The 57,671-nt window shown below is 66.5% G+C and carries 45 protein-coding genes (1 of these 45 running past the window's edge); 35 read left to right on the top strand and 10 right to left on the bottom strand.

Features of this window, described 5'->3' with window-relative positions; translation table 11 throughout:
• From IU450_RS36210 to IU450_RS36120, 19 genes are all read left to right on the top strand, one after another.
• Positions 1-1,027: the 3' portion of a hypothetical protein gene (locus IU450_RS36210; RefSeq protein ID WP_195154226.1), read on the top strand. The gene continues 32 nt to the left of window position 1, outside the view; only the last 1,027 of its 1,059 coding nucleotides appear in the window; its start codon lies beyond the left edge, outside the window; its stop codon occupies positions 1,025-1,027.
• A gap of 509 nt (positions 1,028-1,536) precedes the next feature.
• The gene (locus tag IU450_RS36205; protein WP_195154225.1) at positions 1,537-2,259 is read left to right on the top strand and encodes a hypothetical protein; all 723 of its coding nucleotides are present in this window, start codon (positions 1,537-1,539) and stop codon (positions 2,257-2,259) included.
• A gap of 321 nt (positions 2,260-2,580) precedes the next feature.
• A complete protein-coding gene (locus IU450_RS36200) occupies positions 2,581-2,889 on the top strand; it encodes a hypothetical protein (RefSeq protein WP_195154224.1) in 309 nt (102 codons plus the stop codon).
• A gap of 274 nt (positions 2,890-3,163) precedes the next feature.
• Positions 3,164-3,607 carry a DNA-directed RNA polymerase subunit alpha C-terminal domain-containing protein gene (locus IU450_RS36195; RefSeq protein WP_195154223.1) on the top strand — a complete coding sequence of 148 codons (444 nt, stop codon included), beginning with the start codon at positions 3,164-3,166 and terminating at the stop codon, positions 3,605-3,607.
• A complete protein-coding gene (locus tag IU450_RS36190; RefSeq protein ID WP_195154222.1) occupies positions 3,604-3,843 on the top strand; it encodes a hypothetical protein in 240 nt (79 codons plus the stop codon). The genes IU450_RS36195 and IU450_RS36190 overlap by 4 nt, the downstream gene beginning before the upstream one ends.
• A gap of 700 nt (positions 3,844-4,543) precedes the next feature.
• Complete coding sequence (locus IU450_RS36185) at positions 4,544-5,350, top strand: hypothetical protein (protein WP_195154221.1); 807 nt, start codon at positions 4,544-4,546, stop codon at positions 5,348-5,350.
• A 1,271-nt stretch (positions 5,351-6,621) separates the two neighbouring features.
• Entirely contained in the window at positions 6,622-7,293 is a 672-nt protein-coding gene (locus IU450_RS36180; RefSeq protein WP_195154220.1) for a hypothetical protein, read from the top strand.
• A gap of 96 nt (positions 7,294-7,389) precedes the next feature.
• A complete protein-coding gene (locus IU450_RS36175) occupies positions 7,390-8,376 on the top strand; it encodes a hypothetical protein (protein WP_195154219.1) in 987 nt (328 codons plus the stop codon).
• Positions 8,377-8,477: 101 nt separating this feature from the next.
• A complete protein-coding gene (locus IU450_RS36170) occupies positions 8,478-9,785 on the top strand; it encodes a hypothetical protein (RefSeq protein WP_195154218.1) in 1,308 nt (435 codons plus the stop codon).
• A gap of 98 nt (positions 9,786-9,883) precedes the next feature.
• The gene (locus IU450_RS36165; RefSeq protein WP_195154217.1) at positions 9,884-11,107 is read left to right on the top strand and encodes a DNA-processing protein DprA; all 1,224 of its coding nucleotides are present in this window, start codon (positions 9,884-9,886) and stop codon (positions 11,105-11,107) included.
• Between the two features lie 189 nt (positions 11,108-11,296).
• Positions 11,297-11,821, top strand: a complete 525-nt coding sequence (locus IU450_RS36160) for a hypothetical protein (RefSeq protein WP_195154216.1) — start codon at positions 11,297-11,299, stop codon at positions 11,819-11,821.
• Positions 11,822-12,488: 667 nt separating this feature from the next.
• Positions 12,489-14,552, top strand: coding sequence for a hypothetical protein (locus IU450_RS36155; RefSeq protein WP_195154215.1), 2,064 nt, complete (start codon positions 12,489-12,491; stop codon positions 14,550-14,552).
• 228 nt (positions 14,553-14,780) lie between these two features.
• The gene (locus IU450_RS36150; RefSeq protein WP_195154214.1) at positions 14,781-15,902 is read left to right on the top strand and encodes a hypothetical protein; all 1,122 of its coding nucleotides are present in this window, start codon (positions 14,781-14,783) and stop codon (positions 15,900-15,902) included.
• A 122-nt stretch (positions 15,903-16,024) separates the two neighbouring features.
• Positions 16,025-17,170, top strand: a complete 1,146-nt coding sequence (locus tag IU450_RS36145) for a DUF932 domain-containing protein (protein ID WP_195154213.1) — start codon at positions 16,025-16,027, stop codon at positions 17,168-17,170.
• A 124-nt stretch (positions 17,171-17,294) separates the two neighbouring features.
• Positions 17,295-18,194 carry a bifunctional DNA primase/polymerase gene (locus tag IU450_RS36140; protein WP_195154212.1) on the top strand — a complete coding sequence of 300 codons (900 nt, stop codon included), beginning with the start codon at positions 17,295-17,297 and terminating at the stop codon, positions 18,192-18,194.
• A 430-nt stretch (positions 18,195-18,624) separates the two neighbouring features.
• Positions 18,625-19,470 (top strand): PD-(D/E)XK nuclease-like domain-containing protein, encoded by an 846-nt coding sequence (locus tag IU450_RS36135; protein ID WP_195154211.1) that lies wholly within the window; start codon positions 18,625-18,627, stop codon positions 19,468-19,470.
• A gap of 20 nt (positions 19,471-19,490) precedes the next feature.
• Positions 19,491-20,612: a recombinase RecT gene (locus tag IU450_RS36130; RefSeq protein ID WP_195154210.1), complete on the top strand. Its 1,122-nt coding sequence runs from the start codon at positions 19,491-19,493 to the stop codon at positions 20,610-20,612.
• A gap of 279 nt (positions 20,613-20,891) precedes the next feature.
• A complete protein-coding gene (locus IU450_RS36125) occupies positions 20,892-21,512 on the top strand; it encodes a hypothetical protein (protein ID WP_195154209.1) in 621 nt (206 codons plus the stop codon).
• A 333-nt stretch (positions 21,513-21,845) separates the two neighbouring features.
• Positions 21,846-22,373 (top strand): AAA family ATPase, encoded by a 528-nt coding sequence (locus IU450_RS36120; protein ID WP_195154208.1) that lies wholly within the window; start codon positions 21,846-21,848, stop codon positions 22,371-22,373.
• Between the two features lie 577 nt (positions 22,374-22,950).
• Here IU450_RS36120 and IU450_RS36115 read toward each other — a convergent pair.
• Positions 22,951-23,184 carry a hypothetical protein gene (locus tag IU450_RS36115; RefSeq protein WP_195154207.1) on the bottom strand — a complete coding sequence of 78 codons (234 nt, stop codon included), beginning with the start codon at positions 23,182-23,184 and terminating at the stop codon, positions 22,951-22,953.
• A 449-nt stretch (positions 23,185-23,633) separates the two neighbouring features.
• Here IU450_RS36115 and IU450_RS36110 point away from each other — a divergent pair, with 449 nt between their 5' ends.
• Positions 23,634-24,644 carry an NADAR family protein gene (locus tag IU450_RS36110; protein ID WP_195154206.1) on the top strand — a complete coding sequence of 337 codons (1,011 nt, stop codon included), beginning with the start codon at positions 23,634-23,636 and terminating at the stop codon, positions 24,642-24,644.
• 77 nt (positions 24,645-24,721) lie between these two features.
• Here IU450_RS36110 and IU450_RS36105 read toward each other — a convergent pair whose 3' ends face one another.
• Entirely contained in the window at positions 24,722-25,219 is a 498-nt protein-coding gene (locus tag IU450_RS36105; protein WP_195154205.1) for a helix-turn-helix domain-containing protein, read from the bottom strand.
• A 1,069-nt stretch (positions 25,220-26,288) separates the two neighbouring features.
• Between IU450_RS36105 and IU450_RS36100 the strand changes: the two genes are divergently transcribed.
• The 13 genes from IU450_RS36100 (at position 26,289) to mobF (ending at position 44,108) form a co-directional block, all read left to right on the top strand.
• Entirely contained in the window at positions 26,289-26,825 is a 537-nt protein-coding gene (locus IU450_RS36100) for a hypothetical protein (protein WP_228835612.1), read from the top strand.
• Between the two features lie 685 nt (positions 26,826-27,510).
• Complete coding sequence (locus tag IU450_RS36095; RefSeq protein ID WP_195154203.1) at positions 27,511-27,705, top strand: hypothetical protein; 195 nt, start codon at positions 27,511-27,513, stop codon at positions 27,703-27,705.
• 682 nt (positions 27,706-28,387) lie between these two features.
• Positions 28,388-28,858 carry a hypothetical protein gene (locus tag IU450_RS36090; protein WP_195154202.1) on the top strand — a complete coding sequence of 157 codons (471 nt, stop codon included), beginning with the start codon at positions 28,388-28,390 and terminating at the stop codon, positions 28,856-28,858.
• A gap of 30 nt (positions 28,859-28,888) precedes the next feature.
• Complete coding sequence (locus tag IU450_RS36085; protein ID WP_195154201.1) at positions 28,889-29,131, top strand: DUF4314 domain-containing protein; 243 nt, start codon at positions 28,889-28,891, stop codon at positions 29,129-29,131.
• A gap of 8 nt (positions 29,132-29,139) precedes the next feature.
• Complete coding sequence (locus IU450_RS36080) at positions 29,140-29,757, top strand: hypothetical protein (RefSeq protein ID WP_195154200.1); 618 nt, start codon at positions 29,140-29,142, stop codon at positions 29,755-29,757.
• 208 nt (positions 29,758-29,965) lie between these two features.
• Entirely contained in the window at positions 29,966-30,451 is a 486-nt protein-coding gene (locus tag IU450_RS36075; RefSeq protein WP_195154199.1) for a hypothetical protein, read from the top strand.
• A 60-nt stretch (positions 30,452-30,511) separates the two neighbouring features.
• A complete protein-coding gene (locus IU450_RS36070; RefSeq protein ID WP_195154198.1) occupies positions 30,512-30,919 on the top strand; it encodes a hypothetical protein in 408 nt (135 codons plus the stop codon).
• A 73-nt stretch (positions 30,920-30,992) separates the two neighbouring features.
• Complete coding sequence (locus IU450_RS36065) at positions 30,993-32,894, top strand: hypothetical protein (RefSeq protein ID WP_195154197.1); 1,902 nt, start codon at positions 30,993-30,995, stop codon at positions 32,892-32,894.
• A 163-nt stretch (positions 32,895-33,057) separates the two neighbouring features.
• Complete coding sequence (locus IU450_RS36060; protein ID WP_195154196.1) at positions 33,058-33,543, top strand: single-stranded DNA-binding protein; 486 nt, start codon at positions 33,058-33,060, stop codon at positions 33,541-33,543.
• Positions 33,544-34,103: 560 nt separating this feature from the next.
• Complete coding sequence (locus IU450_RS36055; protein ID WP_195154195.1) at positions 34,104-34,484, top strand: hypothetical protein; 381 nt, start codon at positions 34,104-34,106, stop codon at positions 34,482-34,484.
• A 487-nt stretch (positions 34,485-34,971) separates the two neighbouring features.
• Positions 34,972-36,912, top strand: a complete 1,941-nt coding sequence (locus IU450_RS36050) for a winged helix-turn-helix transcriptional regulator (RefSeq protein WP_195154194.1) — start codon at positions 34,972-34,974, stop codon at positions 36,910-36,912.
• A gap of 82 nt (positions 36,913-36,994) precedes the next feature.
• The gene (locus IU450_RS36045) at positions 36,995-37,381 is read left to right on the top strand and encodes a hypothetical protein (protein ID WP_195154193.1); all 387 of its coding nucleotides are present in this window, start codon (positions 36,995-36,997) and stop codon (positions 37,379-37,381) included.
• Positions 37,382-37,973: 592 nt separating this feature from the next.
• Positions 37,974-44,108: a MobF family relaxase gene (mobF, locus tag IU450_RS36040; protein WP_195154192.1), complete on the top strand. Its 6,135-nt coding sequence runs from the start codon at positions 37,974-37,976 to the stop codon at positions 44,106-44,108.
• A gap of 230 nt (positions 44,109-44,338) precedes the next feature.
• Here mobF and IU450_RS36035 read toward each other — a convergent pair whose 3' ends face one another.
• The 7 genes from IU450_RS36035 to IU450_RS36005 form a co-directional block, all read right to left on the bottom strand.
• The gene (locus tag IU450_RS36035) at positions 44,339-45,334 is read right to left on the bottom strand and encodes a toll/interleukin-1 receptor domain-containing protein (protein WP_195154191.1); all 996 of its coding nucleotides are present in this window, start codon (positions 45,332-45,334) and stop codon (positions 44,339-44,341) included.
• Positions 45,335-45,843: 509 nt separating this feature from the next.
• Complete coding sequence (locus IU450_RS41130; protein ID WP_195154190.1) at positions 45,844-46,710, bottom strand: DUF4913 domain-containing protein; 867 nt, start codon at positions 46,708-46,710, stop codon at positions 45,844-45,846.
• Positions 46,707-48,548, bottom strand: a complete 1,842-nt coding sequence (locus IU450_RS36025) for a type IV secretory system conjugative DNA transfer family protein (RefSeq protein ID WP_195154189.1) — start codon at positions 48,546-48,548, stop codon at positions 46,707-46,709. Before IU450_RS36025 ends, IU450_RS41130 begins: the two co-directional genes overlap by 4 nt.
• Before the next feature lie 70 nt (positions 48,549-48,618).
• A complete protein-coding gene (locus tag IU450_RS36020) occupies positions 48,619-49,356 on the bottom strand; it encodes a hypothetical protein (RefSeq protein WP_195154188.1) in 738 nt (245 codons plus the stop codon).
• A 359-nt stretch (positions 49,357-49,715) separates the two neighbouring features.
• Positions 49,716-50,687: a hypothetical protein gene (locus IU450_RS36015; RefSeq protein WP_195154187.1), complete on the bottom strand. Its 972-nt coding sequence runs from the start codon at positions 50,685-50,687 to the stop codon at positions 49,716-49,718.
• Positions 50,688-50,978: 291 nt separating this feature from the next.
• A complete protein-coding gene (locus tag IU450_RS36010; RefSeq protein WP_195154186.1) occupies positions 50,979-52,556 on the bottom strand; it encodes a hypothetical protein in 1,578 nt (525 codons plus the stop codon).
• A gap of 393 nt (positions 52,557-52,949) precedes the next feature.
• Positions 52,950-54,074 (bottom strand): hypothetical protein, encoded by a 1,125-nt coding sequence (locus IU450_RS36005; RefSeq protein WP_195154185.1) that lies wholly within the window; start codon positions 54,072-54,074, stop codon positions 52,950-52,952.
• Positions 54,075-55,020: 946 nt separating this feature from the next.
• Here IU450_RS36005 and IU450_RS36000 point away from each other — a divergent pair.
• On the top strand, positions 55,021-55,794 hold the full coding sequence (locus IU450_RS36000; RefSeq protein WP_195154184.1) for a hypothetical protein: 774 nt from the start codon (positions 55,021-55,023) through the stop codon (positions 55,792-55,794).
• Between the two features lie 11 nt (positions 55,795-55,805).
• Positions 55,806-56,765, top strand: a complete 960-nt coding sequence (locus tag IU450_RS35995; RefSeq protein WP_195154183.1) for a hypothetical protein — start codon at positions 55,806-55,808, stop codon at positions 56,763-56,765.
• Between the two features lie 125 nt (positions 56,766-56,890).
• On the opposite strand, the gene IU450_RS35990 is transcribed toward IU450_RS35995, so the two are convergent.
• Positions 56,891-57,671 (bottom strand): MerR family transcriptional regulator (locus IU450_RS35990; protein WP_416382937.1); only part of this gene is annotated, 781 nt, incomplete at its 5' end.

The raw sequence follows: 57,671 nt of genomic DNA, 5'->3' as shown, positions 1-57,671 counted from the left end.
CGGTCTCCACACCGTTCTCGACGCGGACATCGCAGCCCAGATCTGCCGGGAAATCTTGCAAGACATCGCCGAGGGTATCCTCCCCACCGATCTCAGCCACTTCGCTGAGCTGCACGACCACGTCGATGCCAACCTCTACGCCGACGGCCACATCAACGCCCGCGAACAACTATCCGGCCAAGGCTTTAGCGAGTTCATCGGCTCAGTACAGGATGTCGTGACGAGTTGGCTGCAAGCCGGTCGGCCGCTGACCTTCGCCGTCGCACCACCGGTCGGGCCGGTGATCGTTCAACTCCATCCGCCTGTCACCTATCCCGACGCCCGTAGCCTGGCCGACCTTCCGGCGCCCGTCTCCCACAGCCTGCAACCGCCGCAGTATCGCGCTCTCACCGCCGAGCCTGCCGGCTCGGTGGAGGTGCTCCAGCAAACGAGCGTTACCCATGTCACGGTGGATGGCGCCACGGCAACCACATATCACCTTGTCCCGGACGAAGCCCGTTGGCGCACAGCCTCATCGACGTCCCAACCGGCAGACCGATGGGTCTACCACGGCCCTGTCGGCTACCGCGGTGTCCTCACCAAGGACTATGACAGCATCCACTGGGGAACCATCCTGCCACCAGGCGGCGGACGAGGATCACTCGATAATGCGCAACTCAACACCAACCTCGCAGAGTCCAAACTGGCCGTGGAGGGGATGGTGGCCATCGAGGCCGGAACCCACCAGGGGCGTCCGCTCGTATGGACCCGATCCGGGCCCGACCCCGGTTTCGAGGCCGTCGAGGTCCACGATTACGAGGGCCCTTTCGACTTCTTCGCGGTCGTGCGCGTCGGTGAGGACGGAGTTGTCCGGCTGAGCGTCTTCGGCCGATGCGAGCCGGTATGCCAAGGCGAACCGGTCGAATCGGTGAACAGCGGCAAAGCAGACGCCATCGCCGTCATCCAGACGCTGATCGGCTCGGCCACCCAACTCGAGACATACACCGCCACCTCAACCCGACCGGCCCCGCGGCCGTCCGAACACTGAACGCCGCGGACCACTGATTCCACTCGTCTGCCAAGTGCCCTGCACTGTCGGTTGTCGTCCGGTTTGGGGCCAGTCCTCTGTGCAGGTGCCGATACAGGGTGTAGCTGAGGCCCGGGGTGCGCGGCACGCACCCGTGCGTACTCGCTGCCGTGAAGGGTGATCGGGGCGGCAGTTGCCTGTAGCGCGACCAACAGCGGCCGCCCGACGGAACGCGAGAACGCGAGGGGCGCACCGACCTCGTCGTGGCGTCGTTGTCGACAACCCGGCCCGACCCTCTGGTCGCCGCGTATCGCGGTCGTTGGCCTCATCTATTTCCCACCACTCCGAAGGCATTTATGACGAATTCTGTCGATCGCGCCAACCACCTCGACCGCATCCCTCACCGGTCCGCAAATCGGAGGCGCCGCCCCAACCGCATGCGCTGGCAGGCACACGTCGGGCGAATACGCTCGGAAGAGCAGGCCGACGAAAAACAGGGAGGCGCGTCAGGGCCGAAGCGGGTGGTGCAGATGTCGGGCGGCATCGGTTCTTTCGCCGCGGCGGTCCGCGTGGCAGAGCGGTACGGCACCAGCAACATGGTGCTGCTGTTCGCCGATACCCTGGCTGAGGACGAGGATCTGCACCGATTCCTGTCGGACGCCGTCGACTACCTGGGAGCGCCGCTGGTGCGAGTGTGCGATGGTCGCACGCCGTGGGAGGTGTTCGCCGATGTCCGGTTCATCGGGAATTCGCGCTTGGCTCCGTGCTCGAAGTGGCTCAAGCAGGTCCCCTGCCGCCGCTGGTTGGAACAGCACTGCGATCCGGCCGACACCGTCCTGTATGTCGGGCTGGACTGGGCCGAGCGGCGGCGTGAACCCGGAGTCGTCCATGGGTGGGCGCCGTGGCGAGTGGAGTTTCCCATGGCCGAGACTCCTTATCTGACCAAGGAGCAGATGCTCGATGACTGCCGCTCTCGCGGATTGGTGCCGCCGCGGTTGTACGAGCTGGGCTACAGCCACAACAACTGCGGTGGGGTCTGTGTCCGCGCAGGCCAGAGGCAATGGCGCCACACCTTGCGCGTGTTCCCCGAACGCTTCGCCGAGGCCGAACGACAAGAAACCCAGCTGCGAGAACTGCTCGGAGACCATTCGGTCCTCACCAAGCAACGCGGCGGCGTGAAATACACACTGCCCCTGTCGGAATTGCGGCGGAGCGCCCAGAGCGCACCCCCATCGCGCACCACCGCCGCCTAGCCAGTGTGCACGCACCGCGTGTAGCACCAGCCGATGTCCCGGCCCGTTGCTCCGTGGAAGCGGCCGGACCGACCAAGACTCGACCGATCGCAACGCCGCACGTCAGCGTGAAGGTGCGCCCTGGGCTGCCCTACGGGACACATCGCCGATCGCCCGACTCGCATCCGGTGGCGGCCGCGACCTCACACGCTGATGCCATCGCGGGCCTGTCCTTCGAGGTCGAATCGTTACCGGTGTCGCAGTAGCGGGGACAGCCGGGCGCAAGCGAATGCCCGTCAAGTGCCGCGCTATATCTGTGCGGGTTGAAATATGAGAGGGTGCATGTTCGAGAACATCGCGGTTATCGAGCGGGCGAAGGCGACCGCATACGCCTACGACATCGGCCCATTTCTGGACGCGTTCGAGGCGGTAGCGTTCGGGGAATTCTGGAGCAAGTTCGGACGGCACGAGTCCAGAGAAATGCAGGGCGCACTCGGCAGGGCTTACAACTCCGATAAGCGCTATTGGGTGTGCTGGCACGCCGAGGGCAAGAAGCCTGACGACGGCACGGCTTATCAGCGTGTGCGCGCGGCTCGGGCATTGGTCGAACTGCTGCCTTCGGTGGAGGCGGACGACTCGACCAAAAGCTAGCCGTACTCCGCAATTTCACCATGATCAAGCGGAAAGCGAGACCGTCCTTGCCATCGAACGTGCTGTTTCACGCAACAGCCGTCCGGCGACGGATCGAGCCGCCCATGGGTAACTCCCTTAGGCGTCTCGGTTCACTCTGTCCTCGGACTGCGGACGCCGCTACTTCGCTCCTATCCCTGGGATGCGCGGAGGGGCGGACGAGGTGAAGGTGTGGAAGTGGATCACCGCGCGGAGCGGCGCACCTCGCGCCTAGAGGTAATTGCGAGGATAACCTATGGATACAGATAGGATCGCGGATATCAAGCTTTCCGCGCGAACACATAAGCGATTGGAACTGTGGCGATTTCGAACTACCGGCGACTTGGTCGACCGTACGGAATCGGATCTGCCCGACATTCCCAACTTCGGGCCGGAAGCCATGGCCGAAGTGAAGGACAGCCTGCACGCACGTGGCTCGTCGTTGAAGAACGTCCCGGCAGTCCACCCCATGACGCCCGAGTTGCAGGCCGCACTGGAGGAGTTCCGCACGGTGTGGTCTGCTCACGACACGTCCGGAGGATTGGCGCACCGGTTGAACTGTGAGGAGGCCGAACCGTTGGTTCGACTGCTCGCCTTGTTGGGCGTGGTCGACGCGGCGAAGATCTGGCTGGACTACAAGGCCGCCGACGCGTGCGAGGACCGTCAGCATTCGGACGTCGAGAAGGTCGACGCGCGGTGAACGAGGCGTTGAGGCAGCTCGCGAACCAGATCCTGCCGAAGCTCGTCGAGGTACACGCCGAGGTGGAGCGGTGGCAGGGCGAGAACAAGACCACCTGCCACTATGCGGTCGTGCAGATCAGACGTGAGCTGCGGCAGGCGGTTCACGAGTTCGAGCACATGGCCCGCGGGGAGCACACCCCTGCGTACTTGACGGCGCTTGAACAATTCCGCAGTCAGATGGGGTCGGATGCATGACCCGGGCTGCACCTACCGCAGCCCGACCGTCCCCGCCGCATCGACGACGGCCACGGCGATTACACCGACACCGACGCGAATAGCGCTGCATTACAACAATATTCGCGTGCGGTTCGATCGCCGATTGAGCAGTGCACCTCGTGTGTCGGCGAACCTCTCACCCCGCCGCCATCACCACGCCTGTACGTCATATAGGCGGCCGCGGTTGGGCCGGGGCGGTGGCCACCCGCAGTGGCGGACAGTCAACATCTCACGTCCCAGCAACCACCGAAAAGGCGGTGACAGGCGATCTCCCGGCTCCCTGCCCTGAAATTGCGCTCGACGTCGGAACCGCCGTCGCAGCGCGGCCTCGAAGCACTCAGGGCGATCGCTCAGCGTCTCTACGACGCGCTGACCACCAAACGATGTCGCCGTAGCGTGCACGCCGCATGGCCGACCAGCAACGGCCCGCCACCGACGAGGAAGCCGCACCTCTGCAGCAGCAGTTGACCACCGCCGGCAGGTCTACGGTCGCATCGAATCGGACCCTGGTTCCCGGGATTTCCTCGAAGAAGTGCCCGCAGCGCCCCGTGTCGCCGGTGCGCCGTGGTCCAGTACTGTCGGTCGTGGTTGGCGGTAGTCGTTCACCCGTGGTTAAACGGGACTGCCCCACTGAGGATCTGAATAAATGCAACTCAAATCCCTTTCGAAAGGTCTTGCTATGGAGCCCGCCACTGCAGGCCAGCCGCTCCCGCTAATCCTTGTTCGCACCACCAGCGACGCGCAGATCCTTTCGATCACCGAATGCCCCAGCTACGAGTTGCTTTTCGAGGTTCTGGACTCCTATCACTCACCGCTGCCACCTCAGGGCCGCTCGGCAATTACCGAAGCCGCCACGAGCGCCGTAACTTGGCAGTCTCTCGAACCAGCGCCCGGAGAGGCCCATCTCCAGCGGATGGTCACATATCGGGTCGTGCACCGACCGCGGCAAGATCAAGGACACCGCGCCGCCGCACAAGCTGCCGCCGACTGGTGGGCCCAGCAGCTGAGCGCGCCGACACTCGTCTCCGCCGCGCCGGGCCAACCAGTACATCCGACACAACCGAGCGCCGTCGTCGCCGCCAGGCTGCGTGCCGACGCGCACACGATCACCAGTGACCAGTTGGCCGCATTCACCGCCTACTTGACTGAAGCCATCTACGCCGAGCTCACCGCGCGCTACAGAATCACTCTGCGCGTCGATTACCGTCCCGACGGCGCGCTCACGGCTGCCGCGGACGCGGCGGGAATCGACTCGTCGCGGTTTCCATGGAAGTCGAACAGCTACGCCGACGCCGACCACGTCACCACCGTAAGCGGTGACGGCGCAGTGACGCAGGTGCTCTGGCATGTGCCCGGTTGGGTGCATCCGCCTTGCGGCTTCCAGCCCTCGAACTCCGCGACAGCGGGCTACCAGCCACGCCGCTGCGGGCGAGCGAAGTACCACCAGGGCGAACACGGCGATTGGCATGCCCAGTACGGCAACTGATCAGCCAGCTCAGGACTATCAGTTCAATCCATGTGAGCCGGGACGCGCACCACACCGGACACCTTCCGCTTCATGCCCCGTCGGCATGAAACAGTGCAGCCGCATCCCATCTGCGGCGAAGGGTCCCTCGGACCAGCAGTATCCGTCGTAGCCGTCGCACGGCCGGAGTGAGCCAGGTCGCGCATGCCCCGGCGGTGCGCAGTCAGATTCTCGCGTCGCCTCGCTTCAGACAGTGAGCGGCGATTCGCCGCGCTTGCAGTTCGCTGCCCTGGAAGCGCGCTCGACGCCAGTCTGCCTTTCGCAGCGGCGGCCGCAGGCGACGCCAGATTTTGTCGGCGCGCACTTTATTCGAAAGGACGCATCATGCATAGTTTCCGGACCGTGGACCAGTGGGTGGCTGCCATCGCGCCCCTGACCGAGTCCGGCGGGTGGACCGCGTTGGCGGGGGCGCCGACCGAGCGCCGTTGCACTGCGTATCTGATCGGCCCTGGTCCCCGACGAGAAGATCCAAGTCACACTCGTACACGATCGCGACGGTGCACCGACCGGATTGCTGGAATGCGAGGCCTGTTTCGGTGAACTCGCGGACTTCGCGGTCCGGCACCAACTCTCGGCCACTACGCTGCCTGCGACACCTCCCACGATCCCGCGACGATCGCGGCCGGCTTGAGCGACCCGCGCATTCCTCGGATGCGGGAAACGATCGCCGAAGCGCATGCTGTGCGGGTATCGGCGTGGCAGAAGAAGCGCGAGACCGTCACCTCTGTCTTGACCCGGCGCCTGCCGAGCACCAACCATACCGTCAGCGACGAATCCAGCGCTCCCGCCTATCACTTCGGGTCGACCGGCGACCCGGTCTCGGGGAGCTACACCATCGGCGAGAACGGCGACACCCAGCTCATTGTCCGCGCATCCGTATCCGCAGCCGTCGCTATCGCCCCAGAGTCATCGACGAACAACGCAACCGCGCCGCCCGCGAGGGTGCCTGACACAGGTTGCTGCTCCGCTTCCGGCCCGACCAGGGTGTGTTCTCACCGGCATCCGCTGCGGAGCGGCCTGGCGCAGACCGGTCTCATCCAGCTCCCGCACTGGTCCTGCACACGAGCTATAGCGCCATTTCCCGCCTTCTCCAACACAACCCACCCGTGCATACTCGCCGATCCTCCCGCCACCCCCGAACTGACCGCGGTCAGGAGCACCTCATGAATGCCACCGATCCCGCTGCTGCTCATCGCCTGCCGGGCACAGGCTCCGCCCGCTACGCAGGTGCCGTGGCAGCGGCTCTTTCGGCGACCTACGCCCCGGGTGACCACACCATCACGGTGCGACCGCCGGTCGCCGGAATCGCCGCCATCCACGTCGATGTCCACCGCAGCCCTTTCCGGTTCGTCATCGACGTCGCGGCAGCCGACGCCGTGCGGATCGCCGAATTGCTGGCCGAGCTCACCGCACCCGAACCCGGCCCCGTCGGCCACGACTGGGTTCAGCTCGGCCGTGAGGGCTTCTACGCCGGTCTCGAGCACCCCTCCCCGATGTTGCACAAGAAAGTCGCTCCGTTCCTTACCGACCCGGGGGCCGATCCAGACCTCGTTGCCGAGATCATCACGCAGTACCGGCAGGGCTGGGACGCAGCCTCCGAGGACAGTGCACGGGCAGGGCTTCCCTACTCCTACACCGCACCCAACCAGCCGCCACCACCACGCCGGCCGGTGTATGTCGTGTGGGACCTCGACCTGGACCAGGTCGCCGCGATCCTGCTCGACCAAGCTGCGACCGTTCAGCGTCTTTACGACGCCCTCACCGCCGACGGTCGCCGCCGTCGCGTGCACGCAGCCTGGGTCGACCAGCAACGGCCCGCCACCGACGAAGAAGCCGCACCCCTGCTGCGGCAGTTGACCGCCGCAGGCTACCGACCGCACGTACTGGCAGCCATGCCGAAATGACCACCCATCGGATGTATCTCGGTCGCCGGTCCGCCCCGCGGTGCATCGCTGCCCGCCGGCCAGACACTGCGATCACTGAACTTGCGAGGCCCTGCCATGACCGACTCTCCCGACGTACTCGACGCGTCCGATCTCGAGCTCGCCCGCGTTCTCACCGCCTGCCGAGACGGTGACCACGCCCTCACCGACAGCGAGTCCCGTACCGTCGCCGCCGCGTACGCCCAACAGCACACAACTCTGCAGCACTGGGGTGCGGGCATCGATGTCGCCCACACCACCCGCCTGATCGAAGACACGCAGTGGCTGCTCGACGCGGCCGCCGTCGTGCGCGATGACGCCGACCCGCACCGCTACCCCGACGAAGCACGCAACGCCCTGTACGCGTTGCGCGACTACTTCCGCAGCCGTGCCCGCGTGCGGCCTACCCTCGCGGACTTCAAGCGGGAACTGGCCCAGATCTACGCCAGCGAGATCGAGTTCCTGCGCGCCCGCGGACATTCGCCCCGTGTCGAAGTGACCGGCCACGGCGCCGGATTCACCGGGCTGGTGGTCGAACTCGACGACCAGCATGAGCTCTACGCCACCAATGGTGAGTCCGGCTTGGTCGGCAGCGAAGTCGATGAATCACCTGGGCCATGGTCGATCGGCATCTACGACCGCCCCACCGGCCACACTCTCACCAACGCCACCGATGCGCATTTCGCCACCGCGTACGCCACCGCGGTCGCCGCCGTCTCGCGACCCCGCACAGACACCACTGCGGCCCATCGCGCAGATCGCGCACCTGCTCTGGACAAGGAAATCTCACCGATGAAAACGACACTGCGACTGCCGAACACAATCGCCGATCGGCTTCACCAGATCGTCGGGGTGGACAAAGAGGGCTGCGTCGTGATCGACGACGGCTCCACGAGTCTGGTGACCCTGACACCGTGCTGCCACGCCTACGGAAAAGGCTCGGCCGACTCGCCGACAGGTGTCGTGTGCCGTGCCTGCTACGACATCGTCGATATCAAACACGCTGGAGGCGGCGCCGATATCGCCATCGGCCGCGACGACCTGAACATCATCATCGAATCCTGAACCGCTCCCGGCTCCCGTTTCGCTCGGAGTGGTTCAGGTGTGACGGCGACTCCCTTTTGCGACTTACACCCTCGGGATGAATTATGACCGACTTGGATGGGTTGTTCGATATCGCGGTGCCGACCCGGACCGGCAGTGGTACCGATGACGAGACGATGCTGCTGGTCTGGTCTTATGGAATGGGTGCCGAGTCGACCGCCGCGCTCGTCCGGACAATACTGGACCCGACTTTCCGGCACCCGTGCCTGCTGCCGGATCTGTCGAACCTTATTGTCGTGACCGCGCAGACGGGTGACGAGTTCACCTCGCTCGCTGAGCTGGTGGAACGTTACGTGCTGCCTCTTTTCCGGGCCCACAATATTCGCACCGTCGAGGTCGCTCGCGCGGGTCCGCGCAATGAGGACGGAATCGTCGTCTTGCAGGACACCCGCCAGCCGGAGCGCATGCATTTCGACGCTAAGAAGCACGGCTTCTACGCTCTCAGTGACGAGAACCGCGCGAACGCTGTCCAGCCGCAGCGCAGCGGAAAACGGAAATGCACATTGAAATTCAAGGGCTGGCCCATGGATACGTGGCGCGACCGTGAACTCGGGACCCGGCCGTATTTGCATGCGATCGGCTACAACGCCGAGGAAGAAAATAGGATAGCCCGAGAGTCCGTCCTCGATCTGGGTGGGCACCGGCAGATGGTCTATCCCATCCATGACGTCCGGTGGACGCGGCAGCATTGCCGTGAATATCTCTACGAGCTCTTCGGCGTGTGGTGGCCCAAATCGCTGTGCCGGGAATGCTGCTTTGTATCGAAACTCGAGTGGCCCGACCAGCTCGCGCGACTGCAGGCCGAACCCTCCGAATCATATCGGCATGTCGTCGATGAATACGTCACCCTAGCACTGAACGCGAAATCCGGGCTGTTCGGCCCGGAGGACACCTTGACCGAGCGGCTACGCGCCGCGGGTGCGCACGCGATCCTCGAGCTCGCCGAGAACGAGATCTTTCACAGCCCGTGGGCGCTGTATCGGCTGCGGCGGGTCTACTTCGCTCCCGCCACCGCTCGGCGATCAGTCGACGTCGCACTGCGAGGCACGCGCGAACACACCCAGCAGATGCTGCAGCGGCTCGCGGGATCTCTCGGTATCCCGACCGTCACCGACGCCCGTCACCACACCCGGCTATGGCTGGCGCAGCGCCCACCACAGTCGACCACATACCCGCAAGTCGAGTGCTTCTACGTCGCCATTCCCGCCTTGGTGGCCGACAAACAGCCGCCGCGATTCGAAAACCACTGGGCCGCACACGCCTCCGACCAACTGCGTGAACTCGACATGACCGCTGCCGACCACCTCCACCGCTGCGGGCCTCCCGCCGCCAACCCGGCGCGGACACCGCCGGTGGCTGCCCGCGCATAGCTCACCTTCTGCGCAGCTCACACCATTGCATCGCCGTGAGGTCTGCGCCCTGTGTGAGCCGACGTTGTCCGCTGCGGCCTCGACCCAAGGAAACGCCATTGAATTCCACTGCGTACCAGCTCGAATGTGACCCGACCAAGTATCCCCGTCGACTCGCGTGGGCTCTGTTGTCGGTGGCCGCCCGCGGACCGGCGGACGCGTTGTGGCAGCTGGTCGCCACACACGGCGTCACCGACACCGCGGCGATGCTCGCACGCAAGAACGCCGTGGGTGTCGACCGTTCGATCCTGCAACGCGCCGCTGCCGGCCACGCGGCGCGGCTGTTGGCATCCCATTACGCCGCCGGGGGCCGACTGGTCACGCCCGATGATGACGAATGGCCTGCCGACATGCTGCCTCCAGGTCCGGTTGCCGACCCGGACTCGGAGTTCGTTGCGCCGCTGGCCTTGTGGGTGCGGGGCGCACCGTCTCTGCGTGAGGTCGCCGACAGCGCGATCGCCGTTGTCGGTACCGCCCTGGCCACCGACTACGACGTCATCGACGCGACGGTCGAGCACCTGCACCGCCAGGGATGGGGCCTCTGCGGCACCGGCGCATTCGGTACCGGGGCACGTGTGCTGGCCACCGCGCTGCGCGTCGGCGCACCGACCCTCACCATCCAGCCCAGCGGCGCGAACCATCCGCATCCGCACCAACACCGCGAACTGTTCGACAAACAACTCGAAGCCGGTGGCCTGATCGTCAGCGCCTATCCTCCCGACACTCGATTCGCGGGCTTGGGCAGAGACTATCGGGCTCAATTGGTCGCAGCGCTGTCACGCGCCACCGTCGTCATCACATCCCTGCACCGCGGTGGCGCCTGCACCACTGCCCGGTGGGCATGGCGGCTGTCGCGTCCCGTGTTCGCCTACCCAGGCTCGGAAACCGACCCCGTCACCCGTGGCAACAACCGGATGATCCGCGACCGCACCGCTATCCCTCTGACCTCCCCCGCCGGCATCACCGCCGCCCCCTGCGGCATCCCAGCCACCTCCGCGAAGGACTCCACATTCCAGGATCCCGCCGACGACCACACCCCGTGCAGACCTCCCAGCTGCGACGGACCCCGACTCGGAGCACCGGCAGATGGCGAGGAATTCCAGGTGTCCTGGAACATCGAGATCACCGCCGAAACCCCGCTCGCCGCGGCCCGCGAGGCGCACCGCATCCAGCAGACCCAGCAACTGAGGGCCACGGTGTTCCACGTGACCGACTCCCACGGCACAACACACCGAGTCGACCTCCGCGACGAGGACAACCCGGCCACCGGCGGTCGGCGTTGACCCCGCGCACCGCCTGCCTGGCGCACACGGCAGCGCCGCCCGAAGCGACCTTCTTCGCCGGTGCACAAACGCCAAGCGAGTTCAGTACACCGCCCAGCTCCGGTGTCAGCTGGTGGCAGCAACGCAACTCGCAACTCAGCGCCGCACTGGAACAACCAATCCGCCCCTACAGCACTTAGAGGATCGCTGATGCCCGAACTCATCTACGATCGCGACCGCATCACCGCTAAGCTCAACAACGGCGGCACGATGGCCGAGATCGCCCAGCGACTCGAGCAGTGGCAACCGACCGATAACCACAACGGACTCGTTTTCGTACGCGACCTCATCGACGCCGCTCCCTGCGACCTGTGGCGGCTGGATATCGAGGACGTCGCCCTGGTGGTTTTCGCCGCGTTCAGCTGCGACGAAGACGGCTTCTTGATCCACAACGGCGAATTGACCCTGTCGATGATGGTCGATGACCTGTTCCAGGTTTCCGACCCCGGCCTAACCAGCATCCACGACCTCACCGATCTCACCGAACTACAGGACGGCCGGCAACGACTGTTCGCACTCGTGGACGCCATCACCGATCGCCTCAACGCGGTCCTCACCCTGCTGATGCGCTTCTCCCGCCGCCGAGCCCACCCGCGGGCCGATGAGACAGCCCCGTCGCCGTCGCTCTCGGCCGGTGATCAGGCGCCGCCAGCAAGCTCCGCGCTCACGACCTGAACGACCATCTCGACGCGACCGTGTCATCGTGAAATCGGTCTCGGCCCAGATCGCCTTCGGCGGCAATCGCACCATCCTCGAGGCGAGTCGACGACATCCGCTTCAATGCTATCGCCGTACCGCAACGCGAGGCGTTCGCCTGTCACCCTGCCCCACACCGCCGCCACCACCTCGTCGAGACCGACAACATCTGTACGGATCCGGCGCGCGGAGGCGGGCGACCACCGACCGGATGTCGGCCCACGCACCATGACTGCGATCGTCTGGCCTGCGCCGAACACGGCCACCACCGCCCCTGGAAGTCCAGCTTCTTCGGCTCACTGCGATCACAACGCCTGATGAACCACCCCCATGACCTGGCTCGCCCGACATCGCCCGGACAGACCGCACGACAGCGACCCGGGTCTCGTCGAGGTAGTGCGCGAAGCCGGCGCTGTAAGCGAATGGGAGCACAGCAACGCTTCCGCGAGGGGCATGACCTCCATCGGTAGTCGCGTTGCCGGGTGCCCGCAACAAGTTTCGCCCTCTGCAGACCCGTACGCCCCGTCGAGCGCCTCACGACCGCGCCTTATCGAGATCTCCCTGCCCCCGGCCCACGAGTGGCGCGACAGCGCGGTCGCCCCGCTCACCAACCCGAATTATTCCGAATGGAAGGAAATGAGGACCGATGACTACCTTCATCGACGACGCCACCACGGCCGAACCGGATACCGATCCCACCGAGAGCATCGGTCTCGGCGAGCACTTCAGCGACGAGGACCGCGAGCATCCCGACGAGGATCGCAACGACACCTCCACCGACAACGACACCGCCGAGCCGGACCAGATCTCCGCTCCCGGCGACGACGGTGAGCCGCGCACCGCCTTGGAGGTGCTCGCCGACCTCGAACCGGCCTATCCGAGCTACTTCGCCGATCCACGCACGCTCGTGCGGGGCCCCAACCGTCCCGAGAAGCCCGACGACGCCGACTTCGACGCCGATCTGGCCAGCAATGGCAACTACTTGCCGATCATCGTCAGCGTCATCGACGGACAGCTGGTCGTCGAGGACGGCTGGCACCGGACCCGCGCGCTGCAGCGCGCCGCCGGCGACCAGCCGCAGGAGAAGATCCGCAAGGCGTGGATCATCGCCCTGCCTGCCGACACCGACGCCAGCGAGAAGCAGCGCGTCATCAAGCGGGTGCGCCTGCAGTTCTCCACCGGCAAATACCGCCTTACCCAGGACGACGCCGACCGCCTCGCCGCGGCCGCGGCCCTGTTCGAGGTCAAGGCCACCGTGAAGGAGATCGGCGCCAACCTCGGAATGTCGGCCAAAGAAGTCCGCGCATACCGGAAAGTCGCGAATTCGGCGACCGCAACCGCCCGGGTTCTCAGTCACCAGTTCGACATCTTCCACGCCGCCGACGCCGACCGCTACGCCGACGATCCCGACAAGACCGCCCGGCTGATCCAGGCCGAGCTGGACGGCCTGTTCGACCACGTCTTCGCCGAGATGGTCGCCGAAGACGAAGCGCGGGCCGCCGCCGAAGCGGCCGCCGCCGAAGCCGAGGCCACCCGCCAGCGTGTCGCCGCCGCCCTCGAAACGGCGTCCACCAGCTACGCCGATCGCGGATTCGTGGTCTTCGCCGAGTTCCCGGACGATCCCGAGAACTGGCTGCCGCTCGAGATGCTGCTGACCGCCACCGGTGAGCGCGCGAGCGAAGCCGACGCGATGGCACACCCGGACGCGTTCGCGGTCGTGCTCACCCAGCGGATCGTGCACGCCGAGACCGGCGAACCCGTCGACCCCGACTCCATCGACGACTACACCCGCAGCTTCCCTGAAGCGACCGCCGATCCCGGACTCCTGCACATCCGGGACGTGCGCGAGGAAGAAGCTTTCGAGCCCAGCTACTTCTGCCTCGACCTCGACGCCGCCGACCTCACCATCGACCCGAACGAACTGCCCGCCGATACCGAACCCGACGACGGCAGCGATCACGCCGTCGATGGCGACACCGGGCCCGGGGAGACGATCGCGCAGCGCTACGAACGCGAGGAGCGCGAGGCCGCGGAACGCGCCGCCAAGATGAACCGGACGCGGGTGCTGAATATGAAATCGGTTGCCGCGGCCAAGGTCCGACGCAAGTGGATCGTCGAGAACTGGTTCACCAACAAGAAGACGATCCCGGCGGGCATGGGCGCGCTGATCGGGCTCACCGTGGCCAAAGGTGATCTCATCGACCGCTACCACGCCCGGCAATTGGCCGCCGAACTCGGCGCGCACGTCTCCGGCGCTCGCGAAGGTGCCGGTGTGCAGGCGCGCGACAACGCTGGGCTGCTCTACACCGCCGTTCGAGTCGTCGCGGCGCTCGAGGCCGACATCCTGCCCAATCTCGAGGCCAGTGAGGCCAAGGCCAGGGGCTGGCGGGGAGCACGCGAACCCCTGTGGGCCGACTACATCGGTCTGCTGGCCACCGACGGATACTCCGCCGCACCCTACGACCGGATCCTCACCGGTGAACTCACCGCCGACCAGGTCTACGAGGGCGTCACCGAACCCGCTGCCGCCACTGGCACCGAGGACGCGGGTTCCGCCACTGAGGACGAGGCCACCACCGACATCGAATCGGAAAGCGCAGACGCTGGTTTGGAGGTCGCCGAGCTCGACACCGACCTCGTCAGCGATGGCGAGGAAATCGGTGGCGAGGACGAGGCCACCGGTGAGCACATACCGGCTACGGCTGCCTGAGCGCTGATCTCGTGTGTTCCGTCCCGACACCCGGGACGGAACACACCTCACCACCGACCACGCGCATCAGGCAAGCGCACAACGACCACAGCTCGCACTGGCCCCGGTGAGCAGGCGACCACAGCAACAGCTTTCGCCGTCAGTTCATCGCCTCTCCCACCCGAGCCGCCGGAAGCCTCGCCGCGCTCGGTGGTGGTGCGCTTTTCGTGTACGAAGCAAGGAACGACCATGGCTGATGACGGCGCGACCGTCACGCTCGACTCGGCCGCCGCGGTGGTGACCGTGATCGAGGATGTGGTGCGCACACAGCGATTCTGCGCCGACCAGTTCGGCGACACCCACGCGGTGTCGCACATCGCCGCCGGGCGGCTGATACGGCAGGCACCGCCACCGAGCCGGACGCTGCTGCCGCCCGCGGAGCGAAACCATGTCCTGCAAACCGCGGCGGTCGGCATTCGATGGCAGCGGGGCTCACGAATCGCGTGTCTGGTCGACCCGACTCTTGCCGCCGAGTGTGCCGACGCGACAGCCGAAGCGATGCCGACCGACATCGTGGCCCAGTTGCCCTACCGCGACCCGCTGGTCGTGTTCGCCGACCCCATCCCGTGCCGCACCACCGACGACCGCCCCGCCCGACTGCTCGGGTACTTCCTCTACGGGCTCCACGGGATCGCCGACGACCGGGACGGAATGCTGTGTAGCACCCACGACGATCCCGACTACCTCGGGATCACGACCGTGCTGGAGACCCTCGATAACAGCGGCGTCGGACCCGAGGTCAATCGGTTCCTGATGACGCTACGCACCGACCGCGTCGACATCGCCGAATTCCTCGACAGCTGCATCGCCAACTGGTCCGCCGACGCAGTCACCGCCGCCAGGTGCAGCGAGGCTTCGATCCGCTCCTGCCTGCAACAGGTTCTGAGACCGGTCCTGGGCAGCCTGCTGTACCTGTGCAGCAAAGAACCCGACCTCACCGATCCGCGCCCCGACGCCGACACGCGCCGCACACGCAAACGCCGAGCAGCCAAACCCGGCCGCAACCGCCACACCACCACATTCATCGCAGTCGGCTGGCGTCTCGGCGCCAACCTGCGACGGCTGCGCCGTGCCGCCACCGACCCAGCCAGGCCCCGCACCGGCACCGGAACCGGCCGAACCCAGCTTCCTCGCCAACGCGCCAGCCATTTCAAGGTCGTGTGGACCGGCGCCGGGCGGGCGATACCCCGCCTGGTATTCGTCATGCCCTACTGGATCCACAAGGATCAGATCGACTTCGACACCACCGCCTCGACCCTGGTCCCCACCTCGCCTCGCCGTCGACGAAGCCGCCGCACGCCTTCCCGTTGAGCCGCAACCCGGCCCGTCGTCGTCGAATCCTTCCGCTGTCCCCTCCCTTCCGTCTTCCTTGGAGTCCCGCCGTGACCGCGCCCGCCGTCCTTCCGCCGCTTCCCGACCTCAGTGTTCGCAAGATGAGCGTCGAGACCCTGTTCACCGAACTCGCCAAACAGCAGGCCCGAAAGCTCGACATCGTGGTCCCCGCCTCGGCGATCCGCGCCGACCGCGGGTCGCTGCGCATCGACGGCATCAACACCAGCGCACTGCCGGACTCCGTACAGAAAATGCTGATCACACCCGACGGTGTCGCCGATCTCAACGGCCTCTACCTGCCCACCAGCAGCGCAGACGCCGACCTGGCCGAGAAACTGAAGATCCCCGTCAAATATCTGCGACGCTGCCGGACCGCCAACCTGCCGTTGTACGACGCCAACGTCAACGGCTGGGCCCGTCAGGATGACCGACGGATGCTGCTGCGGCTGATGTGGGGATCCACCGAATCTCGTCAAGCCCGCGGGATCGTGCGCGCGGTGCTGTCGGACTCCTACAGCATCCGCGACCACCATGACATGGCCACCGCGTTCCTGGACGGTCTCCAGCAGGCAGGGCTCGGCGCGAACAACATCCGCCACGCTGACATCTCGCCGCACCGGCTCTACATCGACGTGCACGCCCCCGAGATTTCGACCATGGCCTACGACTTGCTCGCCGACTACCGTTCACCGTTCAACGGCCGAGCCGGACGCGACTTGCCGATCGTCTACGCCGGGCTGCTGTTCACCAACTCCGAAACCGGCCACGGCGCCACCACTCTCACCCCCAAGGTCATCGTTCAGATCTGCGGCAACGGCGTCACCATCAACCCCGCCGCCGACCGGCGCACCCACCTGGGCAGTCAACTGGAGGAGGGAAAGATCATCTGGGGTGCCGACACTCGGGACCTGGACATGCGCACCATCGCGTCCAAGGTGCGCGACACCGTCGCGGAATTCCTGTCCACGAGCGCGTTGGAACGCCATGTCGACGCCATCTCCGAGACCGCCGGCACCCGGCTGCGCAAACCGGCCGAGACCCTCGAATTGGTCGCCCACCAATTCGGCTACACCAACGCCGAACGTGAGGGCATCCTCGATCACTTCATACGGGGCGGTGACACCAAAGCCGGGGGTGTATTGCACGCGGTGACCTCCTTCGCCCAGACCGTCGAGGACATCGACCGCGCCTACGAAATCGGCAGCCACGGAGTCGCCGCCATGGAATTCGCCGCCACCCACGCGTGAGGCATCCACGCCCCTGCCCCTGCCCTGCCCCATTCTTTCGAGGTGTTCAGCCATGACCCGAGCGAGCTCCGGGCCTGTGTCCGGACGCGGCAGGACACATCCCGGCCCGCGCTACCCTGGCGAGATGGTCGCCGTTCGCCGCGGCCGCCCCAGCACCACCCTGTTGCAGGCCGCCCTGACCGCCGCCGCACGCGGCCATTACGTGTTCCCGCTGCGACCGCGCGCGAAAACCCCCGCTTACGAGAAGCACTGGCTCCGGCACGCCACCGTCGATCCCGACCGGATCCGCCAGATCTGGCGGGAAAGTCCCTACAACGTGGGTGTCGCCTGCGCACCCAGCAAGCTGCTCGTCATAGACCTGGACACCGCTCACGGCGAGCAAGCGCCTGCCCCATGGACCGGCCTGACCCACGGCCGCGAGGTTCTCGCCGCGATCGCCGCCGAGGCTGGGCATCCCTACCCGGGCCCCACCTACACCGTCGCCACGCCCTCGGGCGGGGAGCACCTCTACTTCACCGCCCCGGAAACACCAACGTTGGGTAACAGCTCTGGACGGCTGGGGTGGCGCATCGACACTCGCGGCGTCGGCGGCTACGTCGTCGGCGCCGGATCCGTCTCGCGCAGCGACAACACCTACCAGTTACTGGATGACCGGTCACCGACTCCACTGCCGGACTGGCTGATCACCGCCCTGACACCACCACCCCTTCCGACCCCGACCACGGTCGACCTTTCCCGAGTTCGCGTCAACGCCTATGTGCATGCTGCGCTGGTCAAGCAGTTCGAACGGATCCTGGCCGCACCCCGCGGCCAGCGCCACCACACTTTGCTCTCAGCCGCCGGCTCGATCGGTCGCCTCGTCGGAGCCCGGATGCTCACCCGCGACGAAGCACACCAGGTACTGCGCGCAGCTGCCGAGGCCCACATCGGCATCGACGGATTCACCGAACGCGAAGCCGAACGCGTCATCAACGACGGCCTCGACTTCGGCATCGCCCGCCCCCGCCACATCCACCTGCGCTGACACCCGCGACTCAGGTCAACCACGCCGGTAGCCACGCATCTGCGTCGTACCTGCTCGAGTACCCCCGGGAGCGGCCCGGACCGTGCCGGGTAACCCGGCCGCCGCGGTGGCGGCAGGAGCCATAGCCGACCCACCGTTCTCAAGAAATTGGACCGACGGCGGCCAGGGTGCCCGAGCGGCCACCGGCTCGAGCAGCGGATGAGCTCAGCCCCAGAGGCTCTGTTGTCGGTCCGCAGCTGGCTCTACCGGACGAGACCGTCCAAGAGGGTCCTGCGCCACCGATCCCGCGGAAAAGGTACTGGCACTGCTGTGCTGCGCAGGGGCGCGACAGCGTCGCCTTGACATCCCAGCGGCGCAGACCTCTACCCGACGTGCCCCCACCGAACGCGTTGTGTCACCGCCAGGCCGGACTTCTTCGTCGGAGATCGTGATGCTTGCTCTGCATTCCGCCACCCCCACAGCTGGCATCCACCTGCAGTTGCCCGAACGCGTCTATCACCTCAGGGACCTGGCGTCCTTGTCGAGTTCGGGGGCGCGGCGGCTGTGGTGGTCGGGGATCACCCCATGCCAATTCCGCTACGAACAGCTCCACGGTGCCCCCGACACCGAGGCCCTCGAGTTCGGGCGCGCGGTGCACACCATGGCCTTGGGGTCCGGGCCGCTGGTGGTGAGGCTCGAGTTCCGGGACTGGAAGTCCAAACGTGCCCAGGCGCTGCGCCGCTGGCACCGCCAGGCCGGACGCATCCCGCTGCTGCACCGGACTTTCGATAAAGCCCAGGCCATGGCAGCCGCGGTCCGCACGCATCCGGCGCTGGTGCCGCTGTTGTCGGAGGGCTGGCAGGAGGTGTCGTTCTACTGGCCCGACCCGTTGACCGGGCTGATGCTGCGAGCCCGCCCGGACTGGCTGCACCCCTCGGTCGACGGCGGGGTGGTGGTCGTGGATCTGAAGACCACCGACAGCGCTGATCCGGAGGATTTCGCTTGGTCGGTCCTGCGGTATGGCTATCACCTGCAACAGGACTGGTACCAGCAGGGTATCGCCGGCTGCGGGCTCGTGGTGCGCCACTTTCTGTTCGCGGCCGTCAGCAAGCATGCGCCGCACGTGGTCAGCGTCTGTGAGTTGCACCCCAGTGACATCGCTGAGGCCGCCGAGGAGAACCGGCGCGCGGTGAACCTCTTTGCCCGCTGCGTGGGTACCGACACCTGGCCCGACCACGGCCCTGGCATCCACCGCATCCGCCTGCCGCGCCGTGCGAACCTGCGCTTGCGGCATTGACCGAAAGGACCGTGCGCTTCATGTCCACACCCACCGTTGTGGGGCCGCGCTCACCATTGGCTCTCGACCCTGAGCAAACCGAATTCACCGACGTCCAGATCGAGGCGCTACGCCTGATCGCGCGCTGGCGCACCGACCCGCCAGCGGCCGCGCTGAATCTGCTGTTCTACGGCGCAGTCACCTCCGGACTGAATCCGTTTCTCGAACAGATCCGGCTGCTGCAACGCCGCGAAACGGTCGCCACCGCGCGCGGCACGCAGATCGAGGAGCGGTGGTCTGTGGAGACCTCCATCCACGGCTTCCGGATCGCGGGTCGCCGCGCCGCCCGCAAGCTCGGCCTGCTCCTACAGAGCTCTAAACCGCTGTTCCACGACGACCGAGCCCGCGGCTGGGTCGACGCCTGGCCCTACGACACCCCGCCGGTGGCCGCGCAATACACGCTCACCGCCGCCCACCCCGACAGCCGCGTCGAAACCGTCGACGCCGTCGTGCACTACTGCGAGTTCGTCAAAACCACCCTCAGCGGCGCCCCCTCCCAGGGCTGGGAGAAAATGCCATGCCACATGCTGGCCAAGTGCGCCGAAGCCGACGCCTGGCGGCGCTTGTTCCCCAGCGAGCTGGGATGGCTGCGCCTGGCCGACAGCACAGACACCGCCAACGAGCCCACCAGCGCCCGCCCGGACACCACCGACCAGCACACCGACCCGCAGGACGCTGTCGACTTGCTCGGTCCGCCCCGCATACCATCCGACCCCTCGGCAGCTGCGGACGCGACCACAGCCGACACACCCGCGATCACGCCTGTCGGCCGCCGTGCCGCCGCCGCGAATCCAGCTCCCGCGCCGGCGAATGCCATTTCCGGCGACACCGCAACGACCACCGCCTCCCCAGCCAAACGGGCGGCCCGCGCCGCGACTGGTCGCCGCCGTGCGGCCACCGCCACCAACGAGCGAGTGCAGGAGTTCCTCACTGCCGCGGCCACCACCTTGGGGTGTGACGCTGACGGCGTACTCGGCTGGGCTACTGAGCAATTGGAGCGCCCGATCAGCACAATCGGCGACCTCGACGGTGACGATCTCGCCCGGCTGTGGTCCGCGCTGCCTCCTCCCTCATCCGTCGAGGAGAACGACGCCAAACCCTGACCTTCACACGGCCAGCGAGTCGAACGCACCGCGCATTCCTCATCGGGTCCGACTTCGGCGCACACCCCGGCCAGCCGCTGACTCACCGGCGGTCCGCACCCTCCACGGTGGTCGTTCCGATCGCCGGTGGTGCCGAGCAGGCCAGAGGTGAAGTATCCCAGCACACAACCGGAAGCATGGAAATCGACTGCCCACCAACCACATTGATGGCACTCCAGCCGAAGAGCCCGACAGTTCGGCCACCGAGACCGCCGCGACCGAAACTACGAGGACAAGCCGATGACCACCGACGGCCTGACTGCGGCCGCCGCCCGTGACGCGCGGTGGGTTGCCTGCCGCGACCTGGCCTGCCCGGGTTGCGGCCACCCGCCCGATCTGGAGCTGGCCTCCGGTGATGTCACCTGTCGACGGCCGAGCTGCCTCGCTACACCGGAGGTGCCGCTGGGCCGCTGGCAGCGACGCTGCGGGATCGACCGCGGCCCTACCGGCGCAGACCGACCGCACCTCGGACGCCCGGTGCCCTGGCTCACACCCATCTACCTCGATGAACAAGGCCATCAGCGGGCTCTGTGGACAGCGGTCGATCCAGACCGCATGGCAAAGGCTCAACGCGAGATGCTGTGCCAATTCTGCGGCGTTGCGGTGCCGACGGACACACCTGTCACGGTGATCATCGACGACACCGGATGGGCCCTGACCGCGGCACCACTGCACGCCGACTGCGCTGCCGTGGCCATGGACCACTGCCCGGCTGTCGGTCGTGACGGGACCGCCCTCGCCGTGAACGCCTCACAGATCATCCGGTACGGATTCATCGATCCCGACAACGGTGCATTCGAAGACTGGAAACTGCCGAGACGCTGTCGAGCCTCCGCCACTGCCCCTCGGAGCCGGTCCTGAACACGGCTGACCGCCGTTGATCGTCCTGGACGCCAGTGCCGCGCGCCGGATGTCGAGACCTCGCCAGCTCCGAGCGGCCGTGGCGTCTCGAAGCGCCTATCCGACATCCGAGAACCTACCGACGGTCCATCGCGCGTAGAAGCCCGGAATGCCCGCTCATCTCGAAAGCAGTTGAGATACAGCACTCTTCCTCGCTTCGCTGCTGTCGACTCGCTGATATTCGGCGATATCCACCACGTGGTGGCGGCCGGTCGAACCGGACCCGGTTGTGTGCGCATCTTCTACTGAGAGGGTTTTGTGATGAACGCTGCGCCGAGAGCGCGCGGTGCAACAGTGATCGTGGTCCTGCGGGGCATCATGGGTGCGGGCAAGTCGACGCTGGCCGCCCAGCTCGCCTTGAGCAGCCCGCACACCGCCATCGTCTCCCGAGACACCATTCGTGAGAGGCATTTTCACCGGCAGGGCCGTCTCGATGACCGCGACGAAGACATCGTCAGCGAGTTGGAAATGCGGGAATGCATCGAGCATCTCGATCGCGGCTGCAGCGTCATCATCGACGCCACCAACCTCGAACCCGACCACGTTCAGCGCTGGCAGACCCTGGCCGCGGACCGCGGCATCGATTGTCTGGTGATCGACGTGTACGCCTCGCTCGAGACCTGCATCGCCAACGTCGCTCACCGCGCGGAACACGGCGGGCACGACGTTGATGAGCAGGTCATCCGCCAAGTCTGGCGAGACTATCCGCCCGGAACATGGATGCCACCACCAGACCACGTGATCGGTGAGCGCCCCCTGCCTTTCCATTCTCCCCGCACGATCACCGATCACAAGCCGCACCGCCCCGCAGCGACCGGGTGAAGCCGCACTAGCGCTCTCAACGTTCGGAGTCGAGCCCCGACGCCCTCCCCGTGGTATCGCGCCGCACAACGGCCTCCGCGGAGGGCCCGGTCGGCCTCGCCGAGCAGGAGTGTCCACGACGCCCCCGGCCGTGTCGTTGCTCCGGATCCGTAGGCGGGGCGGATGTTTCATAGGAGCCAGCAGCCAGCGATCACACCTGTCGGGTCGAGGCGCTGTTCAAACTAGAAGGTTCACCTCCTGATGCTCGCCATCACCTGGCCGGTAGGGCTGGTCCTTGCCGCAATCCCGGTTTTCATGATCATCCTGTTGTGCCACCTGTGGCGAACGCTTCGCCGCCGCCGTTGACGCCGAGCGTAGCGCCTCCACCCGGGTCGCCTCGCGCCTCACCGCCACCGCCACTCGAAGGTCGTCGTTCGGTGAAAGCACCGAGGTAGGGGCTGTCCGACATGTGCTTCTCGCAGCGCCGCGCACCCTGACATTCACGCACCTGAACACCCGATCGACAGCGACCCGCCACAAAAGGCCGACATGCTCGTGCGCCGTCGACCGATAAGCGGTGCGGAACTCTCACCATGACTCAATGATCGGGAGGCAGGTGCCAGCACTGCTGGTTACTCGCCGCGCGAATCATCTCCAACCCGATCGCTTCGACGGAGCCGGACGACACCGGCGGCGTCAATGTCAACTCCGCCAGATAGTCCGGATCCGACCATTCGTACTCCGCCAGCGTCTTGTGGCAGGCACGGACCGGATTGGCAGACACGCACGTGCCGCGCCCGTCCGGGTAGTTCTGGTGGAACACTCCGCCCACGTCTGAACACGACGGCCCCGCCGCAACGGAGGACCTCGACGCGGTTGCCGTGCTGCTGGTGTCGGCTGTAGTGACCGTCCCTTCAGGGAAGCAGCCACTGACAGTGCACACGGTGAGTACGGCGCACAGAGCCGCAACGTACCGGTTGATCACCTGATCCCCATTTCACGAACTCGGCAGCGCGTTGTGTCGCCGCATCAACATGATCCGATACAGCAACAACGGTCCCTCGAGCAGGAGAGCCACCTGGAGGATCGACCGCGCGGGCGCGACCACAACGCCATCGTGTTCGGCCACCGCAGCGGATATCGGCGACTGTCGCTGCGCCGGGGCAGACCGCGCAGTACGTCCGGTCTGGCGCGCAACGGGGGCATCAGGACTCCATCCGCGGCGCGCTGTAGCAGTAGCAGGCGAATCCGCTTCTCAGACTCCGAGAGGACAGTGCAGGCATGGCTATTCACGCCGAGGCGATGGTGATCGACACCTTCCGGCATACCTACGGCTATCTGTCGAACTTCAGCGCGAACCCAGCCGAATATGCCGGTTTCCGGTTTCCCACGGCCGAGCATGCGTTCGCGGCCGCCAAGACCACCGATCCGACTCCGACGTCGATCGCGCGGATCCAGGCTGCCCCCACACCACGTCGAGCCAAGGCCCTCGGGCGGCAGGTGCAGTTGCGTCCGGACTGGGACCAAGCCAAAACCGCGGTGATGGCCGAAATACTGCGCAGCAAGTTCACTCTCGACTCTCAACTGGGCGACCTGCTTACCTCGACCGGGGACAGGTTGCTCATCGAAGGCAACGATTGGAACGATGACTTCTGGGGCCGATGCCTGCGTCCGGGCCTGCTGACACCCGCTGGAGCGAACATGCTCGGGCGCACTCTCATGCGGGTGCGCCGAGAATTGCGCGGCGACCCTGCCGACCGGTGGCCGCGCGTCGCGCTCACCGGCCACCGCGAACACCTCATTCACCCGGACACCCACCCATGGGTGCGCGGCGAACTCGAACGCATCATCGTCAAGCTCCGCGACCACCACGGTACCGAGACCGCCTCGAGCGGGCTTGCCACCGGCGCCGATACATGGTGGGCAGAAGCCGCTTCCACCGCCGGCCTCAGACTCTGGGGATACCAGCCGTTCGCGGCCCAGAGTCAACGGTGGACCGAGCGTCAGCAGGCCGACCACGCTCGTCTCCTCCACCAGGTGGCACGGCTGGTGGTGATCGGCGACCACGCCGCCACCCGGTTCTACGACCTCCGCAACCAACTTCTGCTGGGTGATGCGGACGCGATCGTCGCCGTGCGCGACCCGCGCATCACCCGCGGCGGCACCGTCTCGGCCTTACACCGCTACTGCACCGACATGCCTGTGATCACAGTCGATCTCGAACGCCGCAGAACCACGATCACCCACGCCTACACCCCGGCACCCACGAATCGGAGCCGGCGCCTGGCGTGACCCGGCGCGGCAGCGCAGCCGCAGTTCCTCTTTCCGCCCGTCCTGTCGCGCGTCAGCGAACCGATCGCTCTACCAATTCACGAGCCCCCAGCCTCATCTGATGTGTAAGTCTCCGGCGGATCGAACCTCGGCTCTATTGCCTGCCGTGGCTTCCGTGGTGCGCCCTGCGCTAACGCGTCCTGGTCGGCCGCAGCACCCCCCACCTCCGTCGGCTGCACTGATACGTCACTGGAATGGTGCCCACCGGCTGCTGTCGAGTCGAAATCGGTGGGCAAGCGAGCCTCGGCGATCAGCTGGCGCACCTCTTTCGGACTGATATCGAGAATGTCGGCCACCTCGTTCACGCTGCACCCTTCACGGCGGATCGCGGCCGCCGCCTCCGCTTGCTGACGGCGATGCCCGTCGATCAGGGTGGCAGTTCGTGCGCGCGCATTCTCGATGCGCTGTTGCAGCGCAGCGATTTCCTGCGCGAGCGATTCCTCAGCCACCATGATCGACTCCCACGCGTTGGTGAACTGCCGATCCGCAGCATCGATTCGCGCCAAACGTTCCCGTGCGACAGCATGGCGTTCCATACGGCGAGTTCGCCGATTCTCGAGTCTCTGCGATACCACGATCGGACGCCGCCGCCCTCCGCTCCGCGGCGCGGTTGTGCCTTCCATCTTCCACTCCTGACTGACCAGATCATCACCTTGCCAGTCCCCTACCCACAGCCTACGGCGCTTGACCCCTGACGCGCCCTGACGCCAGCGCTGACCCCGCACCCAAATCTGGATCCGCGCTGCGCGATGCACCGTACGTGTTTCGATGGTCGACACGGATGCCCGCGTTCCCGGCGTCGGACCGGGCCTCTCTAACGGCGGTCCTCGACCTCTGCGCACGGCAGTCGTGGTGTGGCTGGGGTTGTCACGACCGCATCCCGTGCGCGTCCCGTCATCTCCATCCACGCCCACCGCCGCCACACCGACACCCTGCGCGGTGCCCGCCGAAGCAATCGACTGGCCGCCCCAGGTGGCGCTGGGCATTTCCCCAGCGCCACGGACTGCCTACGCGCACGCGCGGTTCGATTGGTGAAGGAGCCCCGGCTCGTGATCGACCGGATCTGCGCGAGGTCGGCCACATCGGGTAGGCGCGCTGCCTCTGTGGCGCGGCCGAGACCCGTCGCTCGAACACCCCTTTCAGGATCGGATCGACTATGCCTGCCACCACTACCGTGAGGCCGCTGCCGCGTGGAGATCGTGTCCGCCTTCTCGAGGAGGACCTTCACCTACGGCAGCTCGGACTGACCATTATCTGCCCGTACAAGCAGTGCCGGGCCGCGGTCGGACAACCCTGCACACGCGTCGATGTCGCAGGTCAGCGGCACGAGCTGCGACTGCTGCACCCGATCCGTATCAACACCGCCAAACCGGACGCACTCGCTACCGGAAACCAACCGCCTACGACGCCGCGGCGCCGGTTGCTGCGCAGCCGCCCTAGTCGCCAGGACCCTGCCGCCGCCGCGGCTCGCCGAAAACGTCGCTTCCTGCGCCCCACAACTCCGTCACCGGACAACGTGTCCGGTAACGACGACGTTCCCGGCCGACCGACACAGGCGCGCTCTTCGGTTACAGGAGAAGGAGATTCAAAGTGACTCTGCCTCGGTTGTACATCGACGTGGATGGGCCGCTCAACCCCTACGCCGCCAAACGTGAGCGCCGCCCCGCCGGCTACGAGACCTTCCGGAAGCTGACCGACAGCAGGTGCTCCCGGTACCCGGGAGAACCTGCGCGGCGGGTGAAGTTGCGAGTCTGGCTCAACCCTGAGCATGGTCGCCAGTTGCTTCGGCTGGCCGAACTCTACGAGCTGACGTGGGCGACGAGCTGGTCTGAGGAAGCGAACACCTGGATCGCCCCGAAGGTCGGTCTCCCGGAGCTGCCGGTGGTGGCCTGGCCCACCATGTACGACGCCGGACCGGAGCAAACTTTCTGGAAAACACGCCATCTTGTGTCTCACGCGGCGGGCAGGCCTTTCGCGTGGATCGACGACGAAATCAGTGAACGCGACCGGGATTTCGTCGGCTACTACCACGATGGGCAGGCGTTGCTGCACCATGTCGACCCTCGCGTGGGTCTGTGTGGGCGCGACTTCGACATCCTCGAGTCCTGGGCGAGGATGATCGCCGCAGCACAAGCCACCTGAATAGATTCACCGGCCCCGGCCCGGAGCCAGCCTGTCCCCTGCCTTTGGCGCGGGCCGGGCCGGTGAATCACCCCTGCGGTAGCCCTCGATGCGGATAGCTCCACGGCGCGGCGCCGAGCCGCTATATCAGGGGCGTGTGAGCCAGCGACGACGTTGGACGTCGCTGCGCAGGAGTGGCTTTCCTACCCCTCGGTCGGGCATAGCCAGCAGTTCCGGCGTTGATCCGCCCGTAGTGGCGATGAATCTTCGACCCGATGCGGCAGCCGTGATGTGCCTGAACCCGTGTGCGCCTCACCCACGCGTGTGCCGCCCTCTGTGCCAGCGACGTGGTAGCGGCGCTGCCGAGAACCCAGGACACCAGGTCCCCATCGGACCGGCGACCTGGATGTCCATTGCGCCGCGACTAATCTGCCTCGCTCAAATCGGCCAGCCCGCGTAACAGAGAAGCGAAACTCACGCCCGTCCGCCATCGCGTGGACCTTCGGCCGCAGCGAAAGGAGCCACCGCGATGTTCGTAGAGCCCTCCATCAGCCCAGAGCCCATCGAAGTGCCCGAAGCAGCTGCGGCGGAGTATTTCGAGATCACCGGCCGTCATATCCGCTTTGCCCTGGAATAGTCCGCGACTGAGCACGCTCGCATTCTTAGTGTCCCGCCCGACGATCACGACAAGGCCGCGGGTATCGAGGTGACAGCCGACAGCGCGGAGGCGGTGACACAGTTCATGATCGCACTGGCGCAGATATCTGGGCATAAACTGAGCCGCCTCACCGAAGGCGGGTATGTGGACAATTGCGACAATCCGGATGAGCAGGAGAATGCGCCGATTTTCCGCTATTTCCCCCACGTCGTCATCATCGCAGAACAGGACCTGTCAACCTGAGTGATATCTCGCCTTCTCGGACGGGGATTCAGCTTTCTGCTCCCAAAGTGACGTCGACACTTACGAACGGGCGAGGTTGATCACCTTTTCGGAGTAGAAAGACCTCCTCGCGAGCAGCCTTCGCGCCGCTGGCACTGAACCCCATTGCTACTGGCGGCTTCCGACGTCCCGTACCTCAACACACTCCCGATCACCGGGGTCAATGCAAGCGCTGGTGAATCACCCGGGCCGTAGCGCCGAGAGGTTCGCTCGCCGATACGGCAGCAGTGGGAGCCGTGTCGAGGCCGACAACCGTGGTCACGACAGCAGCCGCGCACTAACCATCCACATCAGCCCCGCCCACGTCTGCGCGCCCCGAGCCGCGTTCGCGTCGCTCACGCTCGGGGCCCGATATCACTTCAGACAACCTCTATGCCATCGAACACGCCTCCGCACCGCGGCAGCGGTGAGTGAGTGCAGGCGGGCCATAAGCTCGCCGGTCGCCTGAAGCCGGTGCGGATATTCCGAGCGGCCGCATCCGGTTTCGGTGTGCCGCCATTCCGCGGTGACCGCCTCCCTTCCCTCCCCTCCACTCCCGTCCCGCCGCGGTCTTATTCCGAGGCCGGGGCGGTCACTGCTGTCCGGTCGCCGTCTACGTAATCATCGCCGCCGCATCGTGCGGCCGTGGAAAGGAGAACTCTCGATGGACATTTATGGCCATTACCGCGCACGCCTCACCGCCAGTAACGACCACATCCTCATCGTCGGGCACATGCGCGTCATCTCCGTGCACCCGGAGCCACGCGTGCACGTTCCGTTGTTCGACGAACTGACACCTGCGCTCGCCGCCGACAGCCCGTACCCGCTGTATGCGCTGGCCACCATCACCGTCGGTGCGCACCGTGACCAGACGTGGTGCCTCGTTCCGGTCTACATCGACCCGGGATCACCTCGCTGCGTACGCGTGCAGGCCGCCAACACCCCACTCAGCGCAGACCGCGCCGAGATCAACGAAACCGTCTATGCCGCACTGCACGCACCCGAAGACGAGAACGTGCCGGCGTTGGTTCGCCTCCACGCCCGCGACCACTCAACCAGCACACGCGAAGCCTGGAGGGGACTGCGCGACAGCTGCGCCATGAGCCACCGTCCCCCGCTGGTCACCAGCGAGTGATCCGTCCATAGATCCTCAAGGAGTTGCCCCATGCCCTGGCCCGATATCGGTGACCGTGTCCGAATCACCGGAACCATGCCCGAGGAAAAGTATCCCCTCGAGATCGATGCCACCGGCACGGTGAAACGTCTCGACCCGGCCGTCCGCCAGATCGATGTCCGCTGGGATAACGGGCGCAGGTTGATGCTGCTCGAGACCGACCCGTTCGAGATCATCCCCGCCGAAGTCGGGCCTGTCAGCAGCGGCGACATGCCCGATCTCAGCAAGGGGTAGCTGCCGTGATGCCGATCGCCGACCGTGCCCGGCAGCAGGAGTTCACCGCCTACACCGCACCCGGTGTCCTCGCCGCGGTGTGGGGTCGTGTGGAACAAATGCTGGCCCAGCAGCGGCGCCTTGTGTATGTCGAGCACTGGCTGGCTGGCAATGCGGTCACCGTGCTGCCCGGAATGAGCGTCGATGACTCCGATATCCGGCCGGGCGCGCGGTACTGGCACAGCGACTGCGGTGAAGGGTTCGCTGTGGCGTTGAGCGCCGGCGGCGGGCTCGGCACCACCGCCCACCCGCACGAGGGCAGTGAGTTCGACGCCGCGCACCGTTTCCTCATCGACCGCCGCGCCGCCGCCCGCATCCACATCCGAGGCTTCGGCCACTGCCGTGAGGACCACATTCAGATCACGACCTACGACAAGCGTGGTGTCGGCGTGCACCGCGCACTGTACTTCGACGACCCGCCGCCGCACGATCTCGCTCGCCAGGACGCATCTCTGCTGGAGATGCTTGCAGCGCATGGTGACTGGTCGGCGCGCGCCTTGGCCGAGTTCGCGGCCCGCATCCGTCAGGCTTCCCAACCGGCCGTGTCGCTTCCAACGCTGATCCCGGCCACCACTGTGGTCTCCTAGCCTCCACCGCCTGCACCAGTGATGGATACCGGATCCGTCAACATTGGCGCACTGCTCGTGGTTGCCGCCACCAATCCATTGCACCGCGGGTGTGTGCCTGCGTGCTGGGAAGCGCAGGCCTGTGTGCGGGCTTCCTCTGCTATCGAAAGGCCCCGATTGTCGTGCTGTTTTCTTCTCCTGTGTATCCTTCTGCCGCAGCGGATCTCGCGTGAGGCGTCCCTCGGGCGGGGATCTGGGCTGCCTGATCAGCCGTGCTTGCCCGGAGATTCTGCTCATCGCGGCGGGCATCGCGACCATGTCGGTCTATCTTCGCGTACACGCCTACGTGTGGCTGGCCTGCATTCCCTTGCCGGCGGCAGCGCCGGTCCTGTACTTCCGCCACCGCGACACGGCGCGGTGCCGCAAGTGCGCGCCCGCGCGATTCCTCGCACCCAGTCCGCGGCAGCTGCGGACCGGTCGCCGCTTGCACATCATGGAGGACGTTTTCCGTCGTGTCTGGGTGGCGCTGTACCTTGCGATGCTCTTGGCCGCGGTGTGCGTCGCCATCGTTCCAGCCACCGTCGCGGTGTTCATCATCTGGATCTTCATCGCGACCATCGCCGCCGACGGCCTGCGTGTGTGGGCCGATCGAGAACACCGCAGCTCCGCCTGTCCTTGCTCGTCCCGCGGCGACGCGGACCCATCCAGTCTCTGACCCACCAGATTCCGCCGACTCCGGCCTCTCGGCGGTCATCTCGATGAACGAAGGATTTTCATGATCGATTCCGGTTCAGGTGCCCCGACCCTCACCAGCGCCGACATCGTCGGAGGTAAGGCACAGGTCAATGAGGTTCGGGTCAGGGTCGTCCGCTTCGGCGTGCACCTGCTCTACACACTGCGCGTCAACACCTACCCATCACACAGCGACTTCGTCGTCGAAGCGTTCAACAAGACCGACAACCGTTGGTATCGGCTGTGGCAGATCCCGGCCCGGACCTATCACTTCCCGCAAGGTCGGCCACCCGGGGAAGCCACCGATCCCGCCTCGGCCATGATCGCCAGCCCCAACGGGCAGGACGACGAGCTTAAGGCCGCGAGCTGGCAGAAGATCATCGACGTCCTCACCCGCGAGGCTCTCGCGCTCCTTGAACCTCCTTGGGGTCACGAGGTTCCCCAGCGGTGATCCGACCGCCACCTTCAGCGGGCACGCCACCGCGGCCGACCAACGCAGCTGCATCGATCGACAAGGACCATGCATGACTTCCCACCGCGGCGCCGACACCGACGCCACAACACCCCCGCCGCCGAGGCACACCGGCGACGTCCGGGCGCCTCACTCGCCCCAAGAACCGACCACATCAGCGGCCGCCACCACCGCCCGTAGCGGCCAACCCCCGCAGGCGGGGACCGTCGAGCAGTACCGCGCCGGTGCCGCCACCGAGGACCGCCCGGCGATGACGGCCGAACCGTGCGCCGCAAGCTCGATGGCTTCCGGCCCGGTACTGGCCCAGGAGCCGCGGCTGTTCGGGAAACGCCAGCAGATGGCGTGTCTGCTGGCGTGGGCAGCGCTGTATCGCGGCTACGAAGCGCCCGCCCCCCATCTTGGTACGGAGTCGGATGGCTTCGACCACCATCTCGGGATCGGGGACCTGACCGGCGAGCACGACCTCGCCGCGGCACTGGGCGAACTGGTCGCCCGGCGGCATGAGACGGCAGCACAGCAGGCGATAGAGGGCGTACTGGAGCGCTACCGGCGAGAACACGGATTGGTCATCGATCTCGACGCCCGCGTGATCACGGTGGACTCGGCGTTCGACGCCGCAGCCGAAGAGGGATGGCGTCGCCACGCGTTGCGGTGGCGACGAGAACGTGCCGCGCTGGCGGCCGCCCGCCACATTCTGTCGGTGGCGCGACCGCCGGATACGGCCAGTACCGGTCTGCTCGACACGCTCGTGATCCCCCGCTCGCGTCCGGAGCACGACCAGTTGCGCACCCGACTCCGTGCGGCCGGTGTCGACGACTATGACTGCACGAGAGCGTTGTTCGTGCTCGACTACCTGTGCTGGCAGGCCGACGACCTGGAGATGCTCACCGACGCGCCGGTGCTCGTGGACCCTGGCGCCGATCAGCGAGGCGTCTTGCGCGACGAACTGGAGATCGCGCTCGACCCCACGCGATGGGAGCTGTTCTACAGCCGCGACTGGGTGCTGACCGGCCCGGTGTTCCAGGAGGCAGTGGCGGTCCTGGCTCCTGCCGATCAGCAACTCGCGACCGCTCGGCGCGACGCCATCCTCACCGGCGCCGTCGACTGTCCGCCGCTGTGGCCGGGCACGGTGAGCCGACCAGCCCTGGATTCGGCGTTGACCGGCTATGCGGCCGCGGTGCGGGAATTGCAGAAGTGCGCTGAGCACCTGGCCGAAGACCCGACGATGAGCGGATCAGCGCCCGCCGGCTTCCGAGACCACGTAGACCAGCTGGTCGGACAGTTGTGCGCTCGCCGCGCGACGATCCTTCACCAGCTCCACCACAGTGATGGCTTGCTGTGGATGGAACGCCTGCACGTCCGGCACATGGTCGAGACCATCGACTCCGGCGAAACAGACCTGCCGCGCGTGCGGTTCGTCAACGAGGCCCACCTCCGCGCCCATGACACGCTGCGCGACTTCCATGCCGGGATGACGATCAGTGAAGGCGTTGCTGCGCTGCTCATCGGCGTCCTCGAAAGCGCAGGCATACCGGTCTACGCATTCGTCAACGACGAACACGGGCCGCCGCACGACGCGGATTCTATCAACCTGCGCGCCATCGACACGTACGTCCGCGACCTCGCCACCGACGAGCCGAACGCCGAAAGCGACACCTTCGAATACGAGCACGCGCTGGACTTCTTGGACAGCACGCTCGCACAAGCGGGCACGGACGCGTCCGTCCGGACGGACCTTCGCTCGATGCTCGACGGCTACGTCACCTCGGCCAGATTCCACCGAACCCACTCGCAGCAACACCGTACGCAGTGGAACCGCCGGATCGAGCAGACCGTGCAGGCACGTACCGCGACGGACGGACGTTCCCGGATCCGCACGCCGGTCTCGACCTCCCCCACCTCCCCACGGTCACCGGCACACCCAGCGCGGCCCAGCGCCACTGACATTCCCTAGAACGGCCCGGCACCGACCGTGCTCGACACGGCAGATCGAGTGCCGCGCGGATCGCTCCGCCGGTGCCGAGGCGGCAGTCCACCGCGCCCGTCTGCTCAGATCCCGAGCCGGAATTGTGCGCAACACGCTCGCCCACAGTATCTTTAGCGCGAAGGAGTAGATGATGCCCGGCGATACGGTCATGACTGTTATCGGAAATCTCACAGCTGATCCCGAACTCAGGTTTACCCCTGGTGGGCAAGCGGTCGCTAATTTCACCGTCGCCTCAACCCCTCGGGTTTTCGACCGCAACACTCAGGAATGGAAGGACGGAGAGGCGTTATTTCTCCGTTGCAACGTCTGGCGAGAGACCGCCGAGAACATCGCCGAGTCGCTGACACGCGGGTCGAGGGTGATCGTCAGCGGTCGGCTCAAACAGCGCTCTTATGAGACCCGTGAGGGCGAAAAGCGCACGGTCGTCGAGCTCGAAGTCGACGAGGTCGGCCCGTCGCTACGCTACGCCACTGCGAAGGTCACCAAGACCTCCCGCGCTGGCGGATTCGGCGCAGGCAGCGCGCCTGCCAACAATGAGCGCGCCAGCGCGCTGGTCGGTGTCGGCGCGCACGACGACCCGTGGGCCAGTGACGCCGCGGGCGACCCCGGATTCTAGTCATGCGAAACCGCTGCCGTCGCGCTGCTTGCGTGCGGGGTGGGCGCTCGAGCCGATACACTGACTGCCATCACCGTCTTCTTCGGTCCTGTCGAAGACGGTGATGTCGGCAGTCCTGGCCGGGAACCGCCTCGGCGGTAAGTCTACGGACTTCTGCTCGACCCAATGTGCCCGGCCTGATGCCGGGCACATTGCATTTCGGTTGCTTCGCGTCCTGCTGTGCGCACCGCCCAACTCGCGCAGCGCCCGGCGCCGCACAGCTGTCCATCCGGATCTTCTCGCGACTGCGAACCCGCCGACATCCCACCGACCAGCCCGGCCGGTGGCTACGCCTTTCGCCCCTCACGCGACCTTGCCTTCGGTACACCGCACACATTCCGGCCTACGGCATTGCGGCGCAGCCACATACGCCACTGCCGACAAGCTGGCTGCGATGCACCGCAGCGCGGACATCGCGACTTCTCACGTCGAAATCGGCATCGACGGTTGTCTTCACAGTCACGGAGCCCGTTCGGCATTGCTCGTTATCCGACAGCACATCTCACCGGAAGGTACGCCTCATGCTGACTTTCACCCAAGCCAGTCCCCATCGATTCGAAGCCCGGTTCCCGGTGGACTGGTCTCTCGGTTTCCGGCCGGTACGTCGCGAAACTCGGCTGTTCGCCGTTATCCGTTGCGAGGACGACGGCCAGTGCCTTCTGTACGTGCACGATAAGGGGCGCGAACATCGGCCCGTGCGTTTCGCCACTCTGGACACCGCGCAACGCGCGGCGGCCGTCGTGGCACAACTGTCCGGCAGGGAATTTTCGCGACTGCGGACCCTGGTCGCCGCGCACATCGCAACCACCTTCGGCCTTACCGGCACAACAGCACTGCCACTTGCCCACGCGATGCGGTCGGCGGCCATCGCCCGCTACGCGATCAGGGCAAAGCTGATCTGACACGCTCCAACCGCCGGTGTCGTCGCCGCGATTGTGCATGTGCCCCGCCGACACGCACCGACAGCTGCCTTCCTCGCCGCCCGCCTACCTCCGTTGTCGCTGCGCTGCCCGTGCGGTCTGGTCCCGGCCGGAAGCGGTGGTCGGGGCGGGGGTGCGGTGGGAGGTGGGCGGGGTGCGCGGGATGCCCGTCTGGTCGTGCGACCAGCCCGATCCGAGGGCTACCAGGTGGGAGGCCGCCGCGCGTCCGGGCCCGCGCCCGGTCGTCAGCGAATTTCCCCGGGCGCGCCGCGCTGGCCGGAACATGCGATGACGAATCAGCGCAGGAAATTCGCTGCCGCCCTCACGGCGCGTTCCCTCCCGCGCGTCGTCCTCCCACCTGGCTTCACGCCCTCGGGCTGGTCACCCGACCAGCCGAACATCCCTTCGGGAGCGGCCACTTCCGGCGGGGTGATCTCGCCATCTGATCACGTAGACAGGACCACACCACGTGAGCACTCTCATGAACCGCAATCTGCTGCTCGACCCGCCCCAGGAGAACCTTTTCCTGGCAGCGCTCGCAGAAATCGACTGGCTGCTGCCCGGACGTCGCGAAGTGGCACTCGCACACGTGACACACGCCTTGGCGTTCGCGCTGCCCGAGGACCGCCATGTCCTCAACGTGCTCGCACGCTGCTTGAGCCGCGTGCCCTTCGACGAGGCACGCAAAGCGCTCCAGCGTTATGGCAAGGCTCATCCCGAGCACGAACAGCGCATCGGTAGCTGCACCCCCACTACCGATCCCGGCCTTTACATCAAAGACATCGGACCGATCTTCCACACCGGCCTCGACGTCGCGGAGATGCCGCGGCCCTCGCTGCGGCACGCCTTCCGCCCGCCGCTGCTGAGCGCACGCCCGACGCCTGAGACCGACCGCCGAGTCCACGCCCCCGCCGCGATCGCCGACCGCGCTCGCCGTCATGCCTGGCACTTGATCATGCGTGAATTCGACACGCACGGCACCCGCCAGGTGTACGACCTGCTCCGAGTCCTGCCGAAGACCGTCGCCGAGGCCCTCAGCGTGCGGCTGGGCGAACTCGAACGCGACGGGATCATCCACCGCCCGACGTATCCGGACGAATACTCGCTCACCGGCCACGGTGTCGCGGTCCATGCGGCACATATCCGCCGACCCGTCGAGCCACCGATCGTGACCGAGTACTTCCGGCGGCACCTGTTCTCCGATTGGCAGGCCAACCTCGACAGGGCCCGCCGCTCACGTAACACCGCTCGCGAGAACGCGCTCATCTTCGAGGTGGCGATCCCGCGGGACGAAGCCGCGATCCGCGCTGGCCGCGAGTTCGTGCGCCCGTTCCGGATCGCCGCTACCGCCGAGGCTGTCGTGCGTGCTGAACAGCGCGCCGCCGACCCCAGCTGGCGCATCCGCCGCAGCCGCGCTCTGCCCTCCGATGTCGTCGCCGAGGCCTGGGATCGCGTGTATCTGGACTACGTCGCCGAGCAGCTGGTCTACGCCGCACTCCATGACGACCCGCGCCCCCAGCGGCCTAAGGCTGGCCCGGCCCGTGTCGAGAACACCACCGCCGTCATCGCCGACGCCTACCGACGGCAGAGCACCCGGTACACACGCTCGACCGACGCCGTCCACACCGATGGCTACCACGCCGAGCTCCCCGAGGCGCGCGCAGCCGACCGCGGCCAGATCAGCCCTGAGCTGGTGCACGAGATCTCGACACAGCTCAGTGACAGCCACTACGACGCTCGTCCACTGCTGTCTGTCGACGAGGACTCGACGCGTCGCGCCAGCATCCGGACCGGGATCTGGATCAGCACCGACTATCGCGACGCCCCCGAACACCGCGGTGACGGCTTCGAAGTCGATCACGACAACGCCGCGAACCCACCAGTCACCGGCTGGCGGTGTGTGTGGTGCTTCATCGAACGCTCCAGCCTCGACCGGCACAGTTCCGACCGACAGCGCAGCGACGACGGCCTGTGCGAATACTGCCGCGCCGACGGACGCCCAGGCATCCTGCCGCTGCCCGATGCGTTCACCTACACCGACACCGTCACCGCCCACTGCGCGTTCCTCGCCCGTGAATACCCCACGCTGGCCAGGACGCTTCTTCGCGACCAGTGGCGGCGATCCGGCAAAGGCAGCCGCACCGCTGAGGCGATCCAGGCGTTCATGCAGGCTCACCCCGAGATTCCGAACACCTCAGCGTCGCAGCATGACGCCGCCGAACCTGTCCGCCCACGCACGATTCGATCCAGCCGTCAGCGCGGGCCGGTGATCGGAAAGGGGCAGCGACGCGACCGTTGCACCGGCTGCGTCCGCGACACCGCTGTCCACCACGACGGCTACTGCACCTCCTGCCGGGTCGAACTCGGCATCGTGACGCCCACGAAGCGCCCATCACGCCGCGCCGCCTGACCCCTTTCACCGCATACCGGCTGGGCCGCCACATCCACCGTGGCGGCCCAGCCATCTGTGTCACTACACCCAGGAGCCAGGCATGTCGCCCAAATCCCTCATCCGCCACACCTTCACTACATTGCTCGGCATCTTCCACACTTTCGGTGATGCCGTTGCTGTCCTGGTCCGCCCGATACTGATACGGATCTACCACTACGACAACATCAAAGATGTACGCGGCCTCCCACCCCGAGACTTCGTCGAGTTGGTGTTCAGCTACTACGACACAGGCGTCACCCACGGCACACCTGACGACACCATCCTCGAACGGCAATTCGAACTGTTCAACATCGGGACCACCGGCATCGCTCGACGATATCGAGACAAGCGGCTTCGATCGCTGTCTGTCGAGGACCGCGTAGGCATCCAGAACCGCTACTACCGCTGCGACTCACGTGGATGGACTCGCATTCCGGCTCCCGCCTAGGAGCCAGCTGCGGGGTAAGAGCCACAGCCTGGCTCTTACCCCAAGCCCGGGCCACTCACTTCACACCCGAGACCCGTATGCAGATCGGTTCCTGCGTCACCCGCCAGCCCCACAGGCGATCACCCGCGCCGCGCGAACACCGCAGCTTAACCAGCTACCTCGACCACCGCTGCCCTGCGGTCAAGGCGTGCTTCGGTTCGCGGAGCACGCCACTACGGCACACGTTGCGGCGGTCCGCTCGACCGCTCTCGGCCGCGTGCCAGCCCGGCCGCGGCCGAGAGCGGTCGGCAGCGCGGAGCATCGACCGCTTCGCGCTGCCATACACCTGCCTGCTTCCAGCCCAGGCACCTCGGAATCTCCGTTCAAACACGGCGCTGCTCTCATCTACCTTTCACCTGATTTTCTAGGATCCGCCTTTCTCTTCCACGCCCCTGCCCGCTCCCCACTCCTCTTTTTCCTCTTTTCGCCCGTCATACCTCTTGCATCCCGGATAACTTTTTCATAACGGCGATGTGCTGCTGGCATGCGTTAATGCCGTTTGCATCACTAAAACGGCTGGCCGACAGAGCATAGTGGGTTCTGTCATGGAGGGGTGACCGTCACCCTCGCCAAGATCAGCGCTGGCGACGGCTACCAGTACTACCTGCGCCATGTCGCCGCGCATGATGCGACCGAGCGTGGCCGCTCGAGCTTGGCGGACTATTACTCCGCGCACGGTGAATCGCCGGGGCGATGGTTCGGTGCGGGGCTGACGGGGTTGGCGGTCCATTACCGGGGCATGCCGGTGGAAGGCTCGGCGGTGCTGGCCGGGGATGTGGTGACCGAGCCGCAGATGAAAGCCCTGCTGGGGTTGGGTCGCCACCCCCAGGCCGAGGCCATCGAAGCTGTCGTGATCGCCGAGGAGATCGGCCGGGGCGCGAAACGCAAGGACGCGAAGCGGGCGGCGTCGCAGGCGTCGAGGTTGGGTGCGCCGTTCCGCATCTACAACGGCGCCAGCGAATACCGCAAACGGTGCGCGGTCGCGTTCAACGACTACAACACCGCGCGCGGACTACATCGTTACGCGCCGATCCCTGAGGAGCAGCGGGCCGCGATCCGCACTGGTGTGGCGCGGAAGATGTTCATCGAGCGCTTCGCCCGCCCCCCTTTGGATGACCGGGAGTTGTCGGGGTGGGTGACACGGAACTCTCGTCAGCACACCACAGCGGTAGCGGGTTTCGACTGGACGTTCTCGCCGGTGAAGTCGGTGTCGACGTTGTGGGGAGTCGCGCCCCGCGATGTGGCGAAACTGATCGAGCAGGCCCACCATCTCGCGGTCGCTGATGCGATGCGCTATCTCGAGCAGCACGCCACCTACACCCGGGTCGGCCGCAACGGGGTCCGCCAGGTCGAGGTCGACGGGCTGATCGCCGCGATGTTCGATCACCGCGAATCGCGTGCCGGTGATCCGGATCTGCACACGCATGTGGTGTGTCCCAACAAGGTGCGGGCCGCGGATGGGCAGTGGCGGGCGCTGGATGGCGCGGTGTTCTACCGCGCGGCGGTCACCGCGTCGGAGATCTACAACACGCGCCTGGAGATGTATCTGGAGCGGCTGCTGGGGTTGCGGTTCGCCGAGCGGGCGGGTCTGGATCCTGGTAAGCGCCCGATCCGGGAGATCGTGGGTGTGGACCCGGCGTTGAACGAGTACTGGTCACGGCGTGATGCGGCGATCACCGCGCGGCTGGGTGAGCTGACCGTCGCACACCAGGCGACCTACGGGCGCGAACCGCTGCCGGTGGAGATGTATCAGCTGGTGCAGCGCGCCATCCTCGACACCCGCGGACCCAAACCACCAGCGCGGTCGCTGGCCGAGCAACGCGCCGCGTGGCGGCGCCAAGCCCTCGCGGTGCTCGGCGGGCAGGCGGGTTTGGCGGCGATGATCGCGGCCGCGTTGCATCCGGGTGCGCCGGTGCGACCGGTGATCGACGCCGCGTGGATCGCCCGGTGCACGGACCGGGTGATCGCGACGGTGTCGGCGCAGCGGTCGGTGTGGCGGCGCGCGCATGTGCGCGCCGAAGTCGAACGGGTGATACGCGGGGTGGTGCCGTTGGCGCAGTGGGCGCGTGTCGGTGCCGCGATCGAGGAACAGGCGCTCGCGCCGACGCGGTCGGTCGCGCGCGGCGACCCGGACGTGGCCGCCCATCCCGAACTCGCGGCGGTGCCGGTGTTGTTCCGCCGACCGGACGGCCACTCGGTCTACAACACCGCCGACGCCCAGCTCTACACCGCACCGAAGGTCCTTGCCGGCGAAGCGGATCTGATCGAAATGGCCCAACAACGCGACGGCCGCGCGGTTCCCGCCTCGGTGGTGGATGCGGCGATCGCGGCGTTCAGCGCGGATCCCGGCAATCGGGAGCGGCGGTTGAACGAGGGGCAGCTGGCGACGGTCCGCGCGTTCGCGACCTCGGGTGCGGGGGTGCAGATGGCCAACGCGCCCGCGGGTTCGGGCAAGACCACCGCGATGCGGGTCCTCACCGACGCCTGGCTGGCCAGCGGCGGCACAGTACTGGGTCTGGCACCGACCGCTCGGGCGGCCGCTGTCCTCGCCGGAGATATCCGGGTGCGGGTGGAGACGGTCGACAAACTCCTGCACGTCCTGGCGCGTCACACACCGACTCGGGAGCGATTTCTGTTCGAACCCGACCGGCTGCCACCGCCGCTGCCGCAGTGGGTTCTGGATATCGACGACCGCACGCTGGTCATCGTCGATGAGCACGTGCAGATCGCGGATGCCGCGCGGCTGCGGCTGTTGATGTTCCTGCGCTCCCGCCGAGCGACGGTCCGGTTGGTGGGTGACACCGAGCAGCTGCCCGCGATCGACGCCGGTGGCGCGGTGCAGGACATGATCCACGCCGCCGGTCCCCGCACCCAAACCCTCACCCACATCGTGCGTTTCGTCGACGACGCCGAAGGCGAGGCCAGCCTGCTGCTGCGTGAGGGTGACCCGGCCGGTCTGGCCTACTACCTCGACCACGGCCGCATCCATGTCGGCAGCCCCGCCGCCGTCGCCGACGCCGCGTTCACCGGCTGGCTGGCCGACCAAACCGCCGGACGCGACAGCGTCATGCTCGCCGCCACCCACACGACGGTGACCGAGCTGAACAGGCTCGCCCGCGAGCACCGCCTCACCACCTCTACCCAACTTGCGGGCGGGCAGGTGGAATTGGCCGACACCCTGCATGCGTCGGTGGGTGACACGATCCGCACCGGACTCAACAACCCCCGCTTGAGCGTCGGCGGCGACGACTACGTGCGTAACGGCTACCGGTGGATCGTCACCGCCGTACATGCGGACGGGTCGTTGAGCGCGCAGCAGTTGCTCGAGCACCGGCAGCTCGGCGCGAGGGTGTGGTTGCCCGGCGATTACGTCGCCGCGCACGTGCGGCTGGGTTACGCCGCCACCATCGGCTCCGCCCAGGGCATCACCGCCGATACCTGCCACACCGCGCTGACCGGCCACGAGACCCGCCCCCAGTTGTATGTGGCGGTCACCCGCGGCCGCGCGGGCAACCACCTGTATCTCACCACCACCGTCGACGGCGACGAACCCTCCTTTTGGACCGAAGAAGCGGTCTTGCCGCGCACCGGCTTGGAGATCCTCACGCGCATCCTCGGTCGCGCCGACACCGATACATCCGCCCACAGCGAACTGCGAGACGCGCTCGACCCGTGGCGGCGGCTCGGGCGCGCCACCGACATCTACCTCGACGCCCTGTCCGTCGCGATCGACCACGTTCTGGGCGCGACAGTGTTGGCGCGCATCGACCGCGACGCCGAGGCGTTGTGGCCGGGCTTGACCCGCAGCCGCGGCTATGTCGTGTTGCGTCAGCATCTGGCTCGGCTGCTGCTGGCCGGCCGCGACGCCATCGCCGAACTCGCGGCCGCGATCAAAGCCCGCGAACTCGGCTCCGCCGATGATGTCGCCGCGGTGCTGGATTGGCGGCTGGACACCTCCGGCGCCCACTCCGCACCCCCGGGCCCGCTGCCCTGGGTCCCCGGCATCCCGCAGCCGCTGCGCAGCGACCCCGACGTCGGGGGGTTCCTGGCCGCCCGCGCCCGCATCATCACCGAACTCGCCGGGCAGATCCGCACGGCAGCTGCCCGTTTCACCCCGGCCAGCGCACCACTGTGGGCGCGTCCGCTGCTCGGCGCCGATCCTGGGCTGATCGGTGATCTCGCGGTGTGGCGGGCGGGCGCGCATGTCGATGATCTCGATCGGCGCCCTGCCGGACCGGCCCGGTTCGTCGCCGCCGAACGACACCACCACGAACTGCTCACCGCCCGCGCGTCCGAGGCGATCGGCGATGTCAACCTCGCGGCAAACAAATGGTCCCCGGTCGCCGAACGCATCGCCGTCGGCGTCACCGACGACCCGTTCTGGCCAGTCCTCGCCGAACGACTCGACACCGCCGACCGCGCCGGCATCGACGTCCCCGCCCTACTGGCTACCGCCGCCGCCCTGCGGCCGCTGCCCGATGAGATGCCCGCCGCGGTGCTGTGGTCACGCCTCACGCTGGGCCCCAGCGCCTTGGACACCCCCAGCACGCGGGCACATCTGACGCCCGCGTGGACACCGGAACTGCGGGCGGTCCTCGGAGAGGACGCCGCCGAGAGGGTGCTGGCCGACCCGGCGTGGCCCAGGGTCGTCGCCGCTATCGACCGCGCCGCCGACACCGCCTGGACACCACGCGAACTACTCGAAGTCGCCAGCGAACTGCTCGTCGGCGGCCGCGGCGACCACGACAGCGACCGGCTTCGGCCCGACCAGTTTGCCACCGCACTGGCCTGGCGCATCGACGCCATCACCCGCGCCGTCCCCACCTACCCCGACCCGCCACCGGCGGAACCCTCCGACTTCGACGACCACCCCGCCACAGAACCCGACACTCCCCCGGTCCCCGATCACATCGCCGCAACCCTGTCCGCGCCCCCGGAGGCAACCATGGTCGACGACACACCACCCCAGCCGGCGACCGACCCCGCCGTGCACCCGCCAGAGGGGGCCGCGGCGGAAACGGACTCCGAGGCTGTTCCGCTCGCCGCGCAGATCCGCGCCGCCGCAGCACTGGCCAAGGCCGGTCACCACACGTCGGCGGCCGAGGCCATCGCCCGTATCACCGACGCCGCCAGTCCACTGGAACGCGACACCCTCCACCGGGTCCAGGAAACTCTGCGCCGCTACGCCTTCCCCGTCGCCCGCGCACGCCTCGAACACGCCGCCACACTCTTCCCCGACCGCGCCGACCTCATCCGCGCCTGCATCCCCGACACAGACGCCGGAATTTTCCAGCGGGAGAACGACACCCGCCAACCCCGCTACCGCCGCGACCAGGCACCCCGCGACAGCCGCCGCTGGATCGACCCCACCCGCAAAGTTCCCACCGACAACCAACGCGGGGAACCGGACCTCGTCTACGACCACACCACCCGCTACCTCGACTACATCATCCAACCCAACCCCGACGACCGAACCCGCCACGACGAACACCTACCGGAAGGCACCGCCCGGCTCATCGACAGCGACGACGACCGCCCGGTCCGGCGACCCACACTGCACAAGCGCGATGAACCCGACCCGCTCGATAAGCACACCGGCACGGGCCGCACCCGCCACCGCGACGACAACCCTGGCCGGGATGAGCACCTGAACGCGCTACTCGAACCGCTCCGCGATCTGCCATGCGTGGGCTGCGGATTCGAACGCCCCCACATCGACCGACCGGCCTTCGATCCCGGCACCGGCGACACCGAACGCGACGACGGATTGTGCCGCGATTGCCGCGACCACGGCGTAGCGGGCATACCCGACCACAACCCCGACCAGTACCTCGAGGCGCGCTGCGCGCACATCGCATCTACCAGGCCAGCGCAGGAGGCGTTGGCGTTCCTGCACCGAGACTGGCGCCGCGTCGGTCTGGCCAACCGCCACCGCATCCGCGCCTGGGTACTCGAGCACGGACTCAAAGACCAAGCAGACCTCGCCCGTGCCTCCGAATCAGTGCGCGACCTCAGCGACGCGCAGCTGAGCGAGCACATCGAGCAGACCCGCCGCAAAATCGCGTTGACCACGAGCATGAACGCTGCCGAGACCCTTCCCGCCTCGCCGGCAATCAGCGACCCCAGCGTGGTCCGCACACAGGGTGTCGCGGCCGCCGACGCGATCGCCCACGCACGTTCTGCCGCCGCGACAGTAGACGAACTAGGCAAGCAACTGCACAGCATCAGCCGCAAGGTCGCAGCCACCCGCACACAACTCGTCGCCGCCAAAAGCGACGTCCAAGCCCTGCAGACAGCTCTCACAGCCTTCAGCCAGACCAAACAGCAGCTGATCCAGGCAGTGGCCGCCGCGAAACGCACTGCACAGGACGCCCACCGCGACGCCGAGCTGCTTGCCGGACCATCCGATCGCTGGGACGAGATCCTCGCTCACCCCGGAAAGATCCCCCCACCATCTGCCACTGCGTCCGAGGCTGCCACGTCTGCTGACCACAAGCACCTTCACCGGCAACTCGAGCAGCTGCGCGCCGAACAGCGCCGCCGCGCGACCCTTCCGCAAGCTCGGCATGAGAGCGGACAGGCACCCCGCCCCGCTGCCCACCGTGCGCCGGAGCTGGCAGCCCTCGACCCCCCTGAGCACATCAACGGACCAGCCATCTCCGCTCCGACGGATGACCTGGGGTTGTGAGGTGGGGTTGCTGCCCGCTGTGAGGCGGACCGGCGCGGTGCGGCCACACTGAGCCTTAGCCAGCGCTATCAACAGCAGCAGTGCACCGCACAACCTCGGTAGCGCTTCAGCGCGCTACACAGGCGGCCGATGGCCTCAGGTGCCTGTGTGATCGGTCCGAGCCGCAATTCGACGGGGCAGCCCAGAGCCAACGTGTAGGCAATGGAGGCACAATTGTTGCGCGATTTGTGTCAACGTGTCAGCGCCAGCAAAAGCTTCTCGATTGCGGTAGCCCATTGGCGAGGGTTGCGCCAGCCGCGGAAGTCGACAGCGAGTCGCGAGCGCAGATCGGAGGCCAGGCCATCGGTCCACTTTTCGATCAGGTAGTTATCGAGAAGCAGCGGAATGATTTTCAGGTCAGTGCTGGCTCGGCGCTCGATCTCGATGACCTTTCGGATCTCATCGTGCACCCACCAGCTCTGCAACGACGTTTCCGAACAGCATAGGATCAGGCGATCGTGCGAGCTGATCGCGGTGTCTACCGCGTCCAGTATCCGCTCACCTGGCTTCATGTTTTTCTCGTCTAGCCAGCATCTGATGCCGTTCGACTCCAGTGTCGTGTGCATACGTTTCGCGAACTCTTTGTCGGAGTGGCTATAGGAGATGAAAGCCGAGTGGAACGGATGGGACAGAGAACTTTCCCCGAAGCGTTTGAAGGCATCCAACAGCACTCCGGCGCCCAGCAGGAATGCCTCGACATCCGTCCTCGTCATACCATGCGGAAACAGTTCGGTAGTTGTGAATTCCAGCGTGGAGGTCGATATGTAGGAAGGCCCGCTGTGGCGTATCCGACCCACTCCGATCATCCTGTTCAAATAGACGTCTCCTATGACCGTCCACCCGAAATTGGCCCCGGTGAAGTCCGCGTCCGTGATATCGACCATGGCGTTCCCAGGCCCCGCGATGACGTCCGTGAGTACGGCACCTCTGAGATCGGCGTCCCTGAGATCCGCGCGAGTCAGTAACGCACCACGGAGGTCGGCACGTGACAGGTAAGCACCGCACAGGTCGGTGTCGGACAGATCGGCACCGATCAGCACGGCATCGGAAAGCTGAGCTCCAGTCAGTACCGAGCCGCGCAAGTTCGCACCCCGTAGATCCGGCAGCATGGTCGGATTGTTCTGACGCCACTGATTCCACCGATCGACTCCGGCGGCGAGGATGTCACTGTGTTGCACAGACATCATTGCCCTTCCTGTGTGCCATACCGCGGCATCCGAACCGATCGGGCTTCGGCGACCGCTTCCGCTACCGCCATCGCCAGTGACAACATCGACCGCGGGTCAGTTGCCTCCTACGCAAGATGCCTGAGGGGGATTCCGCAACAGCGATACTCGGTTCGCCGCAGCTGAGAGGTCACCGGAACTACCGCCTCGAAGGTAGCGTAGAAGGCCCACGGAGGCGCTACTGGCAGGTTAGTTCCGGACTACTACGACAGGTGTTGACATCGGCGTAGACGGTGCAAGCTGCAGAGTTGGACTGCCGGGAACCATTGTGTCGCTGCGTGACTCGCGAACGTTCCTCGGCTCCCACTGGTCATGCATCCGTGTGGATGATCATGGCTCGCGGAGGGGTCGGTGCGGGATTACGGGTTGTCTGCGGGGCAGCAGGATGAGGTGTGGCGGCAGTGCTGGGCAGAGCTGGGCTGGGCTGGGCTGGGCTGGAGAGCGTCGCTTTCGAGTTGTCGGTGGGCCCGTCAGGAGATGCGGAAGTCTCTGAGGCTGCGAAAATCTGGTCCGAAACCCGCGTCCTCGACCGCCACGATGGAACCGGGAAGTGGACTGAACCAGTCGTCCGGGACGTCCGCGAAGGGCAGTCCGGGGCTGTCGGTGTGATGCTCAGGTGTGCAGCGGTGCAGTGGCCCGTTGGCGGCGTCGAGGATGACCCTCATGTGTGGGTCGATGTGGCCTACGAACAGGCTGCTCATCTGGCTGCGGTCCTCGCTGCGGCGCGCGGCTTCGAAGATCGCGTGCAACGCAGCGAATCGTACTGCGACGGTTCGGTGTCGCCACCACTGTCGGCACCAGGTGAACATGCCTTCGCGGCCTTGGCCGATCAGCCGCACCGAGGTCACCGGCAACAGCCATTGTTCGGTGAAATCCACGAAGGTGGGAAACCGCAGGGGCGGCGGGTCGTCGTCTGTGTCGCCGCTGGTCGGCGCGGCGGCGACCGCAGGACCGAACCAGCTCGGCGGGACCGGGTCGAACGGCAGTGACGGCAGCGCGACGTGTTTGGCGCGGGTGCAGCGATGCAGGGGCCCGTTGGCGGCGTCGAAGATGATCTGGAAGTGCCGGTCGACGTGCCCGAGCAGATACGTGCTGACCGCGGCGGCGTCCTCGCGGGCGCGGAAGGTTTCGAACGCCGAGTGCAGGTGGGCGATGCGGACGGCGACCGCGCGGTGGCTCCACCATTTCGTGCACCAGGTGTAGGTGCCTTCGCGGTTGGCTTCGCCCAGCCGCACGCTCTGCAACGGCAGCAGCCAGGATTCGGCGAAGGTCACGAAATCCGGAAATCGCTGCGGCGGTGGCGGTGCGGGTGCGGCGTTGCGTTTCTTGCCGGTCACAGCTCGTCCTCGTCGTCGATGACAGGATCGGAAGCGACTGTCTGCTTCGCTGTTTCGTCGAACATGGCCAGGGAGGCAGTGATCGACGCGGCGTGTTCACTCTCCTGCCACCAGGGTTTGCGGACCAGGATCGGGCGGTGGCCGGGCAGTCGCACCAATGCCCGCTGCTTGGGCAGGGCCGCCAACGCGGCGACATTGAGAATCGGTTCGGCCCGCCACGTCAGGGTGCGGTTGGAGCCGCCGGGTCCGACGCTGTGGGAGCGGTCGGCGACGTCGTGCTCGTCGGTGACGGTAGACAGTTGCTGGAGGAATTCGGTGTCGCTGATCCCGCCGCCGTAGACCTCGATCGCCTGGGCTCGCATGGTTTTCAACCCGTTTTCGCCCCACAGGTCTTTGCCTTGTTCGAGCACCTGCAGGAATGTCATGAGGATGACACCGTGCCCGCCCGCATACGTGTAGTAGCTGGGTAGCAGCGAGATGGGGCAGCAGTTGGCGGCTTCGTCGAGCACGGCCAGCAGCGGCACCGCCAACCTTCCGTCGGCGCGGGCACGCGCGGCGGTGAACGCCGATTCGAGTAGTTGCCCGACCAGCGCAGCGGTCAACGGCGCCGCGGAATCGGGGCCTTCGATACTCAACGCGTACAGGGTGTCGTTGCTGGTGACGAACTCACGGGGGTCGAATTCGGGCAGGTCGTGACACGGCCCGTGCTCGTCGAGCCCGAGTTCGATGTCGATGTCGTTCTCGCCGCGCTCGTGGACGGTGATGGTGCGCCGGATCGGCGGGCACACCATCTGCGCGTACACCTCATCGGACAGGACGTTCAAGAATCTGCGGGCCATGTCGAACAGGCCGTCACGCTGGCGGGAATACAGCGCTTGATATTCCAGGATCCGCTGCGCGGGACGCAGTTTGCGCATCTTCTTCAGGATCAGCGCCGGGGTGGCGTCCTGGTCGTGGCCGAGCCATTCGGCGACATGCAACAAGTCGCCACCGGCGCATGCCGCGGCCAGCAGATAGCACGCCAGCAGGTCTTGCGCGCCGCCATCGAAATAGCTATCGACCCGGGCGTCCTTCTCCTTGGACGCCGAGACGAAGAACGACGCGAGCTTGCGGGCGGCCGCCAAACTCGTCACCTGCCGCAGCAGGTTCACCCAGAACCCGACCTGCACACTGCCGGTGACCCCTTGAGGATCCAGCAGCCATTCTCGTCCGCGCCGGCGGCGGCCCAGAACGGTGTGACGGTAGAGGTCTGGCCGGTTGGACGTGGCCAGCACCGGCCCCCACGCCGACATCATGGCCGGAATCGCCCAGGCCATGGTTTTACCGGTGCGAGCACCGGCCTCGATGAACACACACATTTCCGCCGGGACATGCAGGGCGAGATCACCGGCGACAGTGAACCCCAGCGGCGGACCCGGACATGCCTGCACCTCTGGCGGTGCGGCCTTGAGCAGACGTTGCGCGGCTTCGGCGTTCGCGCGCAGCGTGGCGAGGCTCAACTGCCTGGGTCGCTGCATCGTGCGCGCGGCGGAGTCGATCTCCAACCGGTCATCCCGGCGCCGCAGCATCCACAAGGTCGCCGCGCCCGCGACCGCGAGCCCGAACCCGACAGCGATCACTGTCGACTGCCACGGCCACGCGCGGTCACCGACGGCCACCTCCAGCAGCGCCGCTGTCGGGTTCCACCGGATCGGCAACCCCGCCGCGGCACTGCCCAAACTCAAAGCGCCCCACAGCAGCACACCGACCGCGACGACTGCCAGCAATAACAGCAATGCGCTGAGTTCTTCTCCCATGCCCGCGGTGGTGCGCCGCCGCGATTCCCGGGTCGGGCTCATCGCCGCCGCCTTCCCCGCAGGCGAGGGCGTTGCGCAGATCGATGCGCGCCCGCGTGCGGCAATCTGCGGCTCATAGTTCTGCTCCCTGGCTACTGATCCCGCTGCCGCTGCCCCGGTCGGGGGGTGAGGACTCATTGGTCCAGGCCGCTGGGCCGCGGCCGTCGAGCATCGCGTCGGTGATCGCACTGCCGATCGGGCTTTGCGTGTGGGATGAGCCGTGCTCGGCTGCCTGGGTCGCGTCGATGCCTGTCGCGCGGGACGGCTGGAGTTCGGGCCCGCTGGTCGCAGACCGATGCGCCAGGTCTTCGGCTACCGTGCGCCTCCAGGCATCGGCGACGAATTCGGGCACGCGGTCGAGTTGTGCTCGCATCGCGTCTATTTCGGTTTCGCTGGCGGCGAGCGCGGCGCGCATCTTTTCGAAGCGGCCCAGTGCTGGATCGGCAGGCTGCTGGTGCCAGTGCACTCCGGTGCGGCCCAGAGCGATAGCGCGTTCGATCCCCTCGGCCGCCACGCCGTCAGCGGTCGCATCGCGGGTGGCTGCTCGCAGTGCCCTTTCCAGCGCCGCTGCCAGCGGTGTGGACGGCGGGCCGGCGTGCTGTGCTTGTGCCGCGTCCGCGAAGGTACGTGCTTCCTGGGCTTGGGCTGCCAAATTCTGCAGTCCCCGCAGATGTTTGGCGTACGTTTCGTCTCGCGCGGAGTCTGCTGAGTAGTCGTGTTCGATCGGCGCTTCCTGCACAGCGCTCGGCACGAGCCGATACTGCGCGAAGCGATCGACACCGGATGCTGACGATGTATACGGGTTGGTCATTTCTCGGCAACCTCGCGAATCCAACTCGGGGTATCGGCTGGGTCGAAAGCAGCGGTTGTCGCGACTGCTCGCGGCGATGTCGAGAACCATCGATGCGCTGCGAAGCCTCGGGCTGCAGTGCCGCCCAGTCGCCAGGCAGCTGTTGTGCCGCAGGCGCTCTCGGTGGCCGAACGCCGAGTAAATCGGAAAGAGGTCGGACTCGCGGTGCTCACTGTTGGTTCGGGCGACACTGCCCGGCTGTGGGCGAGATCGCCGTCACGCTGAGGTGAGTGGGCCAGTGCTCGGCTCGGTGGTCGGATGCACATTGATTTTCCTCGACTCGTTCTATGGCAGGCGGGGGCATTCGTGTGATCTGCGGTTCATCGGTCGACTCCGAGATCGCGTTGGGGTTCGGCTGGCGAGGCAGGTGGATTGTTGAGGTGGGGTGCGGCGTACCAGCGGAAGTTGCCTTTCGCGGGCATGATGTCGGTGATCGCGGACCCGACCGGCGCGACGACGCCACGCGCTCGGCGGGTGCGCGGAGGCTCGTCGAACAGGCGGTCACGCAGCAGCGTGTGCAAGGCGTCCTGCGCCCGCGTGATCAGCGCATCCGGTCTCGGCGGTTCCTCCCACTCGACCGCAGAGGAGGGCTTGGCCGCGGTGTGCAAGGTTCGGCGTAACTCCGTGAGCGAGTTGTGGGCTTTCTCGGCGATATGCGGCGCGGCGTAGCGGCGCCACGCCTCATCGAGGCTTGCGAGCGGGAGGTCGGCGTAGCGGCCGACAAGATCCCGCAACTCGGCGTCGGTGATTTCCCATGGACTGCCAGGTTCCTGACGCGTCAGACGGAGCGCATCCGCAGCGCCGGAGGTACATGCCCACACAGCCCGCATATTGGCGCGGAACTGGCGTGCTGCCGTGGGGGCTGGCTCCCGTTCGATGCCCGCGATGGTGAGGCGATGGGTGCGCACGGCGGCGATGACGGCCATATCGGTCAACTGGCGGGTGTCCTGGATGAGGCGGCTTCTTACTCGGCGGCCCCGCGGCCGGGCCGGCTTGGGGAACCGTTGCTCGTCGCTCCATTCCTGGCCCGCCAGGCCGAACTCTTGGGCGCGTTTGATCCATTGGGCGGGTATGCCGATGCGGTCGGCACTGGCTTCGGCATGCTTGCGTTGCTGGGTGAATCCCTCGATGTGCGTGAGCATTTCGCTGAATTTCGTGACGTCCATGTCCGCGCTGAGCATGCGTTGGCGCAGGCGGGCGGTGCGGGCGGCCAGCTGCTGGATCGTGCGCAGCAGCGCTGCCTGCTCGACGGGGATGTCTCCGGCTCGCACCGTCGAGGGCGGTCGACTCATCGCCTGCTCCGCCCCTGCGCCACTCACAATCACACCGCCGCGATCCACGCTGTAGTGGTCTCCGCCCCGAGTCGCGCGTCGGCAAGAGAGGTCGCGAGGGCCAGGCGCCGAACATCGAGGTTCCGTGGCTGCGGCATGTTCATCTGGGTGTCTCTTTCCGGACGCGTGATCGGCGAGTTCGGTGCTGTTCGGTTCTGTGTGGGCTGTGGGGAGGCGTGCTTGTACGCGGGCGCCCTCGACAGATGAGCTCCCTGTGTGCTGCTTGTCTCGACCACCTGGGTCGTTGCGGGTCTAGAGGTGGGCTGAGGCTCCCCTCTCGGCCACGGCCGGTGCGGGGGTTTGGCTGTCGGCCGGGTTCAGTGCGGTGCTGCGCTGGATCCCGGGCGGGAAAACGGCGTCGATAGCGGTCCCCGCGTCCGACGAAAATTGCGTGGGCGGTGTTGTCTCGATGAACAGTGCGCGCATGAGCGGGTCGGTCGTGTGCGCCAGCGGGTCCGGTTCGGCAGCCCCGGTCAAGTCGGTGACGCGGTCGTGCCAGGCCTGGCGGCGCTGACGAAGCGGCGCGCTCAACGCTTCGGCTGAAGCGTTGAGGTCATCGAGGGTGCAGCGCAGTTGCGTGCGCTGCTGTGGAGCGATCCCGGCGTCGGACAATGCTCGGTCGAGTGTGTGCGCTGCGGCGGTGAAACTGATTCGGCCGCGTCTGTCCTCGTCATAGGCCTCGTGTCCTTCTGCGAGGTCGTAGATGTGTTTTTGCACCGACGTGCAGACGATGTCGCTGATCGCGCCCGCGACTTCCGCGGCGGGATCCATTGGCATGACTGCGATCCCTGCCTGGTCGAGGACCTGTTGGATCGCTCTTTCGGCGCGGTTGGCCAGGTCGTGTACCTGGTCGGAGTACCGGGTCATGTCGCGGATTTGCTTGTGCCGTTCACTGACAAACAGCAACGCCGGCATTTCCGCAGCTCCGGTGGTGAACTGATCGAGAATCTGCCGCACGCGGAGGCGTTCGATGCCCAGCAGTCCTTCGCCGCGATCGATCTGCTCGACGATCGCGGTGCGAGTGGTGTGCAGCTCCGAAAGAAGGCGATGGACCTGGTCGAGGACACGGTCGGTGAATGCGTCGGGGTCGACCGCCAGGCGCTCGGCGGCTTGGTGGACATCGCGCGTCGCTGCGGTGTAGCTCCACACCAGTTCTTCGAGTTCCGCGCGGTGGGCTTGGCGCGGCCAAGGAAGCTCCGGCGTCCGGGACCCGTGGGTCACCGCCATTTGCAGTTGGCGGGCGAATCGCCTGTCCGGCTCCGACAACGACAGCGTAGCTGCCTCGAACCAGGGGCCAATCACATCCGCTCCGGGGCCAAGGAAGTCGCTGCCGCGCGCGTGGCGGGCTTCTTCCATTTCCCGCCGCAGCATCCCGGTCAATTCCGCGCGGGCATCGACCATCACCGGTGCGTCGGTCAGCAGATCCACCCCTACGGTGTCGCCGAGCAGATAGGCCCGCACGAACACCACCCTGCGGCGATCTACTTCGCCGACGCCTGCCGTGGCGAGCGCGGCATCCAGCCGCCCGCTGGCCTCGCCGCCGCGAAGGTCCGACACCGCCCGCAAGGCCCGTGCCTGGTTTTCGCCAGGTAATCCCGCCGCGGCGATGAGCGTGGCCGTGGCGTGCTTGGCCAACCGAGCCTTTCGCGCATGCAGGATGGCTTCGCGGTGCTGTTGAGCGCCCAAGGCGTCGAAGCCGGGGTCGACGGTGACTGTGGCTGCCTCGGCGTCGATCAGCAACCCGTAGGTGCGGCGGTAGTGCGCCACCAGCCGTGCCAGCTGCTGTCGAGCGAGCGCGGAGTGCTCGCTCGACAGCAGCGCATCGGTCAACGCGGCAGCGAGAGTCTCCGGTGACCCAGCGAGGTCGACGCCGCCCAGCCGGTGCTCGACGCTGTCACCCAAGCGGTCGCGGCGGCCTGTCTCACTGCCCTGGGACTCGCGGGGCCGGGCAGACACAACCCGGGCGCGGTGCAGCGCTACGACCGCCAGCAGATACCCCAGACGCTGGTGCTGCCCCGCAGCCGGCGGACCGATCAATGTGGGGCGCCTGCGCTCATCGACGTTATCGATCATCGAGCATCCTCATTCGTCTGATTGAGCCGATGCCCCCTGCCCAGCATCCGCCGGGACGCGGGAGCCACCAGCACGTTGTCCGCGGCGGTGGCGCGCTACCCCCCGGCGGTGCGGCAGCCGCGTGCGTCGCGCTCGGAGAGATGCGGTCTGTCATGGCCCCACCTCGCTGGCGGCGGCCCTCTCCGGTGGGCTGGTCTGATGAGCGTGACCGGCATCGACATCCGCCTGCGCCGCTGGGTCTGCGACGGCGTTCGCTGCTGCGACGGCGTCGCCGATCGGCGCTCCGGTGCCGGATTCGGGGTTTGCGTCGGCGGCGAGCAGGTTCGTCAGGTATCGGGCTGCGGCAACGGTGACCGGGTTCGCGTCAGGGGCTTGCGCGTCCTCGAGCATGTTCATCAGGGCCTCGACAGAATCCGCACCGAAATCACTCAGATCGGGCAGTGCGGTGTCGAATTCGCTGGGATCGAGACCGGTGTCGCCGCGGAAGCGCTCGCCGAAGGCATCGGCGGCGGCGTGATCGGCGTTGCTCACTGCGGCAGCGAACCGGCCCGCGTCGGCCATCACTTTGTCGGAACGCTGCTGGTGGCCGGCCAAGTCCTGAGTGAGTTCTGCGGCGCGGGCGCGGAGGTCCATTTGCTGCTGGATAGACGCTTTTTGCAGTTCGTGCAGTTCGTCTGCCCGGGTTTCACGCTGGTCGTAGGCTTCGATCTTCTTGCCGTGTAACTGGCGTTCTCGTTCCTCCGCGTTGTTTTCTCGCTGCTTACGTCTGCTCTGGTCTTCCCGCTTGATCTGCGTTTCAGCGTGCGCGGCGTCTTCTCGCGCCTTGGAGGCATCGATCTGAGCTTTCGTCGCTCTTTCGCGGCGAGCGTTCTCTGCGGCACTGTCGCTGTACTTCAGGCCGAACTCGGCGACTCGCAACTGGTTCTGCACGTGTGTGCTGCCGACCCTGGCCGCGGTTTCGCGTTCCTCGCGCTCATTCCGCTGGGCGCTGTCGAGATTGCGGCGTACAACATCCTCATCCGCGATGTCGATCTCACGTTGCCGCTGGCGCATCCCGATCTCGTGACGTTCCTGACTGCGACCGTCTTCGGCAGCGATGCTGCCCATCCTCGCTGCGTGAAGTTGAGAATCTCGCATAATCCGTAACTGGCTTTCCAGCGCGGAGCGGGCATCGGCGTTCAACCCACGCACGAGGTCGGCGACCCTCTGGGCGAAATGGACGCCGTTGATGATTCCGCCGAATGAGCGGCTGATCTCGTCGACAGGTTCACTCAACGTGACCGCCAGGTTTGGCCGCCGCGCGGCGCGCGAATCAGATGTCCATTCGCGTTCGGTGACAGGTTCGCGGTCACCACAGCGTCTCCTTAGGGATTCGGTGCGCGTCTATCTCGGGAACACACCCGCAGGGGACTGGGGTGGCGAATGTGTTCCCGATGCGAACCCCGCACTGGATAGTGGAATCACGAGGGGCTCGCTTCTATGACACATCGACCGGCGTCCGCGAGACCAGCGGCTCACGCGATGCGCTCTGCATTAATGCTCAGTTGCATCACTAGAATTCGACGTGACCAGACGCGGCCGTGGTCTGCGGTGGAAACGGGCACGATATCGGCGACGACCTGCGGTGCAGGCAAGGGTTGCAGATCCGCCGTTATCCCCCGCAGTCTGGCTCGTGTTCGAAAATGCCGTCCGATGGTGTTGCGTCGGCGCGGGGGCAAGCGGGTGTGTTGTGACAGGATGTCCGGTGCGGGGAAGCGGCGAGCGTGCTCGCCTGGGGCGGACGACACCGGAGGGTGTAACTCACCGTTCATGGGGCACGGTCGCGCAGTTCACCCACTGGCCCGCGGGGTCTGAACGTGTTGTGGTTGCGTGCCCGGCTGTGTCGTGGCTCGGTTGAGGAAGAGGCGGGATGAAATTTGTGTGGCGTTGCGTGCCAGTAGTTTTGGCGCTGGCTGTGACAGCTTGTTCGCAACAGGTTGCTGGAACACCGGGTCCGAAACCGGCGGATGCTTCCCCGACTTTCGGGGTGAGGGTTCCGGCGGGAGATCGCCAGAAGCTCGACCTCGCAGAGCAGATCCGGTCGGTGGATCCGTGCGGCTTCTTCGATCAGGAGAGGATATCCGCTGGTTACGGACAGATCTCCACGCTGGGACCGGACTCGAGGATCAGTACCTGCGAGGTCGGTTTATTGCAGTTCAATCGCAAACAGGTCCCCTCGCGTGTGACGATCGACATGGCCAGCTACCCGCCGACCGGTGGTGAGGTCAACAAGCAGATCGCGGGCGAAACGGTCACCGTCGACAGCGTCCGCAACTCCTATGGCAACTGCGCCTACAAGGTGCCGATGCGTTTCCCGGTCCGCGCTGCGGGCGGTGCGGCGGTGCCCGATATCGTCGAAGTGCCGACCGTTGCTTATGTGACAGTCAGCTCGGCGGGGTTCACCCCGGACACTCTGGGCTGCCAGTTGGTCGAGGAAACCGTCACCAACATCGTGAACGCGTTCCGCGACAACAAGATCCCCCGCCGCAACAACGCCCACCTCGATGTGCCGTTGACCCGCCGCGGCCCGTGCGAATTGATGCAACACCTGCCCGCGGGCCTCACCGTGGAGAAGCTCGACGCCGAGACCGAACCGTATGAGTGCCGCTTCCAGCTGAGAAAGCCCGGGGGCAGCCAGTACCTCACCGACGTGTTCAGTGTCGGGTTCACAATGCGTTCCGCTGACACTGCGATGAAGCCGTTCTCCACGTTCGTGGCCGCGCAGGCGGGCGGTAAACCGGTGCTGATCGACCGCAACACCGCGGTCGGCGAGCCGCGTTGCTCGGTGTGGTTTCCAGCGGGCCCGGTGGTCGACACCTACCGCCCAGGAGCCCCGGCCTCAGCGTCGACGAAGAATGCCGCGCGCTGGCAGCCGATGGTGACGCTGCAGGGACCGTGCCGAGTCACCGATGCGGTGACTCCTGCGGCACTGCAACTGTTCGGAGCCAACGGATGAGAATCCCCTCGATGCCCCTGATGTGTCTTGCGCTGGCGGTGCTCGCACTCGCGGGCTGTACGACGACAGTCGACGGCGCTGCCACACCGCTCGGAATGCGCTACCGCGATAACCTCACTGGCGGAACCACGGCCGACGACCTCACCGAGCGCGACAAGACGCGCCTGCTCGATCCTTGCGGGATGCTCGAGGAGTCGGCTGTCAACGCTCTTGGCCAACCGTTGTACTTCGGAATCGGGCAGGAACTCGACGAGTGCGTGGTCCGACTGGATCACGCCACCCTCACCCAGGGTGTCACCACCGTCGGTGTGTCGTTGTCGGTCCTGCCGGACTTCAGCGGCGACCAGTTCCGGGTCGGAAACCGGCGGGCGGCGACGCTGCGCATGGACGACATGTGCTTCATCGCATTGGAGTACAACAACCGCCGCGCGTTCCACTATTCAGCTACCGCACGTATCGGCATCGACCCGTGCGCACCGTTGTGGGCGATCGTGACCGCGTCAGCTCCGCTGCTCGAGCACAACCCGTTGCGCGTGAACTCGACGAGGATGCCGAGAACCAAAGGCGCTACCAATGATCCCTGCGCGGCCTTGGACACGGCGTTCGATGCGAAGCAGGAGTTCTACCTGCGCGCGTTCTCACCCTACGAATGCGACGCATGGCTGGGCGAGTACACCAGCAACGACAGCAACAGGTTCGCCATCTCGATGTTCACCGTCGCGAAATCTCAAGCGACGTACGTGCCTCCGCAGGCACGCAAACTGTTGCTGGCCGGCGTGGACTCGGTCGAGGAAAGCGGCCCCGGCGGCCATTGCAGCATCCGCGCCTACGTCGGGGCCGGTCAGCCGTTCCCGACTCGAGGCTGGGACGGTACACCCGAGGACCGCATCGAGGCGGTGAAGGTCAGTGGGCCCGGCTGCGGCGAAACCCGCAGCCTCGCCGTCGCCGCAGTGAAGGCATATCAGCGTTGACCCAGCGTCGACGCGAAGGCCCTGGTGTCGGCGACGCGTTCCTGCGGTAGCCGCACCGGGGGTTCCGCTCCGAGAAGCACGCGACCTGAGAACACACGCTTGTGGCGGGATCGTCCAATCGCGATCTAGAGGCCTTGGAAGGTCTGCTCGGCGATCATCGAGGAGCTGTTCAGCGTGAAAGATGTCTCGAACGGACGAGCATCTGGAGCACCGTCCAGCAAAAGATTGCCAGTCACCCGTAGAAGCGTAGAGGCATCGGTGCCTGACTGGACATCGATCGCGTTGACGTTGTATCCAGCCTGCGGGAGCCGGACGAGCTGCTCGAAGATCGCCGTCGTGCCGACATACACAGTGTTCCCGACTGTGAGTTGCGCATCCTGCGCATACCAAAGTTCCAGTGCGCTCTGTCGGGCCGTGAGCTGCGCGAAGTAGAGGGTGGTGAAAGCCTCGGCATTCTCTTGAGTGAAGTATCTCTTGACGGTGTCGTCGACCATGACAGTCCTCCTGATCAATTCCAGGAAGTGATTCGCGGAAATGTCGGGCCGGTTCTCCGCCGTTGTCGCCAGCGTCGCCACCAGGGCGTGCAGGTCCTGCATCGCAACCACCTGAGCAGCCAGACAATCGCGATGCGCGGCCAACACCCGCGCCACTGTCACGGTGCCCGCGAGCACGTCTGCGATCTGGCCCAATCCCAGACCCAGCTGACGCAATGCCAAAACCTGATACAGACGCTGGACATCGGCTTCGGTGTAGAGCCGGTGACCGGTATTGGTGCGCCAGGCCGGGCGCACCAACCCGATCCGGTCGTAGTGATGCAACGTCCGAACCGTCAATCCGGCCTCGGTCGCGAGCTCACCGACCTTCCACACCTGCTCGATTCCCGGCTCGTCCATCCGCTTCCGTCTC

The sequence above is a fragment of the Nocardia abscessus genome (genome assembly GCF_015477775.1).
GTDB lineage: Bacteria > Actinomycetota > Actinomycetes > Mycobacteriales > Mycobacteriaceae > Nocardia > Nocardia abscessus_A.
The sequence above is the reverse complement of the archived record's forward strand: the minus strand, read 5'-3'. Positions and strand labels throughout refer to the sequence as shown.

Bases quoted from the DNA above. Each gene is read 5' to 3' on its own strand.
- IU450_RS36025 (WP_195154189.1), bottom strand. From the start codon at position 48,548: ATGAGCCCGACCCGGGAATCGCGGCGGCGCACCACCGCGGGCATGGGA.
- IU450_RS36020 (WP_195154188.1), bottom strand. From the start codon at position 49,356: ATGACCAACCCGTATACATCGTCAGCATCCGGTGTCGATCGCTTCGCG.
- IU450_RS36160 (WP_195154216.1), top strand. From the start codon at position 11,297: ATGCCCGAACTCATCTACGATCGCGACCGCATCACCGCTAAGCTCAAC.
- IU450_RS36080 (WP_195154200.1), top strand. From the start codon at position 29,140: ATGCCGATCGCCGACCGTGCCCGGCAGCAGGAGTTCACCGCCTACACC.
- IU450_RS36065 (WP_195154197.1), top strand. From the start codon at position 30,993: ATGACTTCCCACCGCGGCGCCGACACCGACGCCACAACACCCCCGCCG.
- IU450_RS36015 (WP_195154187.1), bottom strand. From the start codon at position 50,687: ATGAGTCGACCGCCCTCGACGGTGCGAGCCGGAGACATCCCCGTCGAG.
- IU450_RS36125 (WP_195154209.1), top strand. From the start codon at position 20,892: ATGACCACCGACGGCCTGACTGCGGCCGCCGCCCGTGACGCGCGGTGG.
- IU450_RS36035 (WP_195154191.1), bottom strand. From the start codon at position 45,334: ATGATGTCTGTGCAACACAGTGACATCCTCGCCGCCGGAGTCGATCGG.
- IU450_RS36045 (WP_195154193.1), top strand. From the start codon at position 36,995: ATGTCGCCCAAATCCCTCATCCGCCACACCTTCACTACATTGCTCGGC.
- IU450_RS36175 (WP_195154219.1), top strand. From the start codon at position 7,390: ATGACCGACTCTCCCGACGTACTCGACGCGTCCGATCTCGAGCTCGCC.
- IU450_RS36200 (WP_195154224.1), top strand. From the start codon at position 2,581: ATGTTCGAGAACATCGCGGTTATCGAGCGGGCGAAGGCGACCGCATAC.
- IU450_RS36185 (WP_195154221.1), top strand. From the start codon at position 4,544: ATGGAGCCCGCCACTGCAGGCCAGCCGCTCCCGCTAATCCTTGTTCGC.
- IU450_RS36055 (WP_195154195.1), top strand. From the start codon at position 34,104: ATGCTGACTTTCACCCAAGCCAGTCCCCATCGATTCGAAGCCCGGTTC.
- IU450_RS36060 (WP_195154196.1), top strand. From the start codon at position 33,058: ATGCCCGGCGATACGGTCATGACTGTTATCGGAAATCTCACAGCTGAT.
- IU450_RS36145 (WP_195154213.1), top strand. From the start codon at position 16,025: ATGAGCGTCGAGACCCTGTTCACCGAACTCGCCAAACAGCAGGCCCGA.
- IU450_RS36130 (WP_195154210.1), top strand. From the start codon at position 19,491: ATGTCCACACCCACCGTTGTGGGGCCGCGCTCACCATTGGCTCTCGAC.
- IU450_RS36155 (WP_195154215.1), top strand. From the start codon at position 12,489: ATGACTACCTTCATCGACGACGCCACCACGGCCGAACCGGATACCGAT.
- IU450_RS36110 (WP_195154206.1), top strand. From the start codon at position 23,634: ATGGCTATTCACGCCGAGGCGATGGTGATCGACACCTTCCGGCATACC.
- IU450_RS35995 (WP_195154183.1), top strand. From the start codon at position 55,806: ATGCCCCTGATGTGTCTTGCGCTGGCGGTGCTCGCACTCGCGGGCTGT.
- IU450_RS36135 (WP_195154211.1), top strand. From the start codon at position 18,625: ATGCTTGCTCTGCATTCCGCCACCCCCACAGCTGGCATCCACCTGCAG.
- IU450_RS36090 (WP_195154202.1), top strand. From the start codon at position 28,388: ATGGACATTTATGGCCATTACCGCGCACGCCTCACCGCCAGTAACGAC.
- IU450_RS36085 (WP_195154201.1), top strand. From the start codon at position 28,889: ATGCCCTGGCCCGATATCGGTGACCGTGTCCGAATCACCGGAACCATG.
- IU450_RS36070 (WP_195154198.1), top strand. From the start codon at position 30,512: ATGATCGATTCCGGTTCAGGTGCCCCGACCCTCACCAGCGCCGACATC.
- IU450_RS36205 (WP_195154225.1), top strand. From the start codon at position 1,537: ATGTCGGGCGGCATCGGTTCTTTCGCCGCGGCGGTCCGCGTGGCAGAG.
- IU450_RS36195 (WP_195154223.1), top strand. From the start codon at position 3,164: ATGGATACAGATAGGATCGCGGATATCAAGCTTTCCGCGCGAACACAT.
- IU450_RS36105 (WP_195154205.1), bottom strand. From the start codon at position 25,219: ATGGAACGCCATGCTGTCGCACGGGAACGTTTGGCGCGAATCGATGCT.
- IU450_RS36150 (WP_195154214.1), top strand. From the start codon at position 14,781: ATGGCTGATGACGGCGCGACCGTCACGCTCGACTCGGCCGCCGCGGTG.
- IU450_RS36140 (WP_195154212.1), top strand. From the start codon at position 17,295: ATGGTCGCCGTTCGCCGCGGCCGCCCCAGCACCACCCTGTTGCAGGCC.